The organism is Candidatus Endomicrobium procryptotermitis (genome assembly GCA_031279415.1).
Lineage (GTDB): Bacteria > Elusimicrobiota > Endomicrobiia > Endomicrobiales > Endomicrobiaceae > Endomicrobium_B > Endomicrobium_B procryptotermitis.
Genome location: JAITIP010000040.1, coordinates 1 through 57,671, shown reverse-complemented (window position 1 = coordinate 57,671; position 57,671 = coordinate 1). Strand labels below are relative to the sequence as shown.

53 protein-coding genes (1 of these 53 running past the window's edge) are annotated in these 57,671 nt (G+C 36.9%); 41 read left to right on the top strand and 12 right to left on the bottom strand.

Annotated features, from left to right (window positions below):
• The 8 genes in view from uca to LBD46_08370 are tightly spaced (at most 52 nt apart) and all read left to right on the top strand, a layout consistent with a single transcriptional unit that may run on beyond the window.
• Window positions 1-1,879 carry the 3' portion of an urea carboxylase gene (gene uca / locus LBD46_08405; protein ID MDR2427180.1) on the top strand. 1,712 nt of this gene lie to the left of the window's left edge, so only the last 1,879 of its 3,591 coding nucleotides appear in the window; its start codon lies off the left edge, out of view; it ends in the stop codon at window positions 1,877-1,879.
• Window positions 1,880-1,910: 31 nt separating this feature from the next.
• Complete coding sequence (gene atzF, locus LBD46_08400; protein ID MDR2427179.1) at window positions 1,911-3,665, top strand: allophanate hydrolase; 1,755 nt, start codon at window positions 1,911-1,913, stop codon at window positions 3,663-3,665.
• A complete protein-coding gene (locus LBD46_08395; protein MDR2427178.1) occupies window positions 3,662-3,988 on the top strand; it encodes a P-II family nitrogen regulator in 327 nt (108 codons plus the stop codon). Before atzF ends, LBD46_08395 begins: the two co-directional genes overlap by 4 nt.
• 25 nt (window positions 3,989-4,013) lie before the next feature.
• Entirely contained in the window at window positions 4,014-4,373 is a 360-nt protein-coding gene (locus LBD46_08390) for a P-II family nitrogen regulator (GenBank protein ID MDR2427177.1), read from the top strand.
• Window positions 4,374-4,425: 52 nt separating this feature from the next.
• On the top strand, window positions 4,426-5,502 hold the full coding sequence (locus LBD46_08385) for an ABC transporter substrate-binding protein (GenBank protein MDR2427176.1): 1,077 nt from the start codon (window positions 4,426-4,428) through the stop codon (window positions 5,500-5,502).
• 15 nt (window positions 5,503-5,517) lie between these two features.
• On the top strand, window positions 5,518-6,330 hold the full coding sequence (locus LBD46_08380; protein ID MDR2427175.1) for an ABC transporter permease: 813 nt from the start codon (window positions 5,518-5,520) through the stop codon (window positions 6,328-6,330).
• Window positions 6,327-7,130: an ABC transporter ATP-binding protein gene (locus LBD46_08375; protein ID MDR2427174.1), complete on the top strand. Its 804-nt coding sequence runs from the start codon at window positions 6,327-6,329 to the stop codon at window positions 7,128-7,130. The genes LBD46_08380 and LBD46_08375 overlap by 4 nt, the downstream gene beginning before the upstream one ends.
• A gap of 15 nt (window positions 7,131-7,145) precedes the next feature.
• Window positions 7,146-8,246: an ethanolamine utilization protein EutH gene (locus LBD46_08370; protein ID MDR2427173.1), complete on the top strand. Its 1,101-nt coding sequence runs from the start codon at window positions 7,146-7,148 to the stop codon at window positions 8,244-8,246.
• A gap of 213 nt (window positions 8,247-8,459) precedes the next feature.
• Here LBD46_08370 and LBD46_08365 read toward each other — a convergent pair whose 3' ends face one another.
• The 5 genes from LBD46_08365 to LBD46_08345 all read right to left on the bottom strand — a co-directional run bounded on the left by LBD46_08365 (window position 8,460) and on the right by LBD46_08345 (window position 13,132).
• A complete protein-coding gene (locus LBD46_08365; GenBank protein ID MDR2427172.1) occupies window positions 8,460-10,118 on the bottom strand; it encodes an AMP-binding protein in 1,659 nt (552 codons plus the stop codon).
• Window positions 10,119-10,134: 16 nt separating this feature from the next.
• On the bottom strand, window positions 10,135-10,686 hold the full coding sequence (locus LBD46_08360; protein ID MDR2427171.1) for an XRE family transcriptional regulator: 552 nt from the start codon (window positions 10,684-10,686) through the stop codon (window positions 10,135-10,137).
• A 367-nt stretch (window positions 10,687-11,053) separates the two neighbouring features.
• Window positions 11,054-11,983, bottom strand: coding sequence for a PD-(D/E)XK nuclease family protein (locus LBD46_08355; protein ID MDR2427170.1), 930 nt, complete (start codon window positions 11,981-11,983; stop codon window positions 11,054-11,056).
• Window positions 11,984-12,031: 48 nt separating this feature from the next.
• Entirely contained in the window at window positions 12,032-12,700 is a 669-nt protein-coding gene (locus LBD46_08350; protein MDR2427169.1) for a TMEM165/GDT1 family protein, read from the bottom strand.
• On the bottom strand, window positions 12,701-13,132 hold the full coding sequence (locus LBD46_08345) for a hypothetical protein (protein ID MDR2427168.1): 432 nt from the start codon (window positions 13,130-13,132) through the stop codon (window positions 12,701-12,703).
• Window positions 13,133-13,338: 206 nt separating this feature from the next.
• Between LBD46_08345 and pta the strand changes: the two genes are divergently transcribed.
• From pta to LBD46_08220, 25 genes are all read left to right on the top strand, one after another.
• Window positions 13,339-14,343 carry a phosphate acetyltransferase gene (pta, locus tag LBD46_08340; protein MDR2427167.1) on the top strand — a complete coding sequence of 335 codons (1,005 nt, stop codon included), beginning with the start codon at window positions 13,339-13,341 and terminating at the stop codon, window positions 14,341-14,343.
• Window position 14,344: 1 nt separating this feature from the next.
• Window positions 14,345-15,151 carry an amidohydrolase family protein gene (locus LBD46_08335; GenBank protein ID MDR2427166.1) on the top strand — a complete coding sequence of 269 codons (807 nt, stop codon included), beginning with the start codon at window positions 14,345-14,347 and terminating at the stop codon, window positions 15,149-15,151.
• 82 nt (window positions 15,152-15,233) lie between these two features.
• On the top strand, window positions 15,234-16,298 hold the full coding sequence (gene thrC, locus LBD46_08330) for a threonine synthase (GenBank protein MDR2427165.1): 1,065 nt from the start codon (window positions 15,234-15,236) through the stop codon (window positions 16,296-16,298).
• Window positions 16,299-16,482: 184 nt separating this feature from the next.
• The gene (locus tag LBD46_08325) at window positions 16,483-16,782 is read left to right on the top strand and encodes a DUF3467 domain-containing protein (protein MDR2427164.1); all 300 of its coding nucleotides are present in this window, start codon (window positions 16,483-16,485) and stop codon (window positions 16,780-16,782) included.
• Window positions 16,779-18,116, top strand: a complete 1,338-nt coding sequence (locus LBD46_08320; protein ID MDR2427163.1) for a competence/damage-inducible protein A — start codon at window positions 16,779-16,781, stop codon at window positions 18,114-18,116. Before LBD46_08325 ends, LBD46_08320 begins: the two co-directional genes overlap by 4 nt.
• Window positions 18,113-18,640 (top strand): RNA 2',3'-cyclic phosphodiesterase, encoded by a 528-nt coding sequence (gene thpR / locus LBD46_08315; GenBank protein ID MDR2427162.1) that lies wholly within the window; start codon window positions 18,113-18,115, stop codon window positions 18,638-18,640. The genes LBD46_08320 and thpR overlap by 4 nt, the downstream gene beginning before the upstream one ends.
• A 4-nt stretch (window positions 18,641-18,644) precedes the next feature.
• Window positions 18,645-20,363 (top strand): 4Fe-4S binding protein, encoded by a 1,719-nt coding sequence (locus tag LBD46_08310; GenBank protein ID MDR2427161.1) that lies wholly within the window; start codon window positions 18,645-18,647, stop codon window positions 20,361-20,363.
• The gene (locus tag LBD46_08305) at window positions 20,353-21,486 is read left to right on the top strand and encodes a SpoIIE family protein phosphatase (GenBank protein MDR2427160.1); all 1,134 of its coding nucleotides are present in this window, start codon (window positions 20,353-20,355) and stop codon (window positions 21,484-21,486) included. The genes LBD46_08310 and LBD46_08305 overlap by 11 nt, the downstream gene beginning before the upstream one ends.
• Window positions 21,487-21,508: 22 nt before the next feature.
• On the top strand, window positions 21,509-22,330 hold the full coding sequence (locus LBD46_08300) for a DUF481 domain-containing protein (GenBank protein ID MDR2427159.1): 822 nt from the start codon (window positions 21,509-21,511) through the stop codon (window positions 22,328-22,330).
• Between the two features lie 14 nt (window positions 22,331-22,344).
• Entirely contained in the window at window positions 22,345-22,788 is a 444-nt protein-coding gene (locus tag LBD46_08295) for an NUDIX domain-containing protein (GenBank protein ID MDR2427158.1), read from the top strand.
• Window positions 22,789-22,808: 20 nt separating this feature from the next.
• On the top strand, window positions 22,809-23,516 hold the full coding sequence (locus tag LBD46_08290; GenBank protein MDR2427157.1) for a Bax inhibitor-1/YccA family protein: 708 nt from the start codon (window positions 22,809-22,811) through the stop codon (window positions 23,514-23,516).
• Window positions 23,516-24,091, top strand: a complete 576-nt coding sequence (yihA, locus tag LBD46_08285; protein MDR2427156.1) for a ribosome biogenesis GTP-binding protein YihA/YsxC — start codon at window positions 23,516-23,518, stop codon at window positions 24,089-24,091. The genes LBD46_08290 and yihA overlap by 1 nt, the downstream gene beginning before the upstream one ends.
• Window positions 24,092-24,114: 23 nt before the next feature.
• Entirely contained in the window at window positions 24,115-24,681 is a 567-nt protein-coding gene (locus tag LBD46_08280) for a hypothetical protein (GenBank protein ID MDR2427155.1), read from the top strand.
• 68 nt (window positions 24,682-24,749) lie between these two features.
• The gene (locus LBD46_08275) at window positions 24,750-25,208 is read left to right on the top strand and encodes a hypothetical protein (protein MDR2427154.1); all 459 of its coding nucleotides are present in this window, start codon (window positions 24,750-24,752) and stop codon (window positions 25,206-25,208) included.
• Window position 25,209: 1 nt separating this feature from the next.
• Window positions 25,210-25,644, top strand: coding sequence for a hypothetical protein (locus LBD46_08270; GenBank protein MDR2427153.1), 435 nt, complete (start codon window positions 25,210-25,212; stop codon window positions 25,642-25,644).
• Between the two features lie 231 nt (window positions 25,645-25,875).
• Window positions 25,876-26,631 (top strand): exodeoxyribonuclease III, encoded by a 756-nt coding sequence (xth, locus tag LBD46_08265; protein MDR2427152.1) that lies wholly within the window; start codon window positions 25,876-25,878, stop codon window positions 26,629-26,631.
• A 23-nt stretch (window positions 26,632-26,654) separates the two neighbouring features.
• Window positions 26,655-28,067: a DUF1254 domain-containing protein gene (locus LBD46_08260; protein ID MDR2427151.1), complete on the top strand. Its 1,413-nt coding sequence runs from the start codon at window positions 26,655-26,657 to the stop codon at window positions 28,065-28,067.
• Between the two features lie 17 nt (window positions 28,068-28,084).
• A complete protein-coding gene (locus LBD46_08255; GenBank protein ID MDR2427150.1) occupies window positions 28,085-28,843 on the top strand; it encodes a ComF family protein in 759 nt (252 codons plus the stop codon).
• 83 nt (window positions 28,844-28,926) lie between these two features.
• Entirely contained in the window at window positions 28,927-32,304 is a 3,378-nt protein-coding gene (locus LBD46_08250) for an ankyrin repeat domain-containing protein (GenBank protein ID MDR2427149.1), read from the top strand.
• Window positions 32,305-32,360: 56 nt separating this feature from the next.
• On the top strand, window positions 32,361-34,817 hold the full coding sequence (locus LBD46_08245) for a TIGR03960 family B12-binding radical SAM protein (GenBank protein ID MDR2427148.1): 2,457 nt from the start codon (window positions 32,361-32,363) through the stop codon (window positions 34,815-34,817).
• A complete protein-coding gene (locus LBD46_08240; GenBank protein MDR2427147.1) occupies window positions 34,807-36,078 on the top strand; it encodes a hypothetical protein in 1,272 nt (423 codons plus the stop codon). Before LBD46_08245 ends, LBD46_08240 begins: the two co-directional genes overlap by 11 nt.
• 8 nt (window positions 36,079-36,086) lie before the next feature.
• Window positions 36,087-37,514 carry an Rne/Rng family ribonuclease gene (locus tag LBD46_08235; GenBank protein ID MDR2427146.1) on the top strand — a complete coding sequence of 476 codons (1,428 nt, stop codon included), beginning with the start codon at window positions 36,087-36,089 and terminating at the stop codon, window positions 37,512-37,514.
• Window positions 37,515-37,788: 274 nt separating this feature from the next.
• Window positions 37,789-41,694, top strand: coding sequence for a hypothetical protein (locus LBD46_08230; GenBank protein MDR2427145.1), 3,906 nt, complete (start codon window positions 37,789-37,791; stop codon window positions 41,692-41,694).
• 166 nt (window positions 41,695-41,860) lie between these two features.
• Window positions 41,861-42,997 (top strand): hypothetical protein, encoded by a 1,137-nt coding sequence (locus LBD46_08225; protein ID MDR2427144.1) that lies wholly within the window; start codon window positions 41,861-41,863, stop codon window positions 42,995-42,997.
• A 12-nt stretch (window positions 42,998-43,009) separates the two neighbouring features.
• A complete protein-coding gene (locus LBD46_08220) occupies window positions 43,010-43,312 on the top strand; it encodes a hypothetical protein (GenBank protein MDR2427143.1) in 303 nt (100 codons plus the stop codon).
• 251 nt (window positions 43,313-43,563) lie between these two features.
• Here the strand turns inward: LBD46_08220 and LBD46_08215 are convergent, their stop codons facing one another.
• Window positions 43,564-44,751: a pyridoxal phosphate-dependent aminotransferase gene (locus LBD46_08215; GenBank protein ID MDR2427142.1), complete on the bottom strand. Its 1,188-nt coding sequence runs from the start codon at window positions 44,749-44,751 to the stop codon at window positions 43,564-43,566.
• Window positions 44,752-44,869: 118 nt separating this feature from the next.
• Between LBD46_08215 and rplU the strand changes: the two genes are divergently transcribed.
• The 6 genes from rplU (at window position 44,870) to LBD46_08185 (ending at window position 50,604) form a co-directional block, all read left to right on the top strand.
• Window positions 44,870-45,187 (top strand): 50S ribosomal protein L21, encoded by a 318-nt coding sequence (gene rplU, locus LBD46_08210; GenBank protein ID MDR2427141.1) that lies wholly within the window; start codon window positions 44,870-44,872, stop codon window positions 45,185-45,187.
• Window positions 45,188-45,219: 32 nt separating this feature from the next.
• Complete coding sequence (rpmA, locus tag LBD46_08205; GenBank protein ID MDR2427140.1) at window positions 45,220-45,471, top strand: 50S ribosomal protein L27; 252 nt, start codon at window positions 45,220-45,222, stop codon at window positions 45,469-45,471.
• 8 nt (window positions 45,472-45,479) lie between these two features.
• The gene (obgE, locus tag LBD46_08200) at window positions 45,480-46,739 is read left to right on the top strand and encodes a GTPase ObgE (protein ID MDR2427139.1); all 1,260 of its coding nucleotides are present in this window, start codon (window positions 45,480-45,482) and stop codon (window positions 46,737-46,739) included.
• A 146-nt stretch (window positions 46,740-46,885) separates the two neighbouring features.
• Entirely contained in the window at window positions 46,886-49,201 is a 2,316-nt protein-coding gene (locus tag LBD46_08195; protein ID MDR2427138.1) for a heavy metal translocating P-type ATPase, read from the top strand.
• A 187-nt stretch (window positions 49,202-49,388) separates the two neighbouring features.
• Window positions 49,389-49,604 (top strand): cation transporter, encoded by a 216-nt coding sequence (locus tag LBD46_08190; protein MDR2427137.1) that lies wholly within the window; start codon window positions 49,389-49,391, stop codon window positions 49,602-49,604.
• Window positions 49,605-49,962: 358 nt separating this feature from the next.
• Window positions 49,963-50,604: a hypothetical protein gene (locus LBD46_08185; protein MDR2427136.1), complete on the top strand. Its 642-nt coding sequence runs from the start codon at window positions 49,963-49,965 to the stop codon at window positions 50,602-50,604.
• A 68-nt stretch (window positions 50,605-50,672) separates the two neighbouring features.
• Here the strand turns inward: LBD46_08185 and LBD46_08180 are convergent, their stop codons facing one another.
• Window positions 50,673-51,851, bottom strand: a complete 1,179-nt coding sequence (locus tag LBD46_08180; protein ID MDR2427135.1) for a DNA recombination protein RmuC — start codon at window positions 51,849-51,851, stop codon at window positions 50,673-50,675.
• A gap of 162 nt (window positions 51,852-52,013) precedes the next feature.
• Entirely contained in the window at window positions 52,014-52,493 is a 480-nt protein-coding gene (locus tag LBD46_08175) for a MerR family transcriptional regulator (GenBank protein ID MDR2427134.1), read from the bottom strand.
• Window positions 52,494-52,643: 150 nt separating this feature from the next.
• On the opposite strand from LBD46_08175, the gene LBD46_08170 reads away from it, so the two are divergent.
• Window positions 52,644-53,132 carry a DUF1893 domain-containing protein gene (locus LBD46_08170; protein ID MDR2427133.1) on the top strand — a complete coding sequence of 163 codons (489 nt, stop codon included), beginning with the start codon at window positions 52,644-52,646 and terminating at the stop codon, window positions 53,130-53,132.
• A gap of 35 nt (window positions 53,133-53,167) precedes the next feature.
• Here the strand turns inward: LBD46_08170 and tatC are convergent, their stop codons facing one another.
• From tatC to LBD46_08150, 4 genes are all read right to left on the bottom strand, one after another.
• Window positions 53,168-53,908: a twin-arginine translocase subunit TatC gene (tatC, locus tag LBD46_08165; protein MDR2427132.1), complete on the bottom strand. Its 741-nt coding sequence runs from the start codon at window positions 53,906-53,908 to the stop codon at window positions 53,168-53,170.
• 2 nt (window positions 53,909-53,910) lie between these two features.
• A complete protein-coding gene (gene tatA, locus LBD46_08160) occupies window positions 53,911-54,138 on the bottom strand; it encodes a twin-arginine translocase TatA/TatE family subunit (protein MDR2427131.1) in 228 nt (75 codons plus the stop codon).
• 146 nt (window positions 54,139-54,284) lie between these two features.
• Window positions 54,285-55,556: a 4Fe-4S binding protein gene (locus tag LBD46_08155; protein ID MDR2427130.1), complete on the bottom strand. Its 1,272-nt coding sequence runs from the start codon at window positions 55,554-55,556 to the stop codon at window positions 54,285-54,287.
• A 5-nt stretch (window positions 55,557-55,561) separates the two neighbouring features.
• Window positions 55,562-56,836, bottom strand: coding sequence for an aldo/keto reductase (locus LBD46_08150; protein MDR2427129.1), 1,275 nt, complete (start codon window positions 56,834-56,836; stop codon window positions 55,562-55,564).
• A 249-nt stretch (window positions 56,837-57,085) separates the two neighbouring features.
• On the opposite strand from LBD46_08150, the gene LBD46_08145 reads away from it, so the two are divergent.
• A partial coding sequence (locus tag LBD46_08145; GenBank protein ID MDR2427128.1) for an NAD(P)H-dependent oxidoreductase occupies window positions 57,086-57,671 on the top strand: 586 nt, incomplete at its 3' end.

The window sequence follows — 57,671 nt, the reverse complement described above, 5'->3', positions numbered from 1 at the left end:
AAACAGCCGTTCGACTTTTACACTCGGAAAGTTCGGCGGATATTCTGGAAGGGCTTTAAGAAGCGGTGACGTTCTTATGATAAACACCGATGAAACAGGAACAAATATTAAAATCAAAAAAAAACCGAAAAAGTTCGACAACAAATGGGAAATAGGCGTTATATGCGGGCCACATTGCGACGGTGAATTTTTAAAAAGTTCATTTTTGGATACTTTAAAAAAGTCAAAATGGAAAGTACACTTTAACAGTTCGCGCACCGGTGTGCGTTTGATAGGTCCCGTGCCGCAATGGGCGCGTTCTGACGGCGGGGAAGCGGGACTCCACCCTTCAAATATTCACGACACGGCCTATGCTGTAGGAACTTTGGATTTGACAGGAGACATGCCGATTTTACTTGGTCCTGATGGACCTAGTTTGGGCGGTTTTGTCTGTCCTGTAACTGTTGCAGCGGCAGAACTGTGGAAATTGGGTCAACTTCACCCGGGAGACGAAATAGTGTTTAAACTGCTGACACTAAAACAGGCGCAGGAATTAAGAGACAACCATGAAAAATTTTTTTCCGATATTGAAAAATATGACATAAAAGATACCGATATTTCTTCTGTTTACAGTTTATCCGAAGAAATCTATTCTAACTATCCGATACTTATAAGAGAAAATTCGTCACCTAAGCTTACTGTGCGCTGCGCAGGAGACAGATACCTCCTTGTCGAATACGGCGAAATGGTTTTGGATATTGTTCTGCGTTTTAAAGTTCACAATCTTATGAAAGCCGTTTCGGAATCAAACTTGCCGGTAATAGAAGTTACGCCCGGAGTAAGAAGCCTGCAAATTCATTTTGACACAACAAAAATATCTTTAGAAGACGCATTGAAAAAAGTCATAGAGTTAGAACATTCGCTTAAAAACAGCGGGAATGCAGAACTTCCTTCAAGAATAGTAAGAATGCCGCTTTCATGGAATGACCCAGCTGCCGAACTCGCCGTAGAGAGATACCATAAAAATGTCAGAACAGATGCTCCATGGTGTCCAAGCAATATAGAGTTTATAAGAAGGATCAACGGTTTGGAAACGGTTGAAGACGTAAAAAAAATCATATTTGACGCGACTTATCTGGTTTTGGGTTTAGGCGATGTGTATTTGGGAGCTCCGGTTGCGGTCTCGGTTGATCCTCGGCATAGGCTTGTTACGACAAAATACAATCCAGCAAGAACGTGGACACCCGAAAACGCAGTGGGTATAGGTGGAGCGTATTTGGGAATATACGGAATGGAAGGTCCCGGCGGTTACCAGCTTTTTGGCAGAACCATACAAGTCTGGAACGCTTTGGAAAGAAATACAAAAACGTTTTCCAATAAAAAACCTTGGGCACTTGATTTTTTTGACCAGATACGTTTTTATCCTGTGTCTGCTGAAAAACTTCTTGATATCAGAGAAGATTTTTTAAGAGGCAGATTTGAACTTGAAATCGAAAAAACGTCGTTTAACTTAAACAAATATTTAAAATGGCTCGATTCAATTAAAGACAGCATAAAAATATTTAAAGATAAGCAGCAGTCCGCGTTTGAAGATGAAAAGCTCCGATGGAAACTGCATGGAGTCGATAAATTTATTTCCGAAAATGACTGTGCCATTGGAACCGGTGAAGAAACCGTTCCAAAAGGCATGTCGGCCGTGCGCGCAGCAATGAGCGGAGTGATATGGAAAATAGCGGTTGAAGAAGGGCAAAGCGTTAAAAAAGGTGAAACCGTTATTCTTGAAGAAAGCATGAAAATGGAACTTTCTCAAATTGCGACCAAATCCGGCACTATAGAAAAAATATACGTCTCTACCGGCCAGCAGGTTAACGCCGGACAGCTTTTGGCGACAATAAAATAGTTTGCCGTCTAAATTATAAAAGGAAATGAAAATGTTACCTCAAAAAATTTCTATAAAATGGCTCAGACAACAATACGCATATGGGCATCTTACTCCGAGTCGGGTAATAGAAAGCATTATTAAACGCGCCAATGCAGATAAAAAAATGAATATATGGATATGCAAACCTGATATGAAATTTATACGACCTTATCTCAAACGTCTTAAAAAATCTAACTTCGACAAATATCCCTTGTGGGGAATACCTTTTGCGATAAAAGACAATATAGATCTTGCCGGCGTTTCGACAACAGCAGCATGTCCCGCATATTCATATATTCCAAAAGAAAGCGCCGCAGTTGTTGAAAATCTTATTTCTCAAGGTGCAATACCCGTAGGAAAAACGAACATGGACCAGTTTGCCACAGGATTGGTCGGAACACGTTCGCCTTACGGCGAGGTACATAACGCATTATGCGGCGAATATATAAGTGGTGGATCAAGCTCTGGTTCTGCCGTATGCGTTGCGCGCGGACATTCCGCATTTGCTCTCGGCACAGATACTGCCGGGTCGGGTCGGGTGCCTGCCATGTTAAACGGCATAACCGGTTTTAAGCCGTCGTTTGGAGCATGGTCGGTTAAAGGAGTTGTTCCGGCCTGCGAAACTCTTGACTGCGTAAGCGTCTTTGCAAATAACTTCGAAGACTGCGTTTCTGTGGACAATGCTGCACGCAAATACGAAAGTATGGACAAATGGTCAAGAGAAACACATCGTATTTTTTCACAAAAACCGAAATATTTATGTCTGCCAAAAAACAATCTTGAATTTTTTGGAGATTTTGCAAATGATTACGCTGCCTGTTGGAAAGATTTTGAAAAATCCGTAAAGAGTTTAGGCATTCCCATACATTATATAGATACAAATTTGTTCAGAAAGGCCGCAGAAGTTTTATACGGCGGTGCATATATAACTGAAAGATGGTCGGCTTTGGGAAAGTTTATAGAAAAACATGAAAAGAAAATTTTTTTGGTTACGAAAAAAATACTCGAATCCGGAAAATCCCCACAATTTAGCGCTTCGGAACTTTTTAACGTAATTCACAATTTAAAAGCGTACAAATGTAGAGTAAAGAAAATTCTTAAGGAAGGCGTACTTATTCTTCCTACGACAGGTGGAACATGGACAAGAAAACAAGTAAGAGAAAACCCCATCGAGACAAATAATAAAATGGGATTATACACAAGTCACTGTAATTTGCTTGACCTTGCCGCAATAGCCATACCTTTCGGCAAAACCTGCGCAGAAGAAAATGGCATTTGCATACCGTTCGGTATAACGGTTTTTTCTCTTGCCGATAAAGAAAGCTATCTTATTGCAATGGCAGAATTAATCGAAAATCTCAAGAAACGAGAAGTTACCGTAGCTGTTCACGGGGTTCATATGAAAGGTATGCCATTAAATAGCATCTTAACGGATATTGGCGGTGCATTTATAAAAAAAACAAAAACTGCCGAAGAGTACAGAATGTTTGCTTTAAACACCATGCCGCAAAAGCCGGGAATCGTAAAAGTCAAACGCGGCGGAAAATCCATTATAACGCAATTATGGAGCATTCCGCAGGAAAGTTTTGCAGAACTTGTGTGCAAGACTTTATCACCAATGGTTTTCGGTAAAATAAATCTTATAAACGGAGAAACCGCAGAAGGTTTTTTATGCGAACCGTATGCGCTTAAAGGTGCAAAGGACATAACTTCTTATGGCGGCTGGAAAGAATTTATAAAAACAAAACGGAGGAAAACAAAATGAAAATGGTAAAACTGATAGTGCGGCCGGAAAAAGCTTCCGACGTGCTGGCAAACTTGAGCAAAGCCGGTTTTTCTGCGGCAACAAGAGTGAGCATTCTCGGACGAGGCAAACAACGTGGAATAAAAGTCGGCGATATTTATTACGACGAAATCCCAAAAGAACTTATTATGATTGTCGTTGAAGACGAAAACGTGGCAAAAATACAAAAAATCATAATCGATACAGCAAAAACTGGAAAAAAAGGTTCTTTCGGCGATGGGAAAATTTTTATTACTCCGGTCGAGTCCGTAATAACGATAAGTACGGCAAGCAATACTCTTTAAAGCCGTAAAAACAGGACGGAAACTTATGAAAGAAATCATAGCAATAATAAGGCCATGTAAAAGTTATGAAACGAAAAATCTTCTTTCGCAAAAAGGGTTTTTCGCGTTGAGCAATTATACTGTTTTTGGAAAGGGGAGAGGTGCGCCGACGTCGGTAGTCATAAACGATATAGGCGAAGAACATAAAGAGATAAATGCGCCACAAATGCACGCGAAAACGCTGATAGACATGTACGTGAGAGACTGTGACGTTCAGACGGTCATCGATGTCATAATAAAAGCCAACAAAAGCGACACTCATGGCGATGGGAAAATTTTTGTGATTCCCTGTGAAGACGCTTACCGTATACGCACCGGAGAAAGAAAAGATAGTGCGATTTTATAAAGGCTGAATATACGCTCAATAAAACGCACAATTAAAAAAGGAGGAAGAGAAAATGAAAAAGCTATTTTATGCTTTTGTGGCATTGTTTTTAATGTCTGTTGTTACGTCGGGATTTTTGACAGGTTGTTCAAAAAGCCCGCAGGAAACATCAAACGGCATTTCTTCAAAAAAGATTAAGCTCGGAATCAGCGCTTTTCCAGGCTGGTTTGTGTATTACATCGCACAGGGCGAAGACTATTTTAAGAAAAATGGCGTTAACGTTGAACTCGTATGGTTTCCTGTTTATTCTGATTCGCTTCAGGCCTTTAACAGCGGCAACCTTGACATGCTTTGCATAGCGCTTCCGGATGCGCCAGCACCGTATATTAAAGGTACAAAGTTTAAAATCGTTGCTATAAACGATTTTTCTAACGGTGCAGACGGCATTGTCGCAAGAAGCGACAGGGGAATCAATTCGCTTATTGATTTAAAAGGAAAGAAAGTAGCCACAGAATACGGTACTATAGAACATTTCTTTTTGCTTAAAGCTCTTGAAACTGTCGGTTTGAAAGAAGCCGACATCAATCTCGTAAACATAAGTGTAGGTGATTCAGCTCCTGCAATCATATCTGGAGCGGTTGACGCTGCAGGATTGTGGGAACCAGCTTTAAGCATAGCATTGTCTGACAAAGGAATAAAACTTCTGTATGCTTCGAATCAAAACCCGGGACTTATACAAGACGTCACAGTTGCCACTGACGAACTTATCAAAAAAAATCCACAGATCGTTGCCGGAGTGATAAACGCTTTTCTTGACGCTATCGATTTCTATAAACAGAATCCTGATAAGAGTATCGAGTATATGAGGGTTCCCGCAGACGTTGACACGCAGACAATGAAAGAAATTATGGCAGGAGGCCGTATCTATGGGCTAAAAGATATGATTTCGGAAATGACCGATAAAAAAGACGATTATCTATATGGCCCTTATAACGCATACCAAAATGCGCTCTTTCTAAAAAGCGTAAATCTTATAGATGATGTTCCAGAAGACAAAGATTATTTCACAGCCATGTTTGACCCGTCATTTATCGAAGCTTTGGCAAAAACCAGACCTGTAACAGAAGGACCAAATACAAGTTTAAAATAATTAAATGTATGCAAAATGAAAAAAGGCGGTTTTATGCAGGGTCTGTTTAAAATAAGAAAAGATATAAATAAAAGAGCTTACCTTATCGCGGCTCTGTCTGCATTTGTAATATTGTTCGGCACATGGGCATTTTTCAGCATGAGCGGAATGGTGAAAGCTACAATACTTCCTACACCGCAAGCGGTAGCAGACTATATATTCAAAAGCATCGCCGACGGTACGCTGTGGAACAATATGAGCATAAGCGTTTTTAGAATCATGACAGGATTTTTTATAGCTGTTATATTCGGCGTGCCTCTCGGTATTTTATGCGGAACATTTAAAATATTTGAAAGTTTTATACAGTCAGTCTGCGAATTTGTACGCTATATGCCAGTGCCGGCTTTTATTCCGCTTGTAATGGTTTGGGTCGGGATAGGAGAAGAAGCAAAAGTTGCCGTGATATTTCTTGGGACGCTTTTTCAGATTATCCCAATGACAGCAGATAACGTGCGTTCTATCCCTGAAGATTTAATAAATGCAGCATACACTTTGGGAGCGGGAAGAATGCAGGTAATTATGAAAGTCATCGTTCCTGCAATTATGCCGAAACTTTTTGAAACCATGCGTATGATGGTAGGGTGGGCGTGGACCTATCTTGTGGTAGCGGAACTTGTCGCGGCAAATTCAGGTCTCGGCTACGCGATACTTAAAGCACAGAGAGTTCTAAAAACAGAAGCCATCTTTTCGGGAATTCTAATAATAGGAATTTTGGGCATTGTCACCGACAGAGCTTTTGCTTTTATAACCAAAAAATCTTTCCGCTGGGTCGAATGGGGGGATAAATGACCGGCATAAACGCAAATATTTTAAAAGGGCGCGTGGCGACTTCAAAAATTTATGCACGACATATTGAAAAAAAATATGAAAGTAAAAAACATTCTGTTACGGCTTTAGAGGATATTAATATCGAAATTCTGACAAACGAGTTTGTCAGCATTGTAGGACCTTCCGGCTGCGGCAAATCTACGCTTCTAAGAATTATAGGCGGACTCAACGACAAAACAAGCGGCAGAATAGTTTTAAATGATAAGATTCTTGAAGGCCCCGGAGCGGACAGAGGAATGGTTTTTCAAGGTTATACTCTGTTTCCTTGGCTGACAGTAGAAAAAAATATTGAATTCGGGCTTAAAATAAAAAAAATGCCAAAAGAAGAAAGAAAAAAAATAACAGACAAATATCTTACCAGAGTTGGTCTTTTAAATTTCAGAAATTCTTATCCTAAAGAATTGTCTGGAGGAATGAAACAGCGTGTCGCCATAGCAAGAGCTCTGGCAAACAGTCCCGAAGTTTTGCTTATGGATGAACCTTTCGGCGCTCTAGACCCGCAGACCAAAGCTTCCATGCAGCTTTTAATGCGGCGAATATGGCAAGAGGAACGCACAACGGTTATTTTTGTTACTCACGATATAGAAGAAGCGGTTTTTCTTTCCCAGAGAATTTATGTTATGGATGTGCAGCCGGGAAGAATAAAAGCCGACATTGCGGTTTATCTTCCTTATGAACGGAATTTGGATATTAAAGACGACGCCAAATTCATAGAATTGCGCAAAAGTATAAGTGCTTTAATTTCACACGACGACAATTAGCGGCTTGGACAATAAATGAATATAAACGATATTATTCTCTATATCATGACGGCGTTTATGGCCGCTGCCGGTATAGATTACGCTTTCGGAAATAAAATCGGGCTCGGTATTAAATACAGGCAGGCTTTTTCCGCGATGGGCACGCTTGCAATGTATATGGCAGGCGCTTTATGCATTGCGCCTGCGCTCGGAAAAATATTATATCCGCTTATCAATCCGTTATATTTATTTTTTGGTTCAGACCCGTCCATGTTTGCAGGAACAGTTCTCGGCAGTGATACCGGAGCGTACACATTGGCCTTTTCCCTTACAAAAGATAATCAGGCGGCAAACTTTTCAGGGTTAATTCTCGGATCAATGCTAGGCATAACAATATCTTTTTTAATACCTTTTTTGTTAAGTTCCGCAGACAAAAACAGCAGACCGCTGGTCGCAAAAGGAATTTTAGCTGGAATAATCACTATCCCCTTCGGCTGTATAGCCGGCGGAACAGTTGCAGGGTTCGGTATTTTGTTTATGCTTAAAAATCTTGTGCCCGCCATGCTATTTTCTACAGCGGTCGCTGCAGGTTTAATTTTTGCGCAAAACGCAACAGTTAAAATATTCCTGTTTTTAGGCAAAATCGTCGGCGCTTTTCTAAGCCTATCTTTAGTTATAGCGGCAATAGAAGCAACTACGGGATTTGCACTTATTAAAGGAATGTATCCTATTAAAGATGCTTTTGCGGTGATAGGAGCAATAGTCATAATTCTTGCGGGAGCATTAAGTCTTGTCCACATACTGACTAAAATATTTGCTAAAACATTTGAGAAAGCGGGCAGCAAATTAAAGATAAACGATAAATCTGCCGCTGGTTTTTTTGCAGCTTTGGCAAACACTGTGGCAATGGCGGCTTTATTTAACGATATGGACGACAGAGGCAAAATTTTAAATTCGGCATTTGCAGTAAGTGCAGGCTTTGCTTTGGGAGACCATTTAGGTTTTACCGCAAGCGTCGATAAAGATATGATATTGGCCGTACTCTGCGGCAAACTCACTGGCGGTATAACGGCATTAATTCTAACCTGCATTATTTTTTCAAAAACGAAGGCGGAAGACGGAAAACCAAGAAGTTGAGCAAAGGCAACAGCTTTATGTCTAACATGGGAAAATTTGTCATTTTACCAAAATTCTCAAGCTTCCAATTCTGCGCATTAACAAGCAGAATTGATGACAGATGAGGTGCTGTAGTTACCCAGTTTCTCATATTATCAGCCTCTCAACTCCTGTCTTTATATTTCTGTCTTTTTTGCCATTGAAACTTTATAAGCTTTTAGTCTTCTGCCGTTCTTATTTGTTTTCATCATTTTCTCGGATTTCTACCCTTCTTATTTTTCCGCTTATGGTTTTCGGCAATTCTTTTACAAACTCTATAATTCTCGGGTATTTATAAGGAGCTGTTGTTTTTTTGACATGTTCTTGAAGTTCTATTATAAGTTCTTGACTCGGCTGATAGCCTTTTGCCAATATTACCGTAGCTTTAACTATGGCGCCTCTTTCTTCATCGGGCACTCCCGTAACGGCGCATTCCAGTACTGATGGATGTTCAATTAAAGCGCTTTCAACTTCGAAAGGTCCGATTCTATATCCGGAACTTTTTATAACGTCATCCGAACGGCCTACAAACCAAAGATAACCGTCTTCATCTTTGTAGGCAATGTCGCCTGTATCATAAATTCCATTGCTCCATACGTTTCTCGTCAGCATTTCATCATTATAATAACCGCAAAACAATCCTACGGGCTTTTCTTTATTAGTTCTTATTACTAGATGTCCCTCCTGTCCAGGTTCACAAATATTATTGTCGTCATCCACAATATCTACATCCCACCCTGCTACGGGCTTACCCATTGAACCCGGCTTTGGAGCCATCCATGGAAACGTAGCGGCAAATACGACAGTTTCCGTCTGTCCAAAACCTTCTTTTATCTCAAGTCCCGTCATTTTTTTAAATTGATAAAAAACTTCTGGATTCAAAGGTTCTCCAGCAGTTTCAGCATATTTCAATTTTGATAAATCATATTTTGAAATATCTTCTTTTATAATATGTCTGTAAACTGTTGGCGGAGCGCAAAAAGACGTAACTCTGTATTTTGCTATAACGCCAAGCAATTCTTTAACATGGAATCTCTCATAATCATAAGTAAACAGACAGGCTCCGCTTATCCACTGTCCGTAAATTTTTCCCCATGAAGCTTTTGCCCAGCCAGTATCCGCAACAGTTAAATGAATGCTGTCATTATCAAGATTCTGCCAAAATTTTGCTGTAAGTATGTGCCCGAGCGGGTACGAAAAATCATGATATACCATTTTCGGCATACCAGTAGTGCCTGAAGTAAAATATAAAAGTAAAATATCATTTTTATTTACGGCGTGTTCGACTTGAGGCCTGTCGAATATATCTGAAAACTTTTCAATTTCTACGCCATAGTCAAGCCAGCCGTCTGCATGACCATTTACTGCAGCTGTATATTCGAGTTCCTGAAGTTCGTTTTTGGCTTCGTTAACAACATCGATAATTCTTTTATCTGCAGTGGCAAAAATCATTTTTATATTTGCAGCTTTTACTCTGTATTTAACATCTTTTACAGTTAAAAGATGTGTCGCCGGTATGGCGATTGCTCCTATTTTATGCAGAGCGACAATGCAAAACCAATATTCATAGCGCCTTTTTAACATAAGCATTACCGCATCACCTTTTTTTATACCTAACGACTTAAAGAAATTTGCCGTTTGATTGCTTTTTCTTTTTATATCCGCAAACGTAAAAATTCTTTCATCGCCTTCTTCATTACACCAAACCATCGCTTTTTTATCAGGCTGAGAATTTGCAATCTCATCAACAATATCAAAGCCAAAATTAAAATCATCGGGAACGGTTATCCTGCAGTTTTTTATAAAATCTTCATAAGACTCATAATTCTGTTTTGTATATTTATCTACTAACATTATTTACCTCTTTTAATTAAAGCACTATTGCTAAAAATTTTACAGATTTATCTCCAACAGCGCACATTGTGTGATTGTATCCTGAATCAAAATAAACCGAATCGCCGGCCTCAAGGATATATTCTCTTGCTTCAAAAATAACTTTCAATCTGCCTTCAAGAATATAATTGAATTCCTGACCGGGATGTGAATAGGCATGTTTAGGCGGTTCTTTGCTTGGTTCAACGGTAACAAGGAAAACTTCTGCCTTTTTATGTATGAAATTAAATGCCAAATCCTGATATTTATACTCTTTTCTTCTTTCAATGCTCAAACCTTTGCCTTCTTTTACGACATTAATTCGTGAAAGTCTGGGCTCATTGCCGGTTAATATTGCCGTCATCTCAACTTTATACGTATTTGAAATTGCGGATAAAACACTAATAGGAATGTCGGCTTCGCCGTTCTCGTATTTAAGATAGGTTTCGGTATCAAGATTAAGGCTTTTTGCAAAATCGGAGGTCGATAAATCCGATATTTCCCTTATGGCCTTTATCCTGACTCCAATTTGTTTTAATGTATCTGACATACTCCCCCCAAAAAAGCAAATTTTATTGATTATACTAAAAAACTATATAAATTAAAATGAATTCTAAACAATAAAGTAAAAAAGAATTTTGCTGTCATTGTTTACTACAAAAATAACTAAACCCCCGAACGTTTTATAGTAATCATCAAGTATATTGGTTACAAGAGTTTTATGCATATCGGCATGATTTGACGTTTTCTTTTATGAAAAGTGTGTTGGAAATGGTCATGCTCATTCTGCCGGCTTTATTCCGTTTTGCGAAAACTATTTCGGGCACAGCCGAAACTGCTGTTTTTTTCTATATTGCCTCCGAAATAATTTTTAAAATATAAGAGAAAAAAGTTTATTTTCAGCTACTCTTAAGATTCTAGCGGCCTTTACAAATTTCCCTATAACTGCAATATTTGCAAAAGAAGGTTGACTCGGTTAAAGGAAATTCTTTTTTATCATTTGGTATGTTCTTTTCTATATTAGAGAGGAAAGCATACATTTCTTTGGTTTCAGACTCGACAAGATTGGCAAAAGATTTGATTTTTTCATCATCTATTTTAACACTTTTTTCGCTGTAGACGGGAGAGAGATACACGATTAACGGCTCAATATCGGATGCGGGCTTTGAGAAATGATAGCTTGCCCAAAGAGAATAGCCCGTAAGTTGTTTAGAATGCTTATTCTCATCGGGTTTGCCGGTTTTCCAGTCCATGATCCAAATTTTATCTCCGATGGGAAACAAAAAATCCACTTTACAAAAAGCCTTATAACCGTTTATACGGGTTTCACCAAAACCCGCAGGTTCAATAACCCAACTGGAACTTTCTGTAACGGCATATTTTTCAATCCACGCAAAACGACCGCTTTCAATAAAATTTTCAAGAATCAGTTTAACCTTATTGTAAATTTCCTGCACGGTAACTATTTCATTATTGTAATAACTTTCAAAAAAAGTCTTTGCATTGCAGTAACGTTCAGCAAGATTATAAGAATATTTAAAAAATTTATCTTTATTTATAGGTTTTGAACTTTTTTGAAACCTCTGGAGCGCATCTCTTATTATATCGTGAACTATATTTCCGGTTTCAAGCGCTTTTGACGTGAGAGATTTCAAAAATTGCAATTTTGCAAAAGGGATGTCTTTATCATATTTTGCGTAATAATCATAAAAATATTGCCTTTTACAGTTTGAAAACCTGTCAAAGCGTGAAACAGACCAGCCTAAAATATCAGTATAAGGAAATTTTTTTATTTCATTCATGATTTTTATAATAAGACATTTTCTGTATAAATTTCTTAAATTCATCTCTCACATACAGGGCAGATGGAACATGGAGACAAATCGCTGCCTGATTTAGAATTTATTCTTTTTTTTATTTATCTTTATTATCGTAAAAACGATTAGCGACACCGCAAAAACAAGTATTATTTCGTACATTAAAGCATTCAAAAAACCTGCAGTATTTAAAATGCTCCAAAAACCCGCTAGGCCAAAAAAAATAAAAAGTAAAGCGGAAACCCATCTCATCGTTTCTGCGGAAACTTTTTTACCTAAAAACACTCCTATCGCTATTGCTATAAGATTGGCACAAATCATACCGGCAGAAGCTCCGGCCAAAACATAGAAAGGAGCGAGGTAATTCATAGTAAGAGTCATGGCGGCTATCTGTGTTTTATCGCCAAACTCCGATATAAAAAAAAATGCTGCGACAGTAAAAAACGGATTTATGAAAATTTTTTTTCCTTTGCTTTCTTTTTCTTCGACATTTCCGTACAATGTCCAAAATCCGAAAAGAATAAAAAGCACATAAGCTATAATTTTTATTATTGACAAAGAAAAAACGCCGGACAATAAACTTCCAGCAGTTACCGCTATTAAATTGTTTAGAATTGTTGCTGCCGAAATTGCAAGAATTACCTGTAAAGCATTAAATCTCACAGTAAAGGCCAACGCCATAAGCTGCGTTTTGTCACCCATCTCGGCAATAAATATCAGAAAGAAAGAGATTAAGAGAGATTCCATTTATTTTTGAGATATTTCCTTTTGTGGAGTCTGATTGGCAGATTGTGACTCAAGGCGATTAATAAGCTTGTAATTTTGTTCGCGCAAAGCTTCCAGCTCTAACTCTTTTATGTTTAGCTTTTCTTTAAGTTTTTGCCTGGCTACAGAAATTTTCATAATCATTTTATTTTGAATTTTTTTTGAAGATTTTATGTATTTTTCAAGAGTTTTAATTCTCTCTTCATATCCTTCTATAACTGATTGAAGATATGCATTTCTGTATTCTAAATTTTTTACCTCAGCAGATAATTTATCATTTTCTTGCCTAAGCCTAGATTGAGATAAATTACCCTGTTCCAACTTAAAAACTATATCTTTATATTTTAATTTTGAAACGCAGCCACAAAAAATATAAAATCCAAAAAATGATAACAAAATGATTATCTTTTTCATAATTGAACTTTTATAAATTCTACATTAATGAGCTTGTTTAGTCAACAAAGACGATGAAGGGAGATATACAAGGTGCTTACAACAGTAAATAAAATTAAAGAAATAGAAACTAATAATAAAAATAGATTACGTCTTGTTCTTACAAAAGCTCAAAAATATGATAGAATTAAAACACCTTTTTAAAAATCAAAAAACGGGAGATTATTATGGACATAAGAAAACATATTCTGGATATGGCGTCAAAAGTAAAAGGAAAAGTAATTTTGCCTGAAAGTACAGATGCCAGAGTTTTGAAAGCTGCACAGATGTTGGTTAAAGATGCAATAGCTTCCGTCGTTTTGCCGATATCGGATTTAAAATCCGTTGAAGATGCTGCGGAGTCCGCAGGCGTAAATCTTTCCGGTATAGAACTCGTGCACATAGACAGTGCTTTAATCGATGAAAAAGTTATAGAGGATTTTGTCGTTGCGCGTGTAAAAAAAGGTATGAATCAACAAGAAGCGCTGAATCTTTTAAAAACTCCTCTTTATTTCTCAATGATGTATCTTAAAAGCAAAAAATGCGATGCATGCGTCTGCGGAGCCGTTTACGATACCGCTGATGTTTTAAGAGCCTCTCTTCACACTATAGGAACAATGGAAGGAATAAGGCTTATATCTTCTTTCTTTCTTATGATACCTCCAGAAAATCATAAAATCGTAAAAGAACCAGTACTATTTGCTGACTGCGGCGTAAATCCTGACCCTTCTTCTTTAGGACTTAAAGATATAGCCAATGCCACAATATACAACTATAAAAAGCTTTTTCCAGAAAAAACGATTAATACAGCTTTTCTTTCCTTTTCCACAAAAGGCAGCGCAAAACATAAAATTTTAGATAAAATAATGGAAGCCGTAGAACTGACAAAAGAACTTTTTGAAAACGATAAAAGCGTAAATATTGACGGCGAATTGCAGTTTGACACAGCGGTTATAGAAGACGTGGCAAAAAGAAAAGCGCCAGATTCTAAAGTCGCGGGCAAAACGAATATATTTATATTTCCTGATTTAAATGCAGGAAACATAGGTTACAAAATGGCTGAAAGGCTCGGCGGATTTCAGGCTCTAGGCCCGATAATTCAGGGACTTGCTTTGCCTGTGAGCGATTTAAGCAGGGGCTGTAATGCCGATGATATATATATGGTAAGCGCAATAATGCTTCTTCAGAAATAAAATGGAAATAATAGATTCGCATTGTCATATCTGGCCTGAAAAAGTGGCTCAAAAAGCGAAAGAGTATCTTGAACGCGCTTTTAATCATAAGATGATTGATTTGCCGATAGCCGATAATCTCTTGAAATATATGGACGCGGCTACAATAAGCAAAAGCGTTATTTCTTCTGTAGCATCTCGTCCAGATCAAGTAATCTCAATAAATAACTGGCTTTTTTCGATAAAGAATGAAAGGTTTATTCCTTTTGCTTCAATGCACCCCTTTTTTCATGAGTTTGCAGGAACGCATGCTCTTAACGAAGAAATAAAAAGAATAAAAGACAATGCTTTCGGAATTAAGCTGCAGCCGGAATTTCAGAATTTTTATGTCGATGATAAAAAAGCCTTTGTTCTTTATGAAAAACTTCAGAAATTTAATCTTCCTGTAATATTTCACTGCGGAATTGAACTCAGTTCTCCTGGCGAAATTAAATCTTCTCCTAACAGAATAATAAAACTGCTCGGCAAATTTCCAGAAATGAAAATAATCGGAGCACATATGGGCGGATTTATGATATGGGAAGAAGTTTTGGATAAACTTGCCGGCAGAAATATCTATTTTGACACTTCAGACAGCATAAGAGCGATGAAAAGAGAGCTTTTGGACAAATTTTTTGAAAAACACGGTTTTGACAGAATTATCTATGGTTCTGATTTTCCTATGCAGATGCCAAAAGATGAAGTAGAGTTTATCTATAATTTAAACATACCACAGGAAAGCAAACGAAAAATCCTTTCAGTTAATATTTCCAAAATCATAGAGAGATAACATTTTTACAACTGTTTGATTTTAACGGTTTAAAATAATACAATTTGAACATCAATAAAAATTTACATAAAGGACTGCGAAAATGCACTACAAAGGTTTGATAGAAAAGTATAGAAAATTTTTGCCGGTTAACGAAAAAACTCCAGTAATTTCACTTCAAGAAGGAAGCACTCCGCTTATTCCCGCAAAAAATCTGTCGAAAAAACTTGGATTTAACGGCGAAATATATTTTAAATTTGAAGGCATGAACCCTACAGGTTCCTTCAAAGACAGGGGAATGACGATGGCTGTTTCCAAAGCAGTTGAAGAAGGAAGCAAAGCCGTTATATGTGCTTCAACAGGAAATACTTCTGCATCAGCTGCGGCATATGCTGCAAGAGCGGCGATAAAATGCATAGTTTTAATTCCCGAAGGGAAAATAGCTTTGGGAAAACTTTCTCAGGCTGTTATGCATGGCGCTGAAGTTTTGGAAGTTGACGGAAATTTTGACGAAGCGTTAAATCTCGTAAAAGAGCTTAGCGAAAAATATCCACTTACGCTTGTAAATTCGATAAATCCTTTTAGAATAGAAGGACAGAAGACGGCTGCTTTCGAGATATGCGAAACGCTCGGGCAATCGCCCGATTATCAGTTTATGCCAGTTGGAAACGCTGGAAATATTACAGCTTACTGGAAAGGATACAAAGAATATAATGGACTTTTTCCAAAACAATATGCACTTCCGAAAATGATGGGTTTTCAAGCTGCGGGAGCAGCACCGATAGTCAAAGGCAGTCCCGTTGAAAAACCTGAAACAATAGCTACTGCTATAAGAATAGGAAATCCTGCTTCTTGGAAAACTGCCGAAGAAGCAAGAGATGAATCTAAAGGTATTATAGATTCCGTTACCGATGAAGAAATACTCGAAGCTTATTCGATGATTGCTATAAATGAAGGCGTTTTTTGCGAGCCCGCTTCGGCTTCGTCGCTTGCGGGACTTATTAAATACATAAGACGGGGATATTTTAAAACCACTCTTCCAGTAAAAACGGTGTGTATTCTTACGGGGCATGGTCTCAAAGATCCGGACACTGCCGTATCAAATGCCGTTAAGCCTAAAAAAGTAAAAGCCAATATTTCGCAGATAATAAAAATGATAAACTTGTAAAAAACAATAAAGGTTTTAACTTGACCGTAAAGCACAAATTCATGTATTTATGATTCCTTTTATAATACAAGTCCGGTTTGTGCCTTTATTATTTAGGGGATAGGCTGGAGAGTTAGAAGTTTATATTTGGCATATATAAAAATTTTTTGTTAATCACAAAATTAAAAATATGGAGGAAAAAATTATGGAAAAGAAAAAAGACGGGGAAATAGAAATAGAAATAGACGAGCAGACTTCAAACGGGATTTATTCGAATCTGGCTTTGATAACGCATTCCGAAAGTGAGTTTGTTATTGATTTTATTTTCTTTCAGCCGCAAAACCGCAAAGCGAAAGTCAGAAGCAGGATTATTACTTCTCCTGGACATGTAAAAAAGATGATAGCGGCTTTGCAGGACAATATTACAAAATATGAAGCTAAGTTTGGAGAGGTCAAAACAACCGTCAGAGATGTCAGCGGCTCTAAGTCCGAATATTATAATTGAGTGTCAAAATCATGAAAATCGAACTCATCTGTACTGGAAACGAATTATTGACCGGTAAAATAAATACCACTGCCGCATATATAGGTTCAAAGCTTTTGTTTTTGGGGCTTCATTTGTCGTTTATAACAACCGTCGGAGACAGAAAAGCCGAACTTTGTAAGGAACTTAAAATAGCCTGTGAAAGAAGCAGCATAATTATCGTCACTGGTGGGTTGGGACCTACTTTTGACGATATAACTGTAGAAAGTGTTGCGCAGACACTTGGCATGGAAACATATATCGATGAAAACGTTTTAAATTCTATAAAAGAGTTTTTTGTAAAACATTCGATTTTTGAAATTCCTAAAATCAATGAGAGGCAGGCAAATATTATCAGGGGAGCCAAAGTTTTGGAGAACCGTTTTGGCACGGCTCCCGGACAACTGCTTCATTTTGAATATAAAGAAGGTGAAAAGAAAATAAGAAAGACGATATTTTTGCTTCCTGGCCCGCCTAGAGAAATGCGGCCTATGTTTGACGAAAACGCGGAACCTTTTTTCAAAAGCTATCATTCAGGAATAAGAAAAAACGAGTCTTTACACATTTTCGGGCTTGCTGAATCTCTTGTCGAAGAACTGATAAAGCCCGTTATGGAAGCGGTGGGGTTCGGTGAAAACGGAGCCATAGAGTTTGGAATTCTGGCAAGTGGAAGCATTATAACTGTAAAATATGCGGTTTCTGGAACCGATGAAATGCTTGTTGATGATATTTCAGGTAATCTGAAATTTGAGCTTGAAAAAGTACTCGGAGACAATATTTTCGGCTCCGGAAACGACGAGCTTGCCGATTCGGTAGGCAGACTTTTGATAGAAAACAAAAAAACAGTTTCTTTTGCTGAATCCTGTACGGGTGGGCTTGTTTCAAAAAAGATTACCGACACGTCTGGCAGTTCGGCATATTTCAAAAGTTCAGCGGTAACTTATTCAAATGAATCAAAGATGAAACTGCTCGGAATTAAAGAAGAAACGCTTAGAGATTTTGGTGCAGTAAGTGAAGAAACGGCTAAAGAAATGGCGGAAGGGACGCTGCGTGTTTCGGATTGCGATTATGCCGTTTCGGTTACCGGTATAGCAGGACCCGGCGGAGCGACAAAAGAAAAGCCCATCGGGCTTGTTTTTATTGCAATCGCTTCAAAAAAAGGGACACAGATTTTTAAATATAACTTTTCAGGGAACAGAAAAGACATCAGAGAACGTGCGGCAAATACTGCTCTTGATGTACTGCGCCGCAAAATTTTAAATGATAAAGATGCAAAAAAGACGTCTGCACGTATCTCAAAAGGCAAAAAGAGATGAGATTGTTTGCCGCAGTATTTATTTCCTCAGATATTGCGGAGAAAATATATGCGTTTTCAAAAACTGCGGCAGAATATTTTAAAGTTAAAGCTGTTATGTGCGCAAAAATGCATATTACAGTCAAATATTTTGGCAAAAAAGATTGCGAAGAATGTCTGAAAATTGTTGAGAATGCAATTGAAGGTATAAGAAAATTTGAAGCTGTAGTTAAAGGCGTCAATTTTTTTTCGCGCAGTAAATATGCAGATGTTTTATGGGCGGGTGTCAAAGACAAAACGTTTTCTTTAAAAAAAATGGCTTTGAGCATGGACAATTCGCAGAATGAGTACATCGCACATATAACTTTGGTGCGGTTTAGAAATAACTGTGTTAGGGAAAGCCTGCTGGATAAATATTTGTCGGAAAGTTTTATCAAAGAAAAAGAATTCGGAAGATTTACGGTGAAAAAAGTCGTTCTGGTCAACAGCGTTCTGCGGCCAGGCATAAACCGTTACGAAATCTTAAAAGAATTCGATTTAAGGTGATAAAATGGCTGAAAAAATTGTATATACTTTGTCGGCGAAATGTAAAGACTGTTACAGGTGCATAAGGGTATGTCCCGTAAAAGCGATAAGTTTTTCCGGTTCACAGGCAAATGTAAACAATGAAAGATGCATAGTCTGCGGAACGTGTATAAGAGAGTGTCCGCAGGGTGCGAAAACTTTTAGAAACGACGTTTCAAATGTTGAAATGCTGCTTGAAGAAAGCAGGAAAAATAAATTGAAAATTGCCATAACACTGGCACCGTCGTTTGTCTGCGCTTTTGACGGTACTGAAATAAGAAAGATTCCTACGGCATTAAAAAAACTTGGCTTTTGTCACGTTGCAGAAACTGCGATAGGCGCTTACGATACGGCGATAGCCACGGCAAAACGCGCCGCTAAAGATAATAAAACAAAAATATGCACAGCATGTCCGGCCGCTGTAAATTATGTGACAATGTACAGGCAAGACAATACCGCAAATCTTATAAATGTCGTTTCTCCGATGATAGCGCATGCGAAAAAGATAAAGAAAAAATTCGGAGAAGAGGTAAAAATAATTTTTGCTGGTCCATGCGTTGCAAAAAAAAGTGAAATTCTTTGGGAAAACGCCAAAGGTTCTGTCGAATACGCTTTAACTTTTGCCGAGCTTAAAGAGCTTTTTGCAGACAATGGCATAAATCTTTTGTCTCTTGAGGACGGCTGCTTTGATGAAGAGGTTCCCGGAAAATCGAGATTTTTTCCGCTTCCTGGCGGGCTTTTGAAAACCGCTTCGATTGAAAACGACGGTTTGGACAAACAAATTTTTCATGTCAGTGGCTTTGAAGATTTAAAAAACGCCGTTGATGATATAGATTGTTCTGATGGTGTTTTAATTGAGCCTCTATTTTGTGATAATGGATGCATAAACGGGCCGGGGATTGGAAACGATAAAAATATATTCGAAAAAAGAAAAGACATAATAAATTACGCTTCAATGGCAAAAGTATCTGGGAAAACGCCGGAAGTTGATGTTAAATCGCTGAAAATTAATTTTTTACCGAACTATAACGTAAAACACATAAGATATTCCGAAGAAGAAATAAGGAAAGTTTTGGAAAAGACAGGTAAATTTACAAGAGAAGACGAACTTAACTGCGGTGCCTGCGGATATGACAGCTGCCGCGACAAAGCTGTCGCTGTACTTGATAAAACGGCCGAACCCGAAATGTGCATTCCTTTTATGAGAAAAGCGGCGGAAGTAAAAGCCGACAAAATATTTGAAACAAGCCCGAATGGCATAATAATTACCGATAATAATTTTAATATTTTGTCTATGAATGACGCTTTTAAAAGAATGTTTCTAACTTCAGAAGCTCTTATAGGAAAACATATTTCTGCGCTTTTTGACCCTTCGGAATTTTACATGTTGGCAAGCTCTAAAGAGCCAAGCAGAATCAGTGTCGTTTCTTATGATGCTTACGGCATTAAATGCAGGCAGATAGTATATTTTGTGAAAGATGATAAGCAATATATAGGAATTTTTATAAACATAACGAAAACTTCCCGCGATAAAGAAAGGCTCAACGAAATAAAAAAACAAACTCTTCTTAAAGCTAAAGAACTTCTTGAACATCAGATTGATAGCGCAAAAAAAATGGCGCTTTTTCTGGGAGAAAGCACGGCTAAAAGCGAAGAACTTTTAAACCAGCTTCTTAAAATTTTGGAAAATGATGATGAACAATAAACGACTTTATTTTGACGATTATGTTTTTGCAATATCAAAAAACAATCAAAGCGTCTGCGGAGACATTTTCGGAATTTTAAGAAAATCCACTTATACCCTTGCGATTTTATGCGACGGTATAGGTTCGGGAATTAAAGCAAATATTGCTGCTGGTATGTGCTGCGAAAGGGTAAAAAATTTGTCTTTAAGTGGCCTGTCGCTGAGAAAAATATTCGAACGCATATCTTCCGAAATGGAAAAGTCAAAGACATCGGACAGTTTTTATTGTGCGCTGTCTGCAGCGGTTCTGTTTCCCGATGGAAAAGTTATTGCGGCCGCTTATGAAATGCCTATGCCGTTTATGCTTGAAGATGGAGGAAAATGGTCTTCGGTAAAATATGACCGCGTTGGAAGTTTTCATGAAGCAAACTTCAGTTTAAAAGAAAATGACGCTCTATGTTTTGTTTCTGACGGCATAACGCAGGCCGGAATGGGATCGTCCGGAGTCTTAGGTGCGAAAGGAGCTTTAGACATTCTAAATTTTAACCTTCATAAAGTTATGCTTGCGGATATGCCAAAAATGCTTACGTTAAAAGCGCGTGAAATTTCAGGATCCTTTGATGATGACATGACCACAGTAATTCTTTCGGCTAGACAGTCGAACGCATTTTGCGTTTTTTCTGGACCGCCGCTGTTAAAAACAGATGATGAAAAAGCCGTTGAAAAGCTTCTTTCTTTTGAAGGGAAAAAAGCCGTGTGTGGCTCAACAACAATGGACATTTTTTGCAGAGTGAGCGGCAAGAAGGCTAAAATTGACGCGTCTTTTTTTATGGATTTCATTCCTCCAGAATATGAAATAGAAGGTCTAGACTTTGCTTCCGAAGGCGCGATAACTTTAAATCAGTGTTTTAATATTATAAATGACAAAGAAATTCTTCAAAAAGCACAGACACCGCCTGCAAAGCTTGCAAATCTTTTAAACGAATCGGATATAATACATTTTATTGAAGGAATGTCGGTAAACAAAGGTCACGGGGATGTAATGTTTAAACAGATGGGGATATTGCCTAGAGAAAAAATAATATATAAAATAAGTAACGAGCTTATAAAAGCGGATAAAATAGTGTCAAAAGAAGAAATATAAAAAGGGCAAAAGTTTAAGTTAAGTGAAAAGATTATTATTTGCAGTAGTGTTTTGCATTTCAGTGTCTGCGGCTTTGTATTCACAGGATGAGAGCAATGCAAATGACGAACAAAAACCTGTGACGGCGCAAGTAAATTGGAAAACTTCTGGAATTTTAATTTGGGCATATAATCAAACGGCGGTAAGCAAAAATTGGACGGGGAAAGAAAGCTTTTCAAGAATGTGGCAGGCTAAATTGTTTTTAAGCGCTGAACGCGATTCTTATAAATCAAACTGGCTTATTACTTTTAAAGAAGAATATGGTGAAAGCGAGACGAAAAAGAACTCTGAGATAAGCATTGATCATTTTGAATTTAACGCTGTTTATACCTATAAAATTTATAAATTGCTGCAGCCGTATGTTTCATTTTACGTGCAGTCGCAAAATAATAAGTTTATGGATCCCGTAAGCTATATAGAGTCTGCCGGCTTTAACTTTACAGTTTTTTCGAACAATATCAATGCTCTTAAGTTGAGAGCAGGTGTAGCGCTCAAACAGATTGATGACTCTATAAACGGCAATAAAAGAAATTCTGGAGCGGAAGTTGTTGCCAATTATGATTTACTTTTTCATAAAGATGCAAAATTTGTTTCTGAAGCCAGAATATATGAAACTTTTAAAGATGGAGAAGATTTTAGATGGGAAAACAAGCTGTTTTTGAAAACTGGTCCGTGGTTTACTACAGAATTCGGCTATAAAGTTTATTTTGAAAATGCTAGAATCACGGCTCATAGCTGGACTGAAGACATCGAGACTCTTATTTATGTCGCTTTGGGTTTTTCTTTCAATATATTTAGAAATTAAAATTAGAGGATACAATGCTGAAAGAATACTCTTATGGTGCAGTAATATATAAGATAGAAAATGAAGAACCTCTTTTTCTGCTTGTTAAATCAAAAAGAAGCGATAAATGGGGATTCCCGAAAGGGCATATTGAAGAAAGCGATACAACAGGATTACATGCAGCGAAAAGAGAAATTTTTGAAGAAACCGGAATTAAAGATATGAATTTTGTAGAAGGATTTAAAGAAGAAGACATTTATATAATTGAAGGCACTCGTCCCGAGACAAAAGGCATGACGACAGAAAAACATTCAATTTATTTTCTTGCACAAACTTTTTCGCAGCCTTTAAATTACGATAGGAAAGAAATAGCGCAATTAGAATGGGCGTCTATAGAACGGGCAGTGGAACTTCTTTACTTTGTAAATCAGAAAAATATCATAACAAAGTCGTATAGAAAAATAAAAGGGCATATTTAAAAACAGCCCGGGAGGCAAAAATGGCAAATCCGCTTTTAAAGGAAGAAGTATTTAGAAATCAGGGAATCTCGGAAGGGATGACCGTTTCAGGAACGATTAACAAAAGTATAATTTTGTGGTTGCTGTTAGGAGTGAGCGCAGTTTTTTCATGGACGCATCCGCATATTACTGTGCCTTTAATATTTCCGCTTATCATAACAGGGGTAATTTTGGTTCTTATAATGGCATTTAAGAAAGTAGCATCTCCGTTTCTTTCGCCGTTTTATGCGATTTCCGAAGGTTTGATTTTGGGAGCTCTTTCATTGTATTTTGAAAGAATGTATCCCGGCATTGTAATCAATGCCATACTTTTGACAATCGCCGTTTTGTTCTGTATGCTTGCGGCATACAAAAGCGGCGTGTTAAGAGCTACGCCAAGATTTAAAAAAGGCGTAATTATGGCTACTTTGGCGATATTTTTCGTATATATAATAGATTTGCTTATGAATACGTTTGCGGGAACGAATTTTCCTTATATACATGACTCTTCTCTGTTGGGAATATGTATAAGCGTGTTTGTAGTTTCAATTGCGGCTTTTAATCTTATTATCGATTTTGATTTGATTGAAAACGGAGCCAGAGTCGGAGCGCCAAAATATATGGAATGGTATGGAGCGTTTGCGCTTATGGTGACGCTGATATGGCTTTATCTTGAATTGCTGAGGCTGCTGGCGAAAATGAGAAATTAATGCTTGAAAAAATGGCTTTTTTCATGGCAGTGACAGAAGCCGAAACTCTTCCTAAAAATATTGCAGAAGTTATTTTTTGTGGTCGTTCAAATGTGGGAAAAAGCAGCACTATAAACGCTTTATGTTCGCAGAAAAAACTTGCGTATACGTCAAAAACTCCAGGAAGAACAAGAACGATTAACGTATATGACGTTTCAACGGGAAAATGGATAATAGATCTTCCCGGATACGGTTTTGCCAGAGTCAGCCCTAAAGAAAAAAGACACTGGCAGAAAATGATAGAAGACTGTATAGTTGAAAGAAAAACAAAAAAAGCTGTTTACATAATAGTTGATGCTTTTGTCGGACCGACCGAACTGGATTATGACATGGCTTATTGGCTTAAAGATAATGGAATCGATTTTAAAATCGTAGCAAACAAATGCGACAAAATTCCGCAAGTCAATATGCCTGAGGTTGAAAATAAAATATCCGAATATTTTGAAATAGATAAAAAAGATGTATTTGCCGTAAGTGCGAAAAAGAGAAATGGAATAGATAAATTAAGAAATGACATAAAGTTGTTTTTGAAGTAAAGTAAAAAGGAGGACGTTTTACAATGAAAAGATGTTTATTAGCAGTGACAGTTATTGCGATGTTTTCCGTCAGCGCTTTTGCAGCATTTACACCATTAAAACTTTCTGTGTGGGGAAAAAAGATAGCTCTGCCTCCGGTAGGAGATGTTTATGGAGTTGAATTGGGGCTTGCGTCATATTCTCCTGTACTAAAAGGCATTCAGTACAATATTTTATTTTCAAAATCAGACAATATGATAGGTTTGCAGACTGCATTTGTTACAAGGTCTCGTAAATTTATCGGACTTCAGATGGGGATTTCGAATCTTACTAATCACGATGGAGATTTTAGCGGTATGCAGATTGGTGCAGTTAACAGGGCAAAATTTTTTCGCGGATTGCAGATTGGCGTTATTTTTAACAAAGTTGCCGAAGAGATGAACGGAGTGCAGATTGGTCTTATAAACTCTGCAACCGTTTTCAGAGGCTTGCAGATTGGGTTGATTAACACGGCAAGAGACGCAAAAGGCGTACAGCTCGGACTTATTAATATTATGAGAAATTCCTATGTGCCCGTAATGGTCATCCTTAATGTTAAATTTGAAATATAGAAACTTAAAAAGCCAATAAATAAAAACAGATGTAAATATCTGAAAACAAAAGATAGAGGAGGTTTGCTATGAGAAAAATATTGCTGTCGGTATGTGTGGTTGTAATGTTTTCATGCATTTCTATGGCCGAAGCTCCTTTTAAATTGTCTCTTTGGGAGAAAACTGCATTACCTTCTGACGATTCAGTCAGCGTCTTGGAGTTTGGTCTAGGGTCTGACACGCCTAAAGTAATAGGGCTGGCATGGAATTTTATCTATGGAAGAACAGAAAACATAATAGGTGCTCAAGTAGCAATTGTAAATTGGTCAAAAGCTTTGCGCGGGTTCGAATGTGGCTTCGTAAATTTTAACGAAGGGCATATTGCTGGAGTGCAGATTGGTATTTTTAATAAATCAAAATCCGTTAAAGGTCTTCAGCTCGGAATCGTAAATAAGACTGATGACATTTACGGAGTTCAATTAGGCATCGCAAATTTCATTAAAAATTCGTCCATTCCTTTTATGGTTATCCTAAACGCGAAATTTTAAAATGAAAAAAAACAAGCCTGCCGTAACCATAATTGTGGGATTTATCGCCGGGCTTGTCATTTCGGGAATTCTCATAGACATAATAGGTTTAATCAATAACTCAGCCGATAGAGTTTTGTCTGCATGGTATGTTTCAAAATCGGAAAAATATATAGCCGTTGGAAATTTTTCAAGAGCCGCTAAGGAATACGAAAAAGCTTTAAAAAAAATAAAGCCCAATAATAAAAAACTTCTTGCTAAAATAAAAAACAATCTCGCTTTGATTGTTTTTACCGAAGCGGAGAAAAAAGGCAATAAGTCAAAAATAAAGGAGTCTCTTGAAATGTTTGAAGAGTCTCTTAATTTATATAAAGCATTAAACGATTCCGAAAGCGCTAAACAGGTTGAAATTAATATTAAAGAGGCTAAATTCGTATTGGAATCGGAAGAGAAATAAATACTTCTTAATTACAAAGGGAGTACGGCAATAAAACCTCTTGGTGAAGCGGACAGTCTGATATTTCAGTCCACTTTAGGCTGTCCAGATAATTCCTGTATTTTTTGTCTTGCATATAAAGATGAAAGGAAACGAGATGCCCAGAAATGTTGAAACTGCTGAAAAATATTATCACAAAGACAAAATAAAAAGGATTTAAAGCAGGATTTTTTAAAAGGTCTGTATCTGTAAATGAAAATAATATCGTGGAACGTCAACGGAGTAAGAGCCGTTTACAAAAAAGATTTTGCAAAATGGTTCAAAAGTGAAAACGCGGACATCGTATGCCTTCAGGAAACGAAAGCCGAAAAAGAGCAGTTTCCAAAAGAACTTGCCGAAGCGGAAGGATATAATTTTTACTGTTCTTGCGCACAAAAAAAAGGCTACAGCGGAGTTGCGGCATGGTCAAAAATAAAACCGTTATCCATAGAGACAAGTATTGAAAATGAAAAGTTTGACTCTGAGGGCAGAGTTTTAAAACTCGAATTTGATAATTTTGTTCTGTTTAATATTTATTTTCCTAATGGTGGAGCTTCAAAAGAAAGGCTAGACTACAAATTAGATTTTTACGATTACTTTATCAAATATTTGAGAAAATACGGCAAAAAAAATGTAATTATCTGTGGAGATTATAATACAGCTCATCATGAGATAGATCTGGCAAGGCCGAAACAAAATGAAGGTGTGTCAGGGTTTATGCCAATCGAAAGAAAAAAACTTGACGATCTTGAACAGTCGGGTTTTGTCGATTCTTTCAGGCATTTTAACAGAGAAGCAGAAAATTATACATGGTGGGATTATAAAACAGCTGCACGCACTAGAAACGTCGGCTGGAGAATAGATTACTTTTACGTTTCCAAAAGCGCACTCAAATATTTAAAAATGGCTGACATTCTCAGTTCTGTACAAGGATCAGATCATTGTCCGATAAGTATCACGATTTTTTAGTTATTTATTTTGCGGAGGATATTATGAAAAATGCAGTTTTATATTTTACCGCTTTTATATTTTGCATTTCGGCATTTTTGTTTGGATGCGGTAAAGAGGCTGCTCAATCGCAACCAGACAATATAGCTATGAAAAGAATGCAGATGGTACAGATTGCCAAAGAAGCTTATGTCTATGGATTTCCGATGGTTTTAGCTGAAATCACAAAAAGATATATGACAAATCCTTTGTCCGACACTGAAAATCTTCCAGTTAATCAAATAAGGCATTTCCATTCTTTTGCCGATGATAAATTTAAGAATTTTACAAGGCCGCTCTCTGATATTTTTTATTCTGCAGCATGGCTGGACTTGTCGAAAGAACCGATATTATTTGAAATTCCCGATACCTCAAACCGTTACACTCTTTTTACAATCATAAATGCTTGGACTGATGTTTTAGCTTCATCTGGAAGACGCACAAATGGAACTAATGCTTATAAATTTGCCGTTATGGGAACACACTGGGAAGGCACTCTTCCCGAAGGTTTTGAAGAATACAGATCTAATACTAACATGGTATTAGTGACAGGCGTAATACAGGTGAAAAATGCACAAGACGAAATGGATGTAGAAAAGATTCAAAATGCGATAAAGGTGTACCCTTTAAGTTCTTACGATAAAAAATATGACGCTCCTAAAGGTGTAGCAGATGATACTTTATCTGTAAAAGTTCCTTTGGAACAGGTTTTTTCCATGAATATAAGTGATTTTTTTAATACTTTTAATAATTTAATGCTTAAAAATCCGCCTTATTCACAAGATGAACAAATTTTAGATAAAATATTGGATATTGGCGTAGCTCCGGGAATGAGATTCGATCTTTCAACATTTGACTTTGACACGCAGGAAGCTTTTAAAGAGATACCGAGGTGGCTGAAAGATAATATAGAAAGCATAAAAATGGAAGGAGCGGAAAAAGGTTGGAACTATAATCTTGCTTTCGGCAGTTATAAAGTTGATTATACTCTTAGAGCTAAAACCGCATATTTAAATTTCGGGGCAAGTCTTAATGATGACATTGTCTGCATATATTCTTATGCCGATTCAGACAATGAAAAATATGATTTTTCGAAAAAATATGTTTTAAGTTTTAAAAAAGATGAAATCCCTCCCGCAAACGCTTTATGGAGTGTTTCTTTGTACAATGGTTCCGGTTATTTAGTCAAAAATTCAATAAAAAGGTTTTCATTGGGCAGTAAAGATAACCTGAGATTCAATAAAGACGGCTCTCTTGAAATTTATATTCAGAAAGATAATCCGGGCAAAGATAAACAAAGTAATTGGCTTCCTTGCGGTGAAGAAGAGTTTTCTGTAGCGCTTAGATGTTATTGGCCGAAAGATAATCTTCTTGACGGCAGCTGGAAGGCACCATCTGTAGTAAATAAAACAGAATAACCTGAAAAGCAGCACGTGTGGAATTTGTTTTAACCTGCGGAGAAAATTTGATAAACGATATAAAAAATTTATTGTTAAGAATTTTGGCCTTTTTTTATCCGGTTACCTGCTCGTGTTGTGGAAAGTTGATGTCTGCTGTTTCAAAAGAAAGAGTCTGCGATGGCTGTAGAAATAGTCTAGATAAAATAAAAGGCTTTATCTGCCATAAATGCGGTTTACCTTTAGAAGACGGAGGTGAGCATTGTTATGTATGCCGGCACAACCCTAAAGAGTTTCATTTTGACAAAATGAGAGCGGCTTATTTATATAAAAATTCCGTCAGAAGATTGATATTGAAATTCAAATATTTTGATAGAATATTTTTGGCTGCAGATCTAGCACAAGGCGTGATCGAAGTTTTAAAACAAAACGACTTTTTTAATGATACCGACATCGTGATTCCCGTACCATTAAATATTGTCAGAAGGATAAAAAGAGGATATAATCAGGCAGCGCTGCTTGCTTTGGAAGTCGGTAAAAGCATCTCAAAACCGGTATCTGAAAAAATTCTTTTAAGAAGCAAAATAACAAAACCACAATTTAAACTTTCCAAAAAAGAAAGAACCGAAAATATCAAGAATTCTTTTGTTGTAAAAAATCATAATTTGATAAAAAAGAAGAATGTTTTGCTTGTGGATGATATTGTTACTACTTCTGCAACGGCATCTGCCTGCGCAAAAGTTCTTAAAGAGTCAGGAGCGTCAAAGGTGTATGTGATTGCTTTAGCGCGCGATTAAATCCGTTGTTCAGCTTCCCATTAAACAATACGCATTTGTTTGCTATAATAATAATTGATAATTATATATGTGAGAGGTTGAAAATGAAAAGAAAGTTATTATTTGCCTTGTTTTTTGTTGTTTATGCATATGCTGGAAATGCTGCTGCGGACGAAATTACTGAAGCGATTATTCTCGGCAATTCTTCGGCGGCGATTGAGTTAATAAATTTTGGAGAAAATATTGATATAAATTTGAGAGATGATACCGACGGTTATACGCCTTTAATGCTTGCTTCAAAAAAAGGCGATGTCGCTGTCGTCAGAGCACTTTTGGAAAAGAATGCGGATGTCAATGTAAAAAGCTATAAAGGACTTACGGCTCTGATGGCTGCGGTTGAAAGCGGTAATAAAAACATAGCCGTTTTGCTTGCAGATGCAGGCGCGGATATTGACGCTAAAGAAAATGAAGGTTGGACGGCTTTATTGTTTGCCGCACATTCCGGCAATAGCAGCATGGTGAGGTTTTTAATAGACAGAAGGGCAGATGTCAACGCCAGAAATTATACGGGTGAGACTCCTCTTATACATGCCGCGGAAAAAGGACATAAAGATATAGTAAAAATGCTTATAGATAACGGCGCACAAACCGAAGCAAAACAAAATAGCGGCTGGACTGCTTTGATGTTTGCAGCCAGAAACGGAAACGATTTCATAACGGAACTTTTAATAGATGACAGTGCCGATGTAAACGCAAAAAACAATTCTTATTGGACGCCGTTAATGATTGCGATTAAAAGCGGAAATTTGTCTACGGCGAAACTGCTCATAGAAGCAGGTGCCGATGTAAACGTAAAAAATGAAAATAAGTGGACTGCTTTGATGTTTGCATCCGAGAAAGGCGATCGCGAAATAATAAGCCTTCTTATAGATAAAGGCGCCGAAATAAATGCAAAAAATGATTTAAATTTTACAGCTCTTATAATAGCTTTGGACAATAAGCATTATGAGTTGGCCGAGTTTATTATTAATGCCGGAGCTGATACGGATATAAGAAACAATAACGGAATAACGGCTCTTATGCTTGCTTTAAGAAATGGATACGATAAAGAAGCCCGCAAAATTATAAGTAAAAGTTTAAACGTAAATATTAAAGATTCGAAAGGATGGAACGCTTTGATGTATGCGGCAAGATACTGCAAATCTTCAGACATTTTTCTTGACCTTATATACAAAAAGGCCGAAGTCAATGCTAGAAATAACATGGGCTGGACTCCTTTAATGCTTGCATCATATGCTGGAAACAGAGAGTATATAGAAATACTTATGGAAAATGGAGCGGAAACGGAACTCAAAAATAATGATGGACAGACCGCTCTTATTGAAGCAGTTGAAAATAAACAACCCGAAATCGCTAAACTTTTAATATCGGAAGGCGCAAACATTAACACAAAAGAAGAGAAAACGAATAATACGCCTATGATGTTTGCCGCTGCGGAAGGATATGACACGCTGGTATCTCTTTTACATTCGAAAGGAGCTGCAGTTGACGAGAGAAATAACGAAAGTATGACGGCTTTGTTTTTTGCCGTAAAAAATAACAGGATAAGCACGGTTAAGAAATTGATTAAATACGGAGCCGATATAAATTTTAAAGACAGTAAAGGAAAAAAAGTTTTGGCATATGCCAAAGAAAACGGCTACAAAGAACTTGAAAAAATTCTTAAAGCAGAAGCTGCCGACAATACGAAAGGCGTTCTTGCCGGTATAAAATATGGTGAAGGCATAGACAACATAAAAATGCCGCTTTTGTCTGCGGTTTATGAAAATGACGTCGAAAAAGTCCGTGAAATCGTATTGTCAAGCCAAACTAAAATAAATGTGGACGAAAAAACGGATTTAGGAATTACACCTTTGATGATTGCTGTGTCTAAAGGTAATATGGAAATTGTCGAAATGCTTATTGCCAATAAAGCGAAAATTGACGACGTTGCAAAAGACGGATCTTCGGCTTTACTTATAGCTGTCCGCAGCGGTAGTATAGAAATGATAAATCTGCTGTTAAATAATAATGCTAATATAAACATTACCAATAAAAAAGGAATTACTCCTCTATCTGCGGCAATAATTGAAAACAGGGCTGCTGAAGTGCATATTCTTATTTTCAGAGGTGCAGACATAAACAAAAAAGATGCGCTTGGTTCTACCCCGCTTATGCATGCGGCTAGAACAGGAAATGAAAAAATAATAAATGAACTGATAAACGCAGGTGCAAAAATAAACGATAAAAATAAATCTCATGAGAACGCTTTAATGTGGGCTGCCGAAGCGGAAAATAAAGATACAGTTTACTTATTGATTGAAAAAGGGATTGACATAAACGCAAAAGACAATAACGGTTTTTCGGCTTTAGCAGCAGCCGTATATAATGGAAAGAGCGATATGGTTGATGTTTTGATTGAAAAAGGTGCCGATATTAATACAAAAAACAATAAAGGCTGGACGCCGCTTATGATTGCTTCATATCAGGGTAAGATCGAAATGGTAAAGAAGCTGGCGGGTTCTAACGTGAATTCGATGACTAAAGAAGGTTGGACTGCTCTTATGTTTGCCGCCAGATATGGTAAAAATCAAACCGAGATACTCAACGCACTTATAGAATGCAAAGCCATCGTAAATCTGAAAAATAAAAATGGCTGTACAGCTTTAATGCTTGCCGTTTATGCCGGCAATATAGAAGCTTCCATGTTGCTTATGGCAAATGGAGCCGGTGCCGATATAGTAAAAAACAACGGGGGTACAGCACTGATGATAGGTGTCACAAATGGGAATATCGATGCAGTTAAGCTTTTGCTGAGCAACGGCGCAAATATAGATATTGCCGGTTATTACGGAACCGCTTTAAATCTTGCAGTTTTGAAAGACAATTTTGATATGGTCGAATTTTTAATTAAGAACAGCGCCGACGTCAATAAAGCAGGAAGAAATGGCAAAATGCCTTTGATGACGGCCGTTATGAAAGGGAATATAGATATTGCCAGATATTTAATCGATAATGGAGCCGATGTAAACGCTCAGGAAAAAAAAACGGGCTTTACTGCGCTCGATTATGCCGCTGGTAACGAAGTTATGGTCAATTTCTTAAAACAAAACGGAGCTTCAAAAGAGAATGCAAAAGAATACGACGCTATAATGTCCGAAAAATTTACAGCTGCGACTGTTCAGTCCGTTGACGATGCTTTAGGCAGCTGTGCATCTTTGGAAAATATATCGGAAACATGGATAATTCAATGGACGCCGAAAAGAATAAGTAATTTCTTAGATTATAAAGTGAGAATTGCAGAAAACACCAAAGGTATCGTTGAGTTCTTGTCAAAAGAAGAAGGGGAAAAATGGCTTAACGGTATATACAATGAAAATAAAATGAATTCTTCGGTTTATAGAAGTCCCGCCGAAGTCGGATTGGTAATACCCATAAAATAAATATTTAATGTCCAATTTTTTACTTACCGCATAAAATAAGAAAATGGTTACAATTAATGAGAAACGCTCAAATTGATGAGATACTGGCTCTTGTACAAAAGCCTTCAAGATATATTAATGGAGAATTAAATTCGTATCAGGCAGATATGTCTGCTGATTTTTCTGTTTGTCTGTGCTTTCCTGACATTTACGAAGTCGGCGCTTCCAATCTTGGCATTGAAATTCTCTACCATTTAATTAATGAAAAAAAGCTCGCCCGCTGCGAAAGATGTTTTGCTGCGGACATGGATTTGGAACATATTTTGCGTGAAAGAAATTTCATGCTTTTTTCATTGGAATCGCAAAGCGATTTGAAAAGTTTTGACATCGTCGGTTTTACCGTTCAATGCGAACTTGTTGCTGCAAATATTGTCAACATGCTTGATTTGGCTCAAATATCTGTTTTTTCCAAAGACAGAAAAGAGGAAGAACCTTTAATTTTGGGAGGTGGTCCCGCTTTAACAAATCCAGAACCTTTTGCCGATTTTTTCGATGCTTTTGTAATAGGAGACGGCGAACCCGCAATGCCGGCTGTCATTGATGTATGGAAAAAAACGTATGGATTCCCAAGGCAAGAAAGACTTAAAAAACTTTCGGAAATCAAAGGAGTGTACGTTCCTTCGCTTTATAATGTCGAATACAATGAAGATATGACGATAAAATCCGTTACGCCGATAAGTCCAGACATAAAGGCTGTGATAAATAAAAGCGTTTTACGGCTTGAAGACGCATATTTTCCTCAAAAAAAGATAGTGCCTTTTGTAGAAACGGTGCATGACAGATTAAACATAGAAGTTGCGCGAGGATGTCCTGGACGGTGCCGGTTTTGTCAGGCGTCAAAATATTACAGACCGTGGCGTTCGCGGCCGCTTGAAAAACTTTTGGAAGCGGTTAAATACGGGTTGTCGTATACCGGTTATGAAGAAGTTGCTTTTTCGTCTCTTTCCTGCAGCGATTACAAAAATCTGGATAAACTGCTTATCGAAACGAATAAATTATACGGTGCTTCGAATTTAAGAATATCATTGCCTTCGCTGCGCTGCAATGAACATTCGTTAAAAGTCGCACAATATATTAATCGTAGTAAAAGGCCTACTCTGACTTTTGCTCCGGAAGCCGGAACCGATAGGCTAAGAAATGTAATCGGAAAGTATCTGCCGGAAAAGCGGATTATAAAAACTCTTCTTTCGGCGAACGCTATGGGCTGGAAAGTCATAAAACTTTATTTTATGATAGGGCTTCCTACGGAAACCGATGAAGATTTAGCAGGAATAAATACTTTGGTGCGTTTGATTAAAAAAGAAGCAAAAGGGCTTGATTTTAACATTACGGTTTCTCCTTTTGTGCCAAAAGCGCAGACGGCTTTTCAATGGGTGCCGATGGTTGCACCGAAAAGAATAAAAGAAAAAATAGATTATTTAAGCAAACTCATGCCGGCTAAAATAAAAGCGCATAATCATCTTGCAAGCGTACTGGAAGCTTTTTTGGCAAAAGGCGATAGACGCGTTTCCTGTGTGATATATAAAGCATGGCAGAAGGGTGCCCGTTTTGACCAATGGTCTGACAAGTTTAGAAGTGATATATGGAATGAAGCGGTTGTGGAAAGCGGATTGGATATTGATTTTTACGTATACAGGGAAAGAAATAGAAACGAAGTTTTCCCTTGGGATCATCTGAACTTTCTGGTATCGAAACAAAGCTTGTATGCAGATTACATAAAAGGAATAAATGAAACCACAGATATTTCGTCCGATGAGTTTGACAAATCGCAGTGTCTGCTTCCGGAAAATTATGAAGAACCCAAAAATTTGGTTTTGCCGCCCATTATGCGTATGCGTTTGCGTTTTTCGAAAAAAGGCTCGGCAAGATTTATTTCGCATCTAGAACAGATAGAAGTTTTCAGAAGAGCTGCAAGGCGTTCAGGTTTGCCGGTGGCTTATACAGCGGGTTTTAGCCCTCAGGTAAAATCTTCTTATGGTCCTCCGCTTTCCGTTGGCTATGAAAGTTTATGCGAATATATGGAACTTTATTTTACTGAAAAAGTCAGCAGGGATGAAGTTATCAGCGGATTTACTGATATTCTCCCGCGCGGTTTTAAAATTTTGGATGCAAAAAGGGTTCCTCTGTCATTTCCTTCAATAGACGTGCTGGCCAATATTGCCGAGTTTTCGATAAAAAATATCGATATTTCACGTGAAAAAATATACGACTTTATGAGCTGTAACTCGATAATGGTTGAAAAAAACAAAAAAGGAAAAATTACGGAAATTGACGCAAAGCCGCTTATAAAACGGTTTGACATAAGTAAAGAAGGATTAACAATGCAGTTGAGATTTGGAAACGGTAAAACCGTGAAACCTGAGATGATTTTGAAAAAACTATTAGAAAACCAAAAAAATTATGTTAGAATATATAATATTGAAAAAATACAATTATATATCGAGGTATCCAGCGGGGAAATTTATGAGCCGTAGCGCTTTTAATGTTTTACTTTTATGTGCGCTTATAGTTATTTTTTTTTGTAGTGTTTATGGAGCAACAAAACAGAGAAAAACAGATATATTTTGCATAGGCGATTCAATTGTTCTGGGAAATAGAGGAAGTTCTATCTATTCAGAGACCTTGCAGATTTTGCTTGATAGGGAATATGGAGCCAATAAAGTTTCGGTATATAATTATTCGTTTTTTGATATGAATACTGCCCAGTGCCTGAAACTTATAAGTGATATTCTTTCAAAATCAAACAGCAATACGGAATTCATAGTAATTATGGTCGGTGAGGCTAATTATTATAATCTCAACGGGTTTACCGAATACTTGAAAGGTAAAGGCATTTACACTGCGCAGGATGCTTTTATAAATGAAAACGATGTTGATTCCGTAAAAAAATTAAATAATGAAGTGGCAAGTATGTATGCTTCTCCTGCGGCACATTCCAATAAAGCTTCTCTCTATTACGCTTTTTGCACCGCTTATCGTTCCATAGCAGGCTCTTCTCCCAAAAAAGTAGATGGGTATGCTCCTAAAATAATACCTTCTTTTCTGGTTCTTTCTGAAGATATTGTGACCAATATCGACATTGGCGCTTCTTTCGACGCCAGATATAAACTTGTCTGGGATTTTATAAATGAGAAGAAATATAAAGAAGCCGAGATGCTTATTAAAGAAATGCTGAGAATTAAACCTTTAGATTCCAGACTTTATTATACGCTCGGCTCTTTGTATCTGATGGATGCAGGTAATTCAAGAGTAAACGAAGCTTTGAAAATGTTTGAAGAGGGAATTTTAATAAATCCTTTTGACAAAACAAATCAATGTTATAAAGGTTTATCTGTAATGTATATGTCTTATGATGGCATAATCATATCCGAGATTCTTTACTTTACAAAAGTCATGAAAAGTTATATTGGCGAATTCATACCCGAAATCAACTCGATAACAGCCATCAATACAACCGATTATAACATAAAAATGCGCATGATAAACGAATGGATAATAAGCGATATAAAAAAAATTGACGAATTGTGCAAAAATAAAAACGTGAGGCTTTTGGTAGCAGACTATCCGCTTTCCGCTAAAACCGGAGAATTTTTAAGAGATGCACTTTCTTCTGGCGGTATTGTGTTTGTAGATAACAAATCCGTTTTAAAAAATGTGGATGTTTCTCAGGAAACGTCGATATATGCGCAAACGGCTAAGAATGTAATGGAAGCAATAAATAAGATAAAAAAGTAGGAATAATAGTGAAAAAAGAAATAGTAGTAAACAGGACTCTTGAAGAAACAAAAGTAGCGGTGCTTGAAGATGGAAGACTTTTTGATTTATTTATCGAAAGGCGTGAGTCGGAAAAAATCCTCAATAACATATATAAAGGCAGAGTCCAAAACATAGTTCCGGCTTTAAATTCCGCTTTTGTCGATATAGGTTTTGGCAAAAGTGCTTATCTGGGAGTCGACGATATCGTAGCTCAGAAAAATGAAAAAAATATCGGACAAATGATTAAGCCTGGACAAGACATAATGGTTCAGGTTTACAAAGAGCCTATAAGCACTAAAGGGTCTAAAGTGACAATGGATATTTCGCTTCCTGGAAGACTTTTGGTGTATATGCCATTTAGCAACAATATAGGCATATCGAAAAATATTGACGATAAAAAAGAGTATGACAGGCTTAAAAGAATAGTTGCAGATTTTAAAGTGGATATTCCAGGCGGGATCATAGTCCGAACGGAAGCTGAAGACGCGGCCGAAGAAGAAATAAAAAGAGAGATAAAATATCTTACGCGTATGTGGGCTTTGATAGTGCGCAGGTTTGAAGATGCAAAACCGATGAGTCTGATACATAAAGATTTAGGTGTTGTTTTTCAAACGGTCAGAGACTATTTTACAGAAGATGTGATTTTAATGCATATAGATTCCCAAAAGGAACTTAAAGATGTTGCGGAGTTTGTTAAAGTTATTTCTCCTGAACTGACGGACAGAATAGTTCTTTACAATGGCAGCCAATCTATTTTTAAATCCTATGGAATTGAAGAGGAGATTAAAAGGCTACATTCGAATAAAGCAAGATTGAAGTCCGGCGGATATCTTATAATACAAGAAGCCGAATCGCTCTGCGCCATAGATGTCAACAGTGGCAAATTTACAGCCAGAGCTTCGCATGAAGACACCGCCACGATTACAAATCTTGAAGCGGCCGAAGAGATTGCAAGGCAGTTAAGACTGAGAAATATCGGCGGAATTATAGTGATAGATTTCATCGACATGAAAAAAGCGGCTAACAGGCAAAAAGTTCTCAACGCTTTACGCACGGCGACAAAAGGAGATAAAGCAAAAACAAAAATATGGCCTATAACAAGACTCGGACTTATTGAAATGACAAGAGAGCGCAAGAGAGAATCTTTGTTTTCCCTTCTTGGAGATACGTGCCCGACATGCCGCGGGTTGGGGCTTGTCCTTTCTAAAGAATCTGTTTTTATAAACGTTTGCGATGATATAGAACAGATGAACGTCGATATGCACCACGGAAAAATCAAAATAAAGCTTAATCCTGATGTTGTGGAATATTTTAACGAACGCAAATCCCGGCTTAAAGAGCTTTTTAAACTAGATGTTGAAATCAAATCTAATACCGATATAGATAGGGAAGATTACCAGATTATATTTGAATAATCGCTGTCCGTTTGAGGTTTTAGTTCAAATATAGGACTGAATCTTAACAGACAATTATAGTAAAATAATATAGGCCTATAAATAGTAGTGTTGGAAATAGTGCGTTATATATCCATATCTTAAATAAAATATGGTAAAATATAGTGGAAATTTATAATTAACAAAAATAAATATGTTATGTAAAAATATAAAAAGATATTTGTTTAATTTTCTTAATATTTCGCTATTAATATATCTAGAAAATTAGGCTGATTTTCCGTGAAGGATTAATTTTGTGAAGTATTTTCTTAAATCATTGTATCTGTTTTTAGTATTCTTGTTTTCTGCATTTGCCTTGTCTGTAGAGGCAGGACCGCGTCCTGGTTATACGGGTTCTTCTAATGGCAGTAAAACTATAATGTTGAAGTCTTTTCCTGGAAATTTTTTTAAACCATCTCCAGGAGGCGCGGCAAGCTTAAAAAATTATACTTCTGTAATGCCTGCCGCAAGGCTTGATTCATCTTTTTCTTCACTTTCTCCATATCCTACAAATAAATGGTACACGTCGCTTTTTACTGACCCTCGTGATGATACCGGTACCAATGCCTCAAATATAGGCAACAGAGTAGCTCTTACGCCTATGTTGATGATTTATGATTCAAGATTTCCTTACGGCTGGGACAGTGAGCCGCCGTCTGCATGGGGAGGAGCTGGTTTAGGGTATTCTTTAGGCGGTCAATTAATAGGGGTAAACGGTGCAAATGAAATGTATGTGCAAAATCTTTTGCCTTTGGCGGTTCAAGGCTCAACTATTACAGGGGAAGCGGGAATAGCCGATGCAACGGTTATTTGGGCAGATAAAATAAAAATAAAAGATTATTCAGATTGGTCAGTAACAACTGTTTTGGAAGACAGAAATAATTCCGCAAATAAAGTCACTACGACTTTCGGAAAGGGTTTTGCATTTACTTACAATTATTTTTCTCCAAATATTACTCCTAGGCTCCGCGCTAAATTTACGGAAAACGCCGGCGACCTTACTTGTTATATTAGCAATAACGGTACTATGACTAATGTGAATCCTTCGGGAGCAAGCATGAGCGTATCTGCTGATAGTTTAATGTTAAAAATGCGCGTAAACCAAAGTGATTCCGCAAATTTTATAAATACAAACGGCGAAACATATCAGTATTTCGGAGTATATGCTCCGAGTGGGTCAACATTTCATATAAGCAAATATCAGTGGGGACAATGGAAAACGACTTATGTAAACGTAACTTTCCCAGCTTCAGCCGTAAATGAAAGCGACAGATACTTGTCCATAGCTCTTTTAAAATCGCCGTCTGCTACTGCTGATGACACGGGAGCTTTTGCTCTTTTTCAGCAATATTATAATTACGCTTATAATTTTGTTACGGACACGCAAGTAAGCTGGACATATAATAACGACGCTACACTTACAACAAATTTTAATTTCACTTTTGATGTTAAACGAAGCGGTGGTAGTTTTGTTTCAAATCAAACTATTTTTGCATTATATCCTCATCATTATAAAAATTTGTCAAGTTCTTTAGGCAGCCAAATTAATCAATATTCGTCAATAAGAGGAACGTTGAAAGCATATCCTGGAAGTTCTTTTCAAACAAAACACAATTTTAATGGTATTGTGCCGTTTTTAACTTATGAAGTTCCTGCTTCTGCCGAGTCAAAACTGCAGGAGTATCTGAATTACGATAAAGATTTTGACCCCTCGCAAGCGCGCATAGAAAATGGGTGGAAAGGCGATTCAAACACATATTATCACGGAAAAGCTGTTGCAAGAGCGGCAAACTTAATTTCGGTTTTTCATCAAAATGGCGATTTTGCTAACCGTGATTCTATGATAAATAGATTAAAAACTGAACTTTCAACTTGGTATTCCGGGACAAATGCAAAAAAATATTTTGGGTATGATTCAGCATGGGGCGGAATAATAGGCTCAACGCCCGGAAATGTAGCTGATTTCGGCGCAAGTAAGTTTAACGATCATCATTTTCATTATGGATATTTTGTTTACGCTTCCGCAATACTTGCAATATATGATCCTTCTTTTGCAGAAAGTTCACAGTATAAAGGGATGGTGGATTTGCTTATCAAGGAATTTGCCAATCCTCTCAGAGATGACACAAGTTTTCCATTTTTAAGGAATTTTGATGTGTATGAAGGACACTCTTGGGCAAACGGCAGAGGCGGCGCAGACGCATGGTTTGGCAATGATGAAGAATCAACTTCAGAAGCTATGAATGCTTGGGCAGGCATATATTTATGGGGTATCGTGACAAATAACCAGACTTTAATAAATTTAGGCGTTTACGGATATACAACGCAATATGAAGCTACGAAAAATTACTATTTTAATATAGAAGGCGATATTTGGACAACGTTAGATTTCAATCACAAAAGTGTTGGCATGCTTTTTGACAGCAAATTTAACTGGAGCTTGTGGTGGGACCCTAAAATTACGCAGACAGTAATGGGTATTCAGGTTTTGCCTCTTACGCCGTCTATGTTGTATTTGGGATATGATACAAATTATGCACAGAATTTTTACAATGAATATTGGTCGGGTCGAGATACTTCCAGCGGAAGAAACAATCTTTGGAGAGATATTTGGCTTCGTTTTGAATCTCTTTTTGACGCACCTAAGGCTCTGACGGATTGGAATAGTGCAAATCTAGTTGTAAATTTTCCTGATACTTTTAATACCGGCATTGGAGACGATGGAAGCAGCATGAGCTTTTCTTATCACTTCATACATTTTTTTAACGCCATGGGAACCGTCGACACAAACTATTACGCTAATGAGCCGTCTTTTCTTGTTACTAATAAAAGCGGAGTGAGGACTTTTATAGCTTACAATCCGGATAAAGAAAACTATAAAACTGTCAATTTTTTTAAAAGGACATCGGCTACTGTTCCTGCTGTGCCTAACGGCGGCAGTATGATGATACCACCCGGCACAATGGTGCAAACCGATAATTTTTCCGATTTTAAATACACTTCTACAGACTTGTCATATTCCCCGTATCTCAGTTCTAATACAAAACAAGATGTTTACAGCATTTATTCCGATAATTTTTTGGGAGGCGTAGTTGGCGGAAACGAGTATCAAGACAATCTTGAGCAGGAGTCGTGGGGAGGAACTATTAGTTTTACGCCTTATACTTCCTTCAGCGGTTCGTTTGAAGGAGAAAATTATATGTCGGCTAAAAGAACTGATTCAGGCTGGGGCGGCTGGGGTTTTAGTTTTGCCGACGGTATGTACAATATGTCTTCTTATTATGGCGGGAAAATAGAGGTCAGCCTTAGGATTTCGTCGCCTTCTGCGGCTGCTGAAAATTTTGAAATAGGTTTTGAAACTATAGGGGGGCAGGTCTGGTTTACTTTATCGGAGTTAGGTTTTGTTCAATCCTCAACAGACTGGCAAAGTGTGTCAATACCTTTAAAGAGCGATTCAAGCTCATTAATAACGAAAAACAATTTAGGTTTTGTTACGCTTCCTTTTATCATGAGGCATAATGCCGGCAGTTCTCAAAGCGAGTGGGGGATTGAAGTGTTTGTAGATTCGATTTTATGGAAAAAAGCTGCTCCTTTGGCTAACCTGTCGTTGGAACTGGCAAATCGTTCCGACGGTTTGTCCGTTTCATCCATAACTTGGGACAATGCAAAGTATAAAGAAGAAAATGCGGTCTCTTTGCAGTACATTGAAATTGCTCTAAATAATGTTGAAGGAAACAACTGGGGTGTTCAGGTCTATACCGATAATAAATCTTCTTTTACAGTTTCAGATCTTACTTATGCTGGAGAAATTACCAGCACTACCAATTCAGGATTGGTAAATTTAAAATACAATTCTTTAGAAATGCTTCCTATAAGATGGCGTCCAGCTCCTTCATCGATTGAGGATTCTGATGTATTTACAGACTGGCAAGATCCATGGAAATTTTTAAGAGATATAAGCGCTTTTGACAATAATACGGGTCTTCACAAAGGCAGCGACGAAATAAAGTTTATGGACAAAAGGGGATTTAGATACAATTATGCCGATTACGGATCTCTGCAGGGCAATAAGAAAATAAGACTGTATTTCATTGCCGATTTCAGAAATGCTATAAAATCAGTGTATAAAGCTAATATAATAATAGAGTATTTTAACGAATAGCCCCTTTCTTCAGACGGCAAATTAAACAACAGCAATAAAAGAAAACTTGTTTATCTTGTGCGTTTTAATCGCAAAATCTTGACATTAACTCGGAAAGGTTGCTTGTTGTTGCCGACTTTCAAGCTTCTGTTTTTGTCATTACTCAGCTTCTAAAAAGGTATTCAAAATGGATAATTTTACCGTATCGGCTGATAAGAAAACCGTTTTTATCATGGGAGCAGGTGCAAGCAAAGATGACGGCATTGCGGTACAGAACGAAATTTTGGATAAAATAGTAAAAGGAAATTTTTCCTTTCCTCCGGATAAAAAAGATTCGGTTACTTTTAAAGAGTACACTAGAATTTCATCAAATATAAATGAACTCGTAAACTCGGTTTTTGCCAAAGATGCCTGCAAAACTCTCAGCCTTGAAAGTCTTTTTAATATTTTGGAAACTGCGCTTGACAAAAGAGAAAATATAGGAAACATAGATATTAAAAAAATCAGAGCTTATTATGCTGATTTGATAAGAGGCATAATGTATGCCACAAGAATAGATTCAACGCTTGAAGAGCATAAAGTCGAAAACTTTATCGACGGCAAAAAACAGCCGAAAAGTCCTTATACCGAAATGGGGATTAAAATTTATGGCAATTATGACTATGAAAACATAAACTTTTCGTTCGTTAATTTTAACTATGACATATGTTTGGACAGAGTTTTACTTTCAATGCATAAAAAAGATGAGACCAAATCGTTTGATTTGGATTATGGCATAGAGCTTGGAAATTATACGCTGGAAGCTGGACGGAAGCTTTGGTTTGCAAAACCGAGAAAGAGAAAAGTTTACCTTTTGCGTCCTCATGGTTCAGTAAACTGGCTGTTTTGCCGTTCCTGCGGCAATGTTTTTTCAAAACTCACAAGGCAAAATAAAGTTGCTGATATCCTTCAAAACACGAAATGTTATAATTGCGGGCTTTCAAATCTTGAACCTTATATTATATACCCAAGTTATAATAGAATTTATGAAAATAAGCATCTTGTGCAGATATGGATGCGGCTTGAGAAACTTTTAATGGAAGCGGACAAATGGTGTTTCATAGGTTATTCTCTTCCTGAAGCTGACAGATATTTCACTTATATACTTACGAGAGCGTACAATTACAGAAAAGCGATGGGAAAAAATACAGAAATTTTTGTAGTCAATATAAATAAAACTTGCGGCAGGGACATTTTTGCGAAATTTGGGACATACTTTAATAAAGTGATAAAATATGAATGTAGTTTTAAAGAATTTACATATAAATATTTTTCCGTAGATTAAAGGAGCAAAAAGATGATAAGAGTTTTATTGAGAGCATTTTTTAAAATTGTTGGCGTTACGGGAATGGGAATCGCCGCATATATCATCGTAAGATGGTACATATTCTGGCTGGCATATTATTTTATAGGGAACATAAAAATTTCGATTCTTGCAGGTCTTTTGACTTTTTTCATGTCTCCGATTGCCGCGATAGTAGATTTGTTCTGGCATTCACTGGCAACTCCGACTGTTGAAATGGGAAAATATTTTCTCATTTATTTTGCCGCTGGAAGAATATTGTTTTTTATAGGTGAAAGATTTGATGACAATAATTAAAAAAATGACCAAAAGCTTAGAACCAGATTTGACTGTTCACTTGGATTAACTTTTTTATTTGTAAATTGTTCATTTTATGATATGTCGTATGTAAGAATTGTCAATTCACACAAAATTATAAGCATATTTAAAAAAGTTTGCTTCCTGCTTGGCTTGTCTCAAACCGTAGAAAAATATATTTCTCTTGTCTGTCATCTCTGTCTTGGTATCCGCTGCCATTATTTAGTTCCCATGTTTCTGTTTCCAAGCTTCTAAATTTTTAAAACCGATTCCAATCTGTTCATTCCTTCTTCAATCATTTTTATTGAAGCTGCATAAGAAAGACGCAAATATCCTTCCGCTCCGAAAGCCGATCCCGGAACAACGGCAATTTTGGCTTTTTCAAGCAGATAATCAGCAAACTCCAAATCGTTTTTTATGGTTTTACCGCCTAAAGTTTTACCGATAAGCCCGGAAATGTTCGGGAAAACGTAAAAAGCGCCATTGGGTTTTATACATGATATCCCTTCTATTTTATTTAACCGCTCAACTATATAATCTCTTCTTTTTTCAAATTCTGCTCTCATCATTTCAACGGCATACTGATTTCCGTTCAAAGCTTCAACTGCTGCTTTAAGAGAAATGGACGTAGGATTTGACGTTGACTGACTTTGTATTTTTGCCATTGCTGAAATAATCTCTTTATTGCCAGCAGTATAACCGATTCTCCATCCTGTCATAGAAAACGCTTTTGAAACCCCGTTTATAATTATGGTTATTTCCTTTACTTGTTGAGAAATCGATGCTGCAGAAATGAATTTTGCCGTGCCATATATGAGTTTTTCATAAATATCATCTGATATGATAAGTATTTTATGTTTTAAACATATTTCAGAAATCGCTTTCAATTCTTCAAAATTGTATATCGCACCTGTGGGATTTGAAGGAGAGTTTATGATTATTGCTTTTGTTTTTGAAGTTATAGCTTTTTCTACTGACTGCGGCGTCATTTTGAAACTGCTTTTGTCATCAGTATTTATTATTATGGGATTTCCGCCGGAGACAATGATCATATCTGTATACGAAACCCAGTAAGGTGAGGCAACAATTATTTCGTCGCCGTCATTTATAATTGACTGGAAAAGATTATATAAAGAGTGTTTTGCCCCGCAGGATACTATTATCTCATCCGCATTATAATTCAAGCCATTGTCTTTTTTGAACTTATTTATAACTGCTTTTTTCAGTTCTGGGCTTCCAGCTACAGGACAATATTTTGTGTACCCTTCGTTTATTGCGGCTATTGCGGCTTCTTTAATATTGTCTGGAGTGTCAAAATCCGGTTCTCCCGCTGCAAAACTTATTATGTCTATTCCCTGCTGCCGTAATGTTTTTGCTTTTGCATCAATTATAAGAGTCTGTGAAGGCTTTATTGCCTGAACTCTTTTTGAAAGATACATTTTTGCTCCTAATAAAAGGCGCCTTGTCGAACTGGGCACCTGCTTAATTTTATCGTATGTTGGTTGACATTTTTTTTTAATTTTTGTAGATTATACAGATTATAAAGGAGTATGTCAAATGTACGCAATCATTAAAACAGGCGGGAAACAGTACAGAGTTGAAGAAGGAAACATCTTGTCAGTAGAAAAACTTAAAGAAGCGGAAGTAGGGCAGGAAGTGATTCTTGACGAGGTACTTATACTTGCGGACGGCGATAAAGCCTTTGTTGGGAAACCTAAAGTCGAAGGTGCAAGCGTTATAGCAAAAGTTGTGTCGCAGAAAAGAGCGCCAAAAGTTTTGGTATTTAAAAGAAAACCTAAAAAAGGCTATAAAAAAATGCAGGGACATCGTCAGTATATCACGGAACTGGAAATAACGAAAATTAAAGCAAGTTAGAAAGTAATTGTAATTTTATCAGGAGACATAAAATGGCACACGTAAAGGCTCAAGGATCTTCTAATAACGGCCGCGATTCGCACGGTCAGCGTCTAGGCGTAAAAATATACGGAGACCAAAAAGCTTCTGCCGGCGCAATTATAGTGCGTCAGCGCGGAACAAAATTTTTTCCCGGTGTCAATGCAGGAATGGGTAAAGACAATACTATTTTTGCAAAAGTCGCGGGAACGGTTAAATTTATAAGAAAATCAGGCGACAGATGTTACATAAATATTCTTCCGTAGATTAAAAAATGTTTATAGACAAAGCAAATATTTTTCTTACAGCCGGTCGCGGTGGCGACGGCTGTATTTCTTTTAGGAGAGAAAAGTATGTCCCTCTAGGAGGTCCTAACGGCGGCAACGGAGGAAAAGGAGGAGATATTTATTTTGAAGCCGATCCGCATAAAACCACTCTTCTCGATCTTTCTTATAGACCAAAATTTAAAGCTGAAGACGGTCATAAAGGACAGCCGAGCGACAAATATGGTAAGTACGGCGAAGATTTAATAATCAAAATTCCTCTGGGAACCCTTATTTTTAAAAACAGCGAACTTTTTGCGGATTTGAAAACAGCCGGTGAGAAAGTTCTAATCGTAAAAGGCGGAAGAGGAGGAAGAGGCAATGCTTCTTTTAAAACTGCGAAAAATACTGCTCCGAGAATTGCAGAAAAAGGAGAACCGGGTGAAAGTGTCGAAATAAATCTTGAATTGCGACTTATTGCAGACATAGGATTTGTCGGCTTTCCAAATGCCGGAAAATCGACGCTTCTTTCACAAATTTCAGCTGCAAAACCGAAAATAGCCGATTATCCGTTCACCACTCTTGTTCCTAATTTAGGTGTTGTAAATTATAAAGGGAAACATTTTGTCGCAGCCGATATACCGGGAATTATTGAAGGCGCACACGAAGGAAAAGGTCTCGGACTTGAATTTTTAAGGCATATACGCAGGACAAAAGTTCTTATACATCTAATTGATGTAAGTGGTTTTGATGGCCGAGATCCATATGAGAATTATAAGACAATAAATAATGAGCTTAAAAAATATTCGAAATACCTTGCAAAAAAACATATCTTAATAGTATTAAATAAAATTGACCTTCCAGATTCGCTTAGACATATAAAAAATTTTAAAAAACACTTAAAAATAAAAAAATTCTTAACTATTTCCGCTGCGACAGGTGAAGGGACGGAAAAACTTTTAGCGGAGATTGTAAAAATGTTGAACAAACCTTTATATTCAAACATAGAAGAAGAAATAGAAATTATTCCAGTTAAAAAGTATATTTATGAACCTGAATTTAAAATACATATTGAAGACGGCGTTTTTGTAGTAAGCGGCAAAAAAATCGAGACTTTAACTGAAATGACAAAATTTTCAGAAGATGAAGCGCTGAGACGTTATCAAAACATACTGAAAAAAATGAGTCTGGAAGATGAGCTTGAAAAAATGGGCTGTAAACAAGGCGACTTGGTAAGAATTGGCGGTCTTGAATTCGTGTTTGAAAAATAATTATAAAAGTATTTTTATTTGGTTATTTTGCAGTATTTTAATATGGGCAAGTTTGCTAAAAGATAACTGATTTATACAATGCTAGTTAAAAGGTGGATATCTGCCGATATGTTATAGATTATAGAAGCTGAGGAAGAAGGAGTTTTGTGGAAAAGAAAACTTTTAATATCACAGGTATGACGTGTTCGGCATGTTCGGCACGTATAGAAAGAGCCATTTCAAAAATAGGAGGGATAAAAAAGGCAGATGTTAATCTTTTAAAAAATACCTTAACTGTTTCTTTTGACAGTTCAATCGTAGGCATAGAACAAATTATTAAAAAAGTTGAAGATATCGGATATGGAGCTGTGCTTCAAAACGCAAAAATAAAGAAAAAAAGAAATAATCAGCCGATTGATATGGCGGCGTGTGAAATATATTCAATAAAAAAACGTCTTATAACATCAACTATATTTACTGTGCTTCTTTTTTATATATCTATGGGAGAAATGCTGGCAATGCCTATGCCATCTTTTCTTGTCGGCATGCAACAAAATATTATGGTTTTTGCTTTTACCCAGTTTCTGCTGGTGTTGCCGGTTATTTTTGCCAATCATAGATATTTTCAAACTGGATTTAAAAATCTGATTAAGCTTTCTCCGAATATGGACTCGCTTATCGCTTTAGGTTCCGGAGCGTCTTTTACCTATGGGATATATGCCGTGTATAAAATAGCATATGTTATCAGCGCGGGAAATATGAATTTGGCACATCAATTCAGCATGAATTTGTATTTTGAATCTGCCGCTATGATACTTACGCTTATTACTCTTGGAAAATTTTTTGAGGCCAAAGCAAAAGGCAAAACGTCTGAAGCTATAACAAAACTTATAAATCTCGCTCCGAAAACTGCAATCGTAATGCGTAATGGCAGAGAAGAAAAAATACTGGTTGAAGATGTCATAATCGGAAATATTTTGATTGTTAAAGCCGGAGATGCTATTGCGGTTGATGGCATTATTGAAGAAGGATACGGCTCGGTTGATGAGTCTGCAATCAGCGGTGAAAGCCTTCCTGTAGATAAGTCTGTGGGCGATAAAGTTACAACAGGAACAATTAATAAGTTCGGATATTTTAAAATGAAAGCCGTTGCCATAGGCGATAATACGTTGCTTGCGAAAATAGTCCGACTTGTAGATGAGTCCTCCTCTTCAAAAGCTCCTATTGCAAGACTTGCGGATAAAATAAGTTATATTTTTGTTCCAGTCGTAATTTTTATAGCTTTTTGTTCCGTCTTGATATGGCTGATTAACGGGCAAAGCTTTGAATTTGCTCTTTCAATCGGCATTTGTGTTTTGGTTATATCATGTCCGTGCGCTTTGGGACTTGCAGCTCCTACGGCGGTGATGGTTGCAATAGGCAGGGGCGCTTCCGACGGCATTTTGATTAAATCAGCGGCGGTTTTGGAAACCGTGCGCATGACAGATACTGTCGTGTTGGATAAAACTGGAACCATAACAAAAGGCGTGCCATCAGTGACGGATATTGTGCCTTGCGGCGTCGACGAAGCTGAACTGTTGTCAGCGGCGGCTTCGATTGAAAAAATGTCGGCTCACCCGCTTGCCGATGCAATCGTAAAAAAAGCCTCGGAGCTGAACATAGAAATAAAAGAAGCCAAAGACTATAAATTCACTCAAGGCTGTGGCATAAGCGGTATTGTTGACGGCATAACATATTGCGGCGGTAACCGTAAAATGATTGAAAGGATAGGAATCAATACGGAAAAGTATGTGCAGGAAGGGGAACGTTTTGTGTCCGCGGGCAAAATGCCTTTATATTTTTTCCGAAATGGAACTTTTATCGGAATAATTGCTTTGGCGGACAAATTAAAAAAAGAAAGCACAAACGCCGTCAGAGAGTTTAAACAGATGGGACTTGAAGTTATTATGCTTACGGGAGATAATGCAAAGACCGCAGAATCGATAGGCAGGCAAGCCGGCATTGATAAAATTATATCGGAAGTTTTACCTGAAGAAAAAGAACAAATAATAAGCTCTCTGCAAAAGGAGGGCAGAAAAGTTGCTATGATCGGAGATGGAATCAATGATGCACCCGCTCTTGCAAAAGCCGACGCGGGTATAGCCATATGCGCAGGTATGGATATAGCTATAGAGTCGGCTGACATAGTCTTAATGAAAAATGATTTAAGCGATGTTTCTGTGGCGATAAAGCTCAGCCATGCCGTTGTACGAAATATCAAACAAAATCTTTTTTGGGCTTTTATTTACAATATTGCGTGCATCCCTATTGCGGCCGGCATCCTTTACGGTTCATTTGGAATTTTGCTAAATCCGATGATTGCCGCCGCTGCAATGAGCTTTAGTTCCGTGTCCGTTGTTTTTAACGCTTTGAGGTTAAGATTTTTTAGTCCTAGTGTCCGGCAAATTAGTCTTCACGAACGATACTGCTACACGGAAAATTAGCTCTTGCACAAGGCAGCTTGAAACGGTGCTGACATACAGAGTAATAGAATGAGAATGCAGATTTGGAGCTGGAAAATTTGTAATAAAATAGATTGTTTCGAGGCGGCTTTGACTCCTAACAATGACAGTTGTAGAATTGAACCATTTTAATATGCTGGACATTAGTCTGTATTTTATGAGGATAAAAATGAAAAAAGTTATTAAAATTGAAGGTATGAGCTGCGGACATTGCAGCGTCACCGTAACAAAAGCTCTTAAATTTCTTAACGGTGTAAACAATGTGGAAGTAAATCTGAAATCAAAAGAAGCTTTGGTTGATGTCGATGAATCTGCTGCGGACGATAAGCTTTGCAATGCGGTTGAAGAAGTGGGATATGAAGTCGTCAATATAAAAAAGATTTAACATGGTTTGTTATTGATTTATATTAAAGATGTTGACTATATAAATGATTATTATAAGTCTGCAAAACAAAACGGCAATCCATAAAAGATTTGCAGGAAGAGAAAATATGTCAAAAAACCTATTAGCAAAGAAATCAAAAACAGTATCAAGAAAATGATTGTTTTATTATTTTCATTTTTTGTCATGGCAAACACAAATTTTCCATTCTCAATGCTTTTTTGATGCCAATGTAAATTCTTCAATACAGCCGATTAGCTTTAATGCCAAAATTATGCATCGTGCTTAATATCAAATTTCTTGTAAAAATACTTATTTTTGTGTAAAATCACAAAATATACTAAAAAAAGGAGCTTTCATTATGGCAACAAAAGTTTTTGACATTCAAGAGGTTTTAAAAAGCAGTTGGGAGAATTTTAAGAAAGCGCCGGTTTTGCTTATAGGTTTGCTGCTGCTTTCCACTGTTGCATCATTAATAGTGATGCAGCTTTCATTTTTCCTTCATTCTATGATAACATCAATTATTAGCGGGGCAGTAACTTCTTACATTATGCTTTCGATTATCAGAGCCGTACTTACGCTGCTCAACGGAGAAATTCCTGGATGGGGTTTATTGAAAAATGATTTCAGCTTATATTTAAAATTTTTTATAATGTCTATATTGCTTTCTATAATTTTTATAATCGCAAGCATTTTGTTTATAATTCCGCTAGTTTTAGCTTTAACCATTTTCTTTCCCGCGACTTATATCCTAGTGGACAAAAAAGATATTGGCATTTTTGAAGCTTTTAAAAGAAGTTGGGAGATAACGACTCCGCAGTTCGTATCGTGCCTTATTTTTATCATCGTTTGTTTTGTGCTTGTCCTCATCGGAATGATTCCACTGGGATTAGGTATGCTTATAGTAGTGCCTATAATCTATATATCGGGTGGAATAATATATAAAAAATTGGACGCCGTAGATTATTCGGCACCGGCTGAAACAGAGGATGTTAAAGAGTAATCTTTGCAAATACAAAAAAAACGAAAGGTGAGATTGACACCTTTCGTTTTTTTTATCTTCGTAGAACTTTAATCGTTATTTTTTTCCAGCAGCTCTTTAGGCATATCTTTTTTTACAGAAGCTCCGAGTTCTTTAAGTTTCTGTACTCTTTCTATAAGGCTGTCGCCTTTTTTTTCGGAATCCGAAAGTCTTTTTACGGCCTCTTCAGTTTTAGTTTTGGCTTCGGATATTTTTTTGTCAGCGTCAATAAGTATCTGTGCAAAAGAAACGAATTTATCGTAAAGCATCCCTCCATGCTTGGCAATTTCCAAAACATTTTTTTTCTGATTTTCCTGCCGCCAGATATATGCTACAGTTTTCATAGTTGCCATAAGTGTTGACGGAGTAACTGTCACCACGTTTTTGGCAAAAGCATAATCCAAAATTTCCGGAGAATTTTTTATGGCGAGCGCACTTGCAGCGTCTATAGGAACAAACATAAGTACATATTCAGGTTGATTTAAAGCCGGCAAATCCTGATAGTTTTTCTTTGAAAGCTCTTCAATATGTTTTTTTATGCTTATTATATGCTCTTTTAAAAAAACTTTCTTTTCCTGCTCGTTTTCGGCATTATAATATTTTTCATAAGCGGTAAGAGAAGTTTTTGAGTCTATTATTATATGTTTACCTTCTGGAAGATTTACCGTATAATCAGGTACTTTTCTGCTTTCTCCTATACCAATGGATTGCTGTGCATTATAATGTATGCCTTTTATCATGCCGGCAGACTCGAAAATCCTTTCAATATTTAATTCACCCCATATACCTTGTAGTTTGCTCTCTCCTTTTAGCGCGCCAGCAAGATTATTTGCTTCTTCGCTCACTTGTCTGTTAAGTTCCATAAGTCTTTCAAGTTCGGCATTTAAAACAGCCCTCTGCTGGTTTTCGGAAATGTGCATGCTTTCAACTTTATTTCTAAACTCATCTATCTTTTCCTTGAAAGGCGTAACTATGCCGTCAAGTTCACGCTTATTCATATCTGAAAATTTTGAACTTTTATCTTCAAGTATTTTGGAAGCGATATTTTCAAATTCTATTTTGAGAGAATCCTGAATTTTGCTTTGTTTTTCAATTTCTTGAGACAAATCTTTAATTTTTTGTTCTTTAGCAGCATTATCTTTTGATATGTTAATGAATCTGAAAATAAAAAAAGCCGCTCCGCAGGCGGCGCCTAAAAGAAAAACAATAATAAACATAATTATATTCATGCGCTTATTATACTATTTTTTTTATTTGATGATATGAAAATTGTATTAAGAAACTTAATTATGCTGTTTTGTTTATTAAATTTGGAAAATCGGCTTTTTTTAAAGATGCCTTCTACAGTGCCAAAATATGTATCCAAATCTACCGCCAGCTGTGCAGATGGATTATTTCATGCAGTTATACATTTTTTTAGAATTGCTTTTGTTTTTTTTGTCTTTTACCCAGCCTATTTTAATATCTTTGCAGCATTTGTTTTCTTTTTGCGCTGCTTCTATTCCTTTAGATATTGCGGTTTCATAATACCATATTTTATAATCAATTTTTTCCATATGTTTATTTAAAATTTCCATCTGTTCTTTAACTTTTTTCTTTTGTTCTAAAAATAAATTCAGACGCTTTTTGAATGTTTTTTCTCCATCTAAACACCATTTGATAAACTGTCTGATTTCTTTTACTGACATCCCAGTTTCTTTAAGACAATTTATTACCGCAAGCCATTCCAAATCTTCGTTTTTGAATTTGCGTATTCCTGCTTCGGAACGGTCTATAAAAGGAAGCAGCCCCTCCTTGTCATAATAGCGTAAAGTGTACGTGGTTAATCCCATTTTTTTTGCAATTTCAGAAATAGTGTAGTATTGCTGCATTTTTTATCTCCGCATGTTAATAATTTTGCTCATTATAAATAAAGTTAAACTTAGAGTCAACTCTAATTTGTCAAATTTGCAAAATAAAGCTTGACTTAGAGTTGACTCTAAGCTGTATACTTTTACAAGTGTAAAGAGATTGGGGGGATAATGAAGAAACAAAAATTTTTAAAAATTTCAACAGTATTGCTGATTGCGGCGGCAATATTTTACGGATGTGCAGCAAAAAAAACTGACGTGTCTTTAAATGATATAAAAGAGCTGTCGAAAAATCATGCTTTGGTGGTGGCTTATAATGACGGCAGTATAAAAACTTATGATGACAACGGCATAAAACCGCTATTTAAACATCTTGAAAACAGTGATTTTAAAAGAACTTATGTCTTTGATAAAGTTACGGGAAAAGCTTCTTCTCTTATATTGGCTTACGGAGGCGCGGAAAATCTTTATACTGGAGTTCTTTCTAAAGAAGCCATTCCTATTTTGGAAAAATATAATATCAAATATTCAGCTGACAATATAGTAGATTATATAGTCAATATAACTAAAGACGACAGATGTCCGATGGAAAAGTCTGTAGCCGATACAGACGATCCCGAAGAAGCGTATAAAATATTAAAAGAACGATTTGGAAATTAAAATATTGAAAACATAAAAGAATCTGAGCTTTGATATCAAAGCTCAGATTCTTTTGTTTTATTATTTTCTGGTTGTCTTATTTTTCGAGAAAATAAAAGTCCTGACTCAAATAACATATAAGTCGGCACTGTCAGCATGATTTGGCTGATTATGTCCGGAGGTGTAAGAACAGCAGCAATAATTAAAATGCCTATAAGAACATAAGAGCGTTTGGATTTTACACTTTCATAAGAGAGAATGTCCGCTTTTATCAGCGAATAAGTGACAAGAGGAAACTGAAACATTATTGCAAAAACTATTGAGAGATTCAAAGAAAGTGTAACGATATTTGATACTCCGAAAACCGCCTGCATATGCGGCGATGAAAAACTTATGCCAAACTTAATTATAAGAGGCACAATCGCAAAAAAACAAAAAAGTATTCCGAAACAAAACAGAATGGTCGAAGACAATACTGTTGATTTAATAAATCTTTTTTCTTTGTTATACAAAGCAGGAAGAATAAAATCCCAGACGTTTTTAACTATATAGGGAAAAGAAAGGATTAAACTCATAAATAAAGCGATTTTTATCTGAAGTACAAATACTTCCATAGGCGCAAAATAGTTCAACGATATGTTTGAGCTGCCCAATATTATTTTTATAAATAAATTCAGTACCTTTGGCGCCGCCAAAAAACATACGGGCAGCATAATGCCGATACAGATAAAACATCTTATCAGCACCCTTCTTAAAGCGCTTAAATGCTGTATTAAACTTTCATCTTTATCAGCCATTATTATTTTGACGCATCTTTTTTATCTGAAGCGCAATCCTCAAGTTTTTTCGCTTCGTTTTCCGCCGCCTCTTTCAGTTCATTGACTTCGTTCTCAATAGATTCTTTTGCTTTTTTAAATTCATGAGAAGCCTTTCCCAAGGCTCTTGCCAATTCCGGAATTTTTTTGCCGCCGAATAAAATGACTATCACAAGAAGAATCAAAATAATTTCGGTGATTCCTAAAGACATAGCAGCTCTCCTTTGTAACTAAATGATAAAAAATTTAAAAACCGAAAGCAGCGAGTGTTAGTATTGTTAAAAAAATTAAAATAGCTCAATAGTACTTCCGAACTGCCTTGCGCTTGTCAAAACTCAATGCATTAGCTTTATGCTTATTATACTCTTTTCTGTTCTTTCGTTCCGTAAATTTTTATATTTCCACCTGAAGAAACTACGCAAGCGCCGCAGCCTATGCACTTCATGGCTTCAAATGACGGTTTTCCTTCGGTAAGTGTCAGTGCATTAGTCGGGCATGCCTTTACGCATGCATCAAATTCTTTGAAAATTTCTACAGGCGGAGCAATCATTGCAATTCTTAAAACTTTCTTTTCTTCAAGCGAAAGTTTTTTCAATGCGCCCGCAGGACAGGCGGCGGAACATTTCTTACAATCGTACTTACAAAAATTTTTACCGTAATCTATGCTTACCGAGCCATAATTCTTGTCGGCTTTCTTTATAATTTTTGCCGGGCATATTTTTACGCAGAGATTACAATTTAAACATTTGTTAGCAAAACGTTCTTCGTTTATTGCGCCAGGCGGAAGAATCACATCCGAGAATTTTTCGGATATGGTTTTCTTTATTACCGCTCCGATTTTTGCCGCCGCGGCAAAAACAGCGACAGCGGAAGCCGCTAAAATAAAACCGCGTCTTTTCATGTCAAACTTTACTTCTTTTTTAGGAACACACCCATATTTTACTGCATTTTTATTGCAGACATTAAGGCATTTCAAGCATTTTATACAGCTCTCATTCGAAACGCTTTTTTCTTTAGAGTCAATGCAGCCTGAGGGACAGATGTTTTGACAAATTCCACATGAAATGCAAATATCTTTTTGCAAATATATTTTCTTTACTGAAAATTTGGAAATTAAACCCAGTACCGTGCCTATCGGACAGATATTTGTACAAAAAAATCTGTCCTTCATAAATACTGCGATTATAATTGTTGTAACTGCAATTATGCCCACGGCGGACAAAGTGAAAGCCGAACCGAAGTAGGCGTACGGTTCGGCTAAACGGAGTATGTAAACCGTTCCGCCTGCCAGCGTTCCAAAAACTACAGCAGCTATAAAATATTTAAAAAACATATTTTTTTGCTTTCCAGAATTTTTCTTTTTAAATAAACCTATAAATTCTTGAAATAAGCCTAAAGGACAAAGTGTCGAACAGTACACTCTTCCGAACAAAAAAGTAACAATTACGATAAAAAACAGCAAAATCAGAGCCGTCAACGAAAAATTTATGAACACTCTCTGCAACAAAGCCCCCACCTGCATGTCGAATATTTTTATGGGATAGAACAACCCCGCAAAAGCGGCGATTGCCAAAATCCCCGTGCAGACTGCAATGATAACTCTTATTTTATAAAGAATATTTTTTTTCATGACGGTTACGCCCCCTTTTTTAGATCTTTAACGGTATTATCGACCATTTCTAAAAGAGGAGGAATGTTAAGAAGCTGAGGACAATGCGCGCTGCAAAGTCCGCATTTTATGCATTTATCCGCTTTATGTCTGTCTTTAATCATATCGTATTTCTGTAAGAATGCGTTTTTATCGCCGGTTGCTTTATAACCGTTATAGAGGTCGAAAATTACGGGTATTGCTATACCTCTCGGACAGTCCTGACAGTAATTACACGTGGTGCAGTTTATTTCGCCGTGTTTTTGAAGTATTCCGGCTATTTTTTGTGCGATTTTTTCTTCTTTTTCGGTAAAAGGTCTGTAATCGGTAAAAGTCGCTGTATTTTCTTCAAGCTGCTGCAAACTGCTCATGCCGCTTAAAACTGTAAAATTATTTTTTCTTCCGGCTACCCATCGAAGAGCAAAAGAAGACTGAGTATCATCAGGCGCTTCGTCTTCAAGAACGGCTTTCGCAGAGCCGGTAAGTCTTGCTAAGGCGCCTCCTCTTACGGGAGTCATCGGCAGAACCGGTATTTTTGCTTTTGTGAGAATGTCATAATTTTTATATACTTCAGGCGTTCTGGGAGTTTCACCGGGTTTTAGTTCAGGGTATTGTTTCCAATCTAGATAATTAAGCTGTATCTGGCAAAATTCCCATGGATGTTCGTTGGCAACTTCCTGTAGAAGTTCATATGAGCCGTGATAGGAAAAACCTACATGCCTTACTTTTCCTTCCTGTTTGAATTTCAGGAGTTCTTCAAACACGTCAAAATTGCGGTAATTATCTACGGTTAAAACAGAAATGTTATGGGCGAGATAAAAATCAAAATAATCGGTCTGGCATTTTTTTAACTGTTCTTCAAAAATTCTTCTTACATCAGCTTTAGAAGTAAGAGAGCGGAGCGGGTTTTTTGACGCGAGAAAAAAACTTTCTCTTTTGTAGTTGCTTAGCACTTTTCCTACTGCAAGTTCCGACTCCCCATGATGGTACATGTAAGCGGTGTCGAAATAGTTGACGCCGTGCCGCATAGCGTAATCTGCCATTTTTTCAAAATGCACCATGTCGATTTGCCCGTCAACAGTAGGCAGACGCATGCAGCCCATAGAAAGTAGAGGAATATCAAGATTTTGAAACTTTCTCGTTACGACTTGTCCTTCTTTTTTTCTTTTTGCCGATGAATTATTTCCTATGCTGCAGCTACCCAATACGGCAGTGCCTCCTATAGTTAAAAATGAATTAACTATGAACTCGCGCCTTTTCATCCGTTCCCCCCGGATACTAGATTTTAAACAGGTAAAAAGTTTTCTTATTATAATACTTAGAGCCGACTCTAAGTCAAGCGATTTTTATATATTGATATTTACAGATAACTATTAATAACGAGAATTATATAAATAGTATTGCATGAAAATATCCGCCATCAAAAAAGTACTTGACTTAGAGTTAACTCTAAGTTGTATATATAAGTAACTATATTCGTTTGAAGGAAACTTTAATAAAGAGAGGTCTCTATGCAAAAAACATTTTTGAAAGCCGTGAAAACGCTGTTCTTATTTGCTTGCGCCGCTGCTATCGTACAGCCTGCCGCTGCACAAACTCAAGCACAGGATAAGGAAAATAATATGAAAAAAGTTCTTGTAGTTTATTATTCAAAATCCGGCAACACCCGTGAAATAGCCAAACATATACAAAATGAAACTAACGGGGATATTTTTGAAATAGAGACTGTCACTCCGTATCCGGACGATTATAATACCGCCACAAAACAGGCAAAAGAAGAAATAAATAAAGGATACAAACCGCCTATAAAAAATAAAGTAAACAATATTAATGAATATGACATTATTTTTGTCGGCTCGCCTAATTGGTGGAGTACAATAGCGCCGCCAGTATCGACATTTTTATCCGAACACGATTTGTCTGGAAAAACAGTCGTGCCGTTTTGCACTCATGGCGGCAGCGGAATATCAAAATGCGCTTCTGATACGGCAAAGCTTGTTCCGAAATCGACCGTCCTGAAAGGTGCGGCTTTTTCTGGTTACGGCGCGAAAAATGCGCAAAAAGAAGTTGCGGATTGGATAAAAAAATTGGCGTTAA

What these genes read in the sequence shown, in the direction of transcription:
- atzF (MDR2427179.1), top strand. Translation starts at nt 1,911, where the DNA reads ATGTTACCTCAAAAAATTTCTATAAAATGGCTCAGACAACAATACGCA.
- LBD46_08395 (MDR2427178.1), top strand. Translation starts at nt 3,662, where the DNA reads ATGAAAATGGTAAAACTGATAGTGCGGCCGGAAAAAGCTTCCGACGTG.
- LBD46_08390 (MDR2427177.1), top strand. Translation starts at nt 4,014, where the DNA reads ATGAAAGAAATCATAGCAATAATAAGGCCATGTAAAAGTTATGAAACG.
- LBD46_08385 (MDR2427176.1), top strand. Translation starts at nt 4,426, where the DNA reads ATGAAAAAGCTATTTTATGCTTTTGTGGCATTGTTTTTAATGTCTGTT.
- LBD46_08380 (MDR2427175.1), top strand. Translation starts at nt 5,518, where the DNA reads ATGAAAAAAGGCGGTTTTATGCAGGGTCTGTTTAAAATAAGAAAAGAT.
- LBD46_08375 (MDR2427174.1), top strand. Translation starts at nt 6,327, where the DNA reads ATGACCGGCATAAACGCAAATATTTTAAAAGGGCGCGTGGCGACTTCA.
- LBD46_08370 (MDR2427173.1), top strand. Translation starts at nt 7,146, where the DNA reads ATGAATATAAACGATATTATTCTCTATATCATGACGGCGTTTATGGCC.
- LBD46_08365 (MDR2427172.1), bottom strand. Translation starts at nt 10,118, where the DNA reads ATGTTAGTAGATAAATATACAAAACAGAATTATGAGTCTTATGAAGAT.
- LBD46_08360 (MDR2427171.1), bottom strand. Translation starts at nt 10,686, where the DNA reads ATGTCAGATACATTAAAACAAATTGGAGTCAGGATAAAGGCCATAAGG.
- LBD46_08355 (MDR2427170.1), bottom strand. Translation starts at nt 11,983, where the DNA reads ATGAATTTAAGAAATTTATACAGAAAATGTCTTATTATAAAAATCATG.
- LBD46_08350 (MDR2427169.1), bottom strand. Translation starts at nt 12,700, where the DNA reads ATGGAATCTCTCTTAATCTCTTTCTTTCTGATATTTATTGCCGAGATG.
- LBD46_08345 (MDR2427168.1), bottom strand. Translation starts at nt 13,132, where the DNA reads ATGAAAAAGATAATCATTTTGTTATCATTTTTTGGATTTTATATTTTT.
- pta (MDR2427167.1), top strand. Translation starts at nt 13,339, where the DNA reads ATGGACATAAGAAAACATATTCTGGATATGGCGTCAAAAGTAAAAGGA.
- LBD46_08335 (MDR2427166.1), top strand. Translation starts at nt 14,345, where the DNA reads ATGGAAATAATAGATTCGCATTGTCATATCTGGCCTGAAAAAGTGGCT.
- thrC (MDR2427165.1), top strand. Translation starts at nt 15,234, where the DNA reads ATGCACTACAAAGGTTTGATAGAAAAGTATAGAAAATTTTTGCCGGTT.
- LBD46_08325 (MDR2427164.1), top strand. Translation starts at nt 16,483, where the DNA reads ATGGAAAAGAAAAAAGACGGGGAAATAGAAATAGAAATAGACGAGCAG.
- thpR (MDR2427162.1), top strand. Translation starts at nt 18,113, where the DNA reads ATGAGATTGTTTGCCGCAGTATTTATTTCCTCAGATATTGCGGAGAAA.
- LBD46_08310 (MDR2427161.1), top strand. Translation starts at nt 18,645, where the DNA reads ATGGCTGAAAAAATTGTATATACTTTGTCGGCGAAATGTAAAGACTGT.
- LBD46_08305 (MDR2427160.1), top strand. Translation starts at nt 20,353, where the DNA reads ATGAACAATAAACGACTTTATTTTGACGATTATGTTTTTGCAATATCA.
- LBD46_08295 (MDR2427158.1), top strand. Translation starts at nt 22,345, where the DNA reads ATGCTGAAAGAATACTCTTATGGTGCAGTAATATATAAGATAGAAAAT.
- LBD46_08290 (MDR2427157.1), top strand. Translation starts at nt 22,809, where the DNA reads ATGGCAAATCCGCTTTTAAAGGAAGAAGTATTTAGAAATCAGGGAATC.
- yihA (MDR2427156.1), top strand. Translation starts at nt 23,516, where the DNA reads ATGCTTGAAAAAATGGCTTTTTTCATGGCAGTGACAGAAGCCGAAACT.
- LBD46_08280 (MDR2427155.1), top strand. Translation starts at nt 24,115, where the DNA reads ATGAAAAGATGTTTATTAGCAGTGACAGTTATTGCGATGTTTTCCGTC.
- LBD46_08275 (MDR2427154.1), top strand. Translation starts at nt 24,750, where the DNA reads ATGAGAAAAATATTGCTGTCGGTATGTGTGGTTGTAATGTTTTCATGC.
- LBD46_08270 (MDR2427153.1), top strand. Translation starts at nt 25,210, where the DNA reads ATGAAAAAAAACAAGCCTGCCGTAACCATAATTGTGGGATTTATCGCC.
- xth (MDR2427152.1), top strand. Translation starts at nt 25,876, where the DNA reads ATGAAAATAATATCGTGGAACGTCAACGGAGTAAGAGCCGTTTACAAA.
- LBD46_08260 (MDR2427151.1), top strand. Translation starts at nt 26,655, where the DNA reads ATGAAAAATGCAGTTTTATATTTTACCGCTTTTATATTTTGCATTTCG.
- LBD46_08250 (MDR2427149.1), top strand. Translation starts at nt 28,927, where the DNA reads ATGAAAAGAAAGTTATTATTTGCCTTGTTTTTTGTTGTTTATGCATAT.
- LBD46_08245 (MDR2427148.1), top strand. Translation starts at nt 32,361, where the DNA reads ATGAGAAACGCTCAAATTGATGAGATACTGGCTCTTGTACAAAAGCCT.
- LBD46_08240 (MDR2427147.1), top strand. Translation starts at nt 34,807, where the DNA reads ATGAGCCGTAGCGCTTTTAATGTTTTACTTTTATGTGCGCTTATAGTT.
- LBD46_08225 (MDR2427144.1), top strand. Translation starts at nt 41,861, where the DNA reads ATGGATAATTTTACCGTATCGGCTGATAAGAAAACCGTTTTTATCATG.
- LBD46_08220 (MDR2427143.1), top strand. Translation starts at nt 43,010, where the DNA reads ATGATAAGAGTTTTATTGAGAGCATTTTTTAAAATTGTTGGCGTTACG.
- LBD46_08215 (MDR2427142.1), bottom strand. Translation starts at nt 44,751, where the DNA reads ATGTATCTTTCAAAAAGAGTTCAGGCAATAAAGCCTTCACAGACTCTT.
- rplU (MDR2427141.1), top strand. Translation starts at nt 44,870, where the DNA reads ATGTACGCAATCATTAAAACAGGCGGGAAACAGTACAGAGTTGAAGAA.
- rpmA (MDR2427140.1), top strand. Translation starts at nt 45,220, where the DNA reads ATGGCACACGTAAAGGCTCAAGGATCTTCTAATAACGGCCGCGATTCG.
- obgE (MDR2427139.1), top strand. Translation starts at nt 45,480, where the DNA reads ATGTTTATAGACAAAGCAAATATTTTTCTTACAGCCGGTCGCGGTGGC.
- LBD46_08190 (MDR2427137.1), top strand. Translation starts at nt 49,389, where the DNA reads ATGAAAAAAGTTATTAAAATTGAAGGTATGAGCTGCGGACATTGCAGC.
- LBD46_08185 (MDR2427136.1), top strand. Translation starts at nt 49,963, where the DNA reads ATGGCAACAAAAGTTTTTGACATTCAAGAGGTTTTAAAAAGCAGTTGG.
- LBD46_08180 (MDR2427135.1), bottom strand. Translation starts at nt 51,851, where the DNA reads ATGAATATAATTATGTTTATTATTGTTTTTCTTTTAGGCGCCGCCTGC.
- LBD46_08175 (MDR2427134.1), bottom strand. Translation starts at nt 52,493, where the DNA reads ATGCAGCAATACTACACTATTTCTGAAATTGCAAAAAAAATGGGATTA.
- LBD46_08170 (MDR2427133.1), top strand. Translation starts at nt 52,644, where the DNA reads ATGAAGAAACAAAAATTTTTAAAAATTTCAACAGTATTGCTGATTGCG.
- tatC (MDR2427132.1), bottom strand. Translation starts at nt 53,908, where the DNA reads ATGGCTGATAAAGATGAAAGTTTAATACAGCATTTAAGCGCTTTAAGA.
- tatA (MDR2427131.1), bottom strand. Translation starts at nt 54,138, where the DNA reads ATGTCTTTAGGAATCACCGAAATTATTTTGATTCTTCTTGTGATAGTC.
- LBD46_08155 (MDR2427130.1), bottom strand. Translation starts at nt 55,556, where the DNA reads ATGAAAAAAAATATTCTTTATAAAATAAGAGTTATCATTGCAGTCTGC.
- LBD46_08150 (MDR2427129.1), bottom strand. Translation starts at nt 56,836, where the DNA reads ATGAAAAGGCGCGAGTTCATAGTTAATTCATTTTTAACTATAGGAGGC.